Origin of the sequence: Micromonospora sp. NPDC000207 (assembly GCF_040300925.1) — a bacterium.
Lineage (GTDB): Bacteria > Actinomycetota > Actinomycetes > Mycobacteriales > Micromonosporaceae > Micromonospora.
Window position 1 is genome coordinate 1 of sequence record NZ_JBEPEQ010000003.1, and the last position, 56450, is coordinate 56450.

At 71.2% G+C, this 56450-nt stretch carries 55 protein-coding genes and 1 pseudogene (1 of these 56 running past the window's edge); 21 read left to right on the top strand and 35 right to left on the bottom strand.

What is annotated here, in order from left to right; all coding sequences use genetic code 11:
* Together ABT336_RS01595 and ABT336_RS01600 are read left to right on the top strand one after the other, a co-directional pair.
* Nucleotides 1–132 (top strand): annotated as a pseudogene (locus ABT336_RS01595) (IS5/IS1182 family transposase); the annotation flags it as partial.
* Nucleotides 133–301: 169 nt separating this feature from the next.
* A complete protein-coding gene (locus tag ABT336_RS01600) occupies nucleotides 302–1066 on the top strand; it encodes a hypothetical protein (RefSeq protein ID WP_350894525.1) in 765 nt (254 codons plus the stop codon).
* 6 nt (nucleotides 1067–1072) lie between these two features.
* Here ABT336_RS01600 and ABT336_RS01605 read toward each other — a convergent pair whose 3' ends face one another.
* Nucleotides 1073–1309, bottom strand: a complete 237-nt coding sequence (locus ABT336_RS01605) for a hypothetical protein (protein WP_350894526.1) — start codon at nucleotides 1307–1309, stop codon at nucleotides 1073–1075.
* Nucleotides 1306–1629, bottom strand: coding sequence for a DivIVA domain-containing protein (locus ABT336_RS01610; RefSeq protein WP_350894527.1), 324 nt, complete (start codon nucleotides 1627–1629; stop codon nucleotides 1306–1308). Before ABT336_RS01610 ends, ABT336_RS01605 begins: the two co-directional genes overlap by 4 nt.
* A 295-nt stretch (nucleotides 1630–1924) precedes the next feature.
* Between ABT336_RS01610 and ABT336_RS01615 the strand changes: the two genes are divergently transcribed.
* From ABT336_RS01615 to ABT336_RS01625, 3 genes are all read left to right on the top strand, one after another.
* Nucleotides 1925–2161 (top strand): GntR family transcriptional regulator, encoded by a 237-nt coding sequence (locus tag ABT336_RS01615; RefSeq protein ID WP_350894642.1) that lies wholly within the window; start codon nucleotides 1925–1927, stop codon nucleotides 2159–2161.
* A gap of 444 nt (nucleotides 2162–2605) precedes the next feature.
* Nucleotides 2606–3481, top strand: coding sequence for a hypothetical protein (locus tag ABT336_RS01620; RefSeq protein ID WP_350894528.1), 876 nt, complete (start codon nucleotides 2606–2608; stop codon nucleotides 3479–3481).
* Nucleotides 3468–4580 carry a hypothetical protein gene (locus tag ABT336_RS01625; RefSeq protein WP_350894529.1) on the top strand — a complete coding sequence of 371 codons (1113 nt, stop codon included), beginning with the start codon at nucleotides 3468–3470 and terminating at the stop codon, nucleotides 4578–4580. Before ABT336_RS01620 ends, ABT336_RS01625 begins: the two co-directional genes overlap by 14 nt.
* A gap of 112 nt (nucleotides 4581–4692) precedes the next feature.
* Here ABT336_RS01625 and ABT336_RS01630 read toward each other — a convergent pair whose 3' ends face one another.
* A complete protein-coding gene (locus ABT336_RS01630; protein WP_350894530.1) occupies nucleotides 4693–5025 on the bottom strand; it encodes a hypothetical protein in 333 nt (110 codons plus the stop codon).
* 318 nt (nucleotides 5026–5343) lie between these two features.
* Here ABT336_RS01630 and ABT336_RS01635 point away from each other — a divergent pair, with 318 nt between their 5' ends.
* The 4 genes from ABT336_RS01635 (at nucleotide 5344) to ABT336_RS01650 (ending at nucleotide 9460) form a co-directional block, all read left to right on the top strand.
* Nucleotides 5344–6657, top strand: a complete 1314-nt coding sequence (locus ABT336_RS01635; protein WP_350894531.1) for a hypothetical protein — start codon at nucleotides 5344–5346, stop codon at nucleotides 6655–6657.
* Nucleotides 6658–6797: 140 nt separating this feature from the next.
* On the top strand, nucleotides 6798–7391 hold the full coding sequence (locus tag ABT336_RS01640; RefSeq protein ID WP_350894532.1) for a hypothetical protein: 594 nt from the start codon (nucleotides 6798–6800) through the stop codon (nucleotides 7389–7391).
* Nucleotides 7392–7467: 76 nt separating this feature from the next.
* On the top strand, nucleotides 7468–8802 hold the full coding sequence (locus ABT336_RS01645; RefSeq protein ID WP_350894533.1) for a TrkH family potassium uptake protein: 1335 nt from the start codon (nucleotides 7468–7470) through the stop codon (nucleotides 8800–8802).
* The gene (locus ABT336_RS01650) at nucleotides 8792–9460 is read left to right on the top strand and encodes a potassium channel family protein (protein ID WP_350894534.1); all 669 of its coding nucleotides are present in this window, start codon (nucleotides 8792–8794) and stop codon (nucleotides 9458–9460) included. The genes ABT336_RS01645 and ABT336_RS01650 overlap by 11 nt, the downstream gene beginning before the upstream one ends.
* 26 nt (nucleotides 9461–9486) lie before the next feature.
* On the opposite strand, the gene ABT336_RS01655 is transcribed toward ABT336_RS01650, so the two are convergent.
* From ABT336_RS01655 to ABT336_RS01685, 7 genes are all read right to left on the bottom strand, one after another.
* Nucleotides 9487–11190, bottom strand: coding sequence for a protein kinase domain-containing protein (locus tag ABT336_RS01655; protein WP_350894535.1), 1704 nt, complete (start codon nucleotides 11188–11190; stop codon nucleotides 9487–9489).
* A 70-nt stretch (nucleotides 11191–11260) separates the two neighbouring features.
* Entirely contained in the window at nucleotides 11261–12820 is a 1560-nt protein-coding gene (locus ABT336_RS01660) for a fused MFS/spermidine synthase (RefSeq protein ID WP_350894536.1), read from the bottom strand.
* Between the two features lie 36 nt (nucleotides 12821–12856).
* Entirely contained in the window at nucleotides 12857–13876 is a 1020-nt protein-coding gene (locus ABT336_RS01665; RefSeq protein WP_350894537.1) for a coiled-coil domain-containing protein, read from the bottom strand.
* Nucleotides 13877–14071: 195 nt separating this feature from the next.
* Complete coding sequence (locus ABT336_RS01670; protein ID WP_350894538.1) at nucleotides 14072–14884, bottom strand: inositol monophosphatase family protein; 813 nt, start codon at nucleotides 14882–14884, stop codon at nucleotides 14072–14074.
* Nucleotides 14877–15329, bottom strand: a complete 453-nt coding sequence (locus ABT336_RS01675; protein WP_350894539.1) for a response regulator — start codon at nucleotides 15327–15329, stop codon at nucleotides 14877–14879. The genes ABT336_RS01670 and ABT336_RS01675 overlap by 8 nt, the downstream gene beginning before the upstream one ends.
* The gene (locus ABT336_RS01680) at nucleotides 15326–17077 is read right to left on the bottom strand and encodes a sensor histidine kinase (RefSeq protein ID WP_350894643.1); all 1752 of its coding nucleotides are present in this window, start codon (nucleotides 17075–17077) and stop codon (nucleotides 15326–15328) included. Before ABT336_RS01680 ends, ABT336_RS01675 begins: the two co-directional genes overlap by 4 nt.
* A gap of 80 nt (nucleotides 17078–17157) precedes the next feature.
* The gene (locus ABT336_RS01685) at nucleotides 17158–18408 is read right to left on the bottom strand and encodes a PP2C family protein-serine/threonine phosphatase (RefSeq protein WP_350894540.1); all 1251 of its coding nucleotides are present in this window, start codon (nucleotides 18406–18408) and stop codon (nucleotides 17158–17160) included.
* Nucleotides 18409–18776: 368 nt separating this feature from the next.
* On the opposite strand from ABT336_RS01685, the gene ABT336_RS01690 reads away from it, so the two are divergent.
* Nucleotides 18777–21155, top strand: a complete 2379-nt coding sequence (locus tag ABT336_RS01690; RefSeq protein WP_350894541.1) for a M28 family peptidase — start codon at nucleotides 18777–18779, stop codon at nucleotides 21153–21155.
* Between the two features lie 88 nt (nucleotides 21156–21243).
* Here the strand turns inward: ABT336_RS01690 and ABT336_RS01695 are convergent, their stop codons facing one another.
* From ABT336_RS01695 to ABT336_RS01715, 5 genes are all read right to left on the bottom strand, one after another.
* Nucleotides 21244–21657 carry a PIN-like domain-containing protein gene (locus ABT336_RS01695; RefSeq protein ID WP_350894542.1) on the bottom strand — a complete coding sequence of 138 codons (414 nt, stop codon included), beginning with the start codon at nucleotides 21655–21657 and terminating at the stop codon, nucleotides 21244–21246.
* A complete protein-coding gene (locus ABT336_RS01700; RefSeq protein ID WP_350894543.1) occupies nucleotides 21620–22267 on the bottom strand; it encodes a DUF433 domain-containing protein in 648 nt (215 codons plus the stop codon). Before ABT336_RS01700 ends, ABT336_RS01695 begins: the two co-directional genes overlap by 38 nt.
* A 93-nt stretch (nucleotides 22268–22360) precedes the next feature.
* The gene (locus ABT336_RS01705) at nucleotides 22361–22615 is read right to left on the bottom strand and encodes a Smr/MutS family protein (RefSeq protein WP_013736060.1); all 255 of its coding nucleotides are present in this window, start codon (nucleotides 22613–22615) and stop codon (nucleotides 22361–22363) included.
* 19 nt (nucleotides 22616–22634) lie between these two features.
* Nucleotides 22635–23033: a tetratricopeptide repeat protein gene (locus ABT336_RS01710; protein ID WP_350894544.1), complete on the bottom strand. Its 399-nt coding sequence runs from the start codon at nucleotides 23031–23033 to the stop codon at nucleotides 22635–22637.
* Between the two features lie 134 nt (nucleotides 23034–23167).
* Nucleotides 23168–23935 carry an ROK family protein gene (locus ABT336_RS01715; RefSeq protein ID WP_350894545.1) on the bottom strand — a complete coding sequence of 256 codons (768 nt, stop codon included), beginning with the start codon at nucleotides 23933–23935 and terminating at the stop codon, nucleotides 23168–23170.
* A gap of 83 nt (nucleotides 23936–24018) precedes the next feature.
* Here ABT336_RS01715 and ABT336_RS01720 point away from each other — a divergent pair, with 83 nt between their 5' ends.
* Together ABT336_RS01720 and ABT336_RS01725 are read left to right on the top strand one after the other, a co-directional pair.
* A complete protein-coding gene (locus ABT336_RS01720) occupies nucleotides 24019–25656 on the top strand; it encodes an ABC-F family ATP-binding cassette domain-containing protein (RefSeq protein ID WP_350894546.1) in 1638 nt (545 codons plus the stop codon).
* A 107-nt stretch (nucleotides 25657–25763) separates the two neighbouring features.
* Nucleotides 25764–26489 carry a methyltransferase domain-containing protein gene (locus tag ABT336_RS01725; protein ID WP_350894547.1) on the top strand — a complete coding sequence of 242 codons (726 nt, stop codon included), beginning with the start codon at nucleotides 25764–25766 and terminating at the stop codon, nucleotides 26487–26489.
* 15 nt (nucleotides 26490–26504) lie between these two features.
* Here ABT336_RS01725 and ABT336_RS01730 read toward each other — a convergent pair whose 3' ends face one another.
* Together ABT336_RS01730 and ABT336_RS01735 are read right to left on the bottom strand one after the other, a co-directional pair.
* Nucleotides 26505–29342 carry an ATP-binding protein gene (locus ABT336_RS01730; RefSeq protein WP_350894548.1) on the bottom strand — a complete coding sequence of 946 codons (2838 nt, stop codon included), beginning with the start codon at nucleotides 29340–29342 and terminating at the stop codon, nucleotides 26505–26507.
* A 171-nt stretch (nucleotides 29343–29513) separates the two neighbouring features.
* Entirely contained in the window at nucleotides 29514–29735 is a 222-nt protein-coding gene (locus ABT336_RS01735; protein ID WP_350894549.1) for an FmdB family zinc ribbon protein, read from the bottom strand.
* Between the two features lie 38 nt (nucleotides 29736–29773).
* Between ABT336_RS01735 and ABT336_RS01740 the strand changes: the two genes are divergently transcribed.
* From ABT336_RS01740 to ABT336_RS01750, 3 genes are all read left to right on the top strand, one after another.
* Entirely contained in the window at nucleotides 29774–31225 is a 1452-nt protein-coding gene (locus ABT336_RS01740) for a lytic transglycosylase domain-containing protein (protein ID WP_502891075.1), read from the top strand.
* A gap of 72 nt (nucleotides 31226–31297) precedes the next feature.
* The gene (locus ABT336_RS01745; protein ID WP_350894646.1) at nucleotides 31298–32314 is read left to right on the top strand and encodes a GNAT family N-acetyltransferase; all 1017 of its coding nucleotides are present in this window, start codon (nucleotides 31298–31300) and stop codon (nucleotides 32312–32314) included.
* A gap of 6 nt (nucleotides 32315–32320) precedes the next feature.
* Complete coding sequence (locus ABT336_RS01750; RefSeq protein ID WP_350894550.1) at nucleotides 32321–32881, top strand: DUF4334 domain-containing protein; 561 nt, start codon at nucleotides 32321–32323, stop codon at nucleotides 32879–32881.
* On the opposite strand, the gene hemB is transcribed toward ABT336_RS01750, so the two are convergent.
* From hemB to ABT336_RS01785, 7 genes are all read right to left on the bottom strand, one after another.
* On the bottom strand, nucleotides 32875–33858 hold the full coding sequence (hemB, locus tag ABT336_RS01755) for a porphobilinogen synthase (RefSeq protein ID WP_350894551.1): 984 nt from the start codon (nucleotides 33856–33858) through the stop codon (nucleotides 32875–32877). The genes ABT336_RS01750 and hemB overlap by 7 nt on opposite strands.
* Before the next feature lie 18 nt (nucleotides 33859–33876).
* Nucleotides 33877–35457, bottom strand: coding sequence for a bifunctional uroporphyrinogen-III C-methyltransferase/uroporphyrinogen-III synthase (locus tag ABT336_RS01760; RefSeq protein WP_350894552.1), 1581 nt, complete (start codon nucleotides 35455–35457; stop codon nucleotides 33877–33879).
* Nucleotides 35454–36452, bottom strand: coding sequence for a hydroxymethylbilane synthase (gene hemC, locus ABT336_RS01765; protein WP_350894553.1), 999 nt, complete (start codon nucleotides 36450–36452; stop codon nucleotides 35454–35456). The genes ABT336_RS01760 and hemC overlap by 4 nt, the downstream gene beginning before the upstream one ends.
* Nucleotides 36449–37852: a glutamyl-tRNA reductase gene (locus ABT336_RS01770; protein ID WP_350894554.1), complete on the bottom strand. Its 1404-nt coding sequence runs from the start codon at nucleotides 37850–37852 to the stop codon at nucleotides 36449–36451. Before ABT336_RS01770 ends, hemC begins: the two co-directional genes overlap by 4 nt.
* Complete coding sequence (locus tag ABT336_RS01775) at nucleotides 37849–38622, bottom strand: redox-sensing transcriptional repressor Rex (RefSeq protein ID WP_350894555.1); 774 nt, start codon at nucleotides 38620–38622, stop codon at nucleotides 37849–37851. The genes ABT336_RS01770 and ABT336_RS01775 overlap by 4 nt, the downstream gene beginning before the upstream one ends.
* Nucleotides 38623–38920: 298 nt before the next feature.
* Nucleotides 38921–39571, bottom strand: a complete 651-nt coding sequence (locus ABT336_RS01780; protein WP_350894556.1) for an HAD family hydrolase — start codon at nucleotides 39569–39571, stop codon at nucleotides 38921–38923.
* 77 nt (nucleotides 39572–39648) lie between these two features.
* Nucleotides 39649–39903: a glutaredoxin family protein gene (locus tag ABT336_RS01785; RefSeq protein WP_350894557.1), complete on the bottom strand. Its 255-nt coding sequence runs from the start codon at nucleotides 39901–39903 to the stop codon at nucleotides 39649–39651.
* 431 nt (nucleotides 39904–40334) lie between these two features.
* Here ABT336_RS01785 and ABT336_RS01790 point away from each other — a divergent pair, with 431 nt between their 5' ends.
* The 3 genes from ABT336_RS01790 (at nucleotide 40335) to ABT336_RS01800 (ending at nucleotide 43568) form a co-directional block, all read left to right on the top strand.
* The gene (locus ABT336_RS01790; protein WP_350894558.1) at nucleotides 40335–41306 is read left to right on the top strand and encodes an ECF subfamily RNA polymerase sigma factor, BldN family; all 972 of its coding nucleotides are present in this window, start codon (nucleotides 40335–40337) and stop codon (nucleotides 41304–41306) included.
* Nucleotides 41307–41612: 306 nt separating this feature from the next.
* Nucleotides 41613–42500, top strand: a complete 888-nt coding sequence (locus tag ABT336_RS01795; RefSeq protein ID WP_350894559.1) for a DUF5667 domain-containing protein — start codon at nucleotides 41613–41615, stop codon at nucleotides 42498–42500.
* 210 nt (nucleotides 42501–42710) lie between these two features.
* Nucleotides 42711–43568 (top strand): HAD family hydrolase, encoded by an 858-nt coding sequence (locus ABT336_RS01800; RefSeq protein ID WP_350894560.1) that lies wholly within the window; start codon nucleotides 42711–42713, stop codon nucleotides 43566–43568.
* A 9-nt stretch (nucleotides 43569–43577) separates the two neighbouring features.
* Here the strand turns inward: ABT336_RS01800 and ABT336_RS01805 are convergent, their stop codons facing one another.
* From ABT336_RS01805 to ABT336_RS01825, 5 genes are all read right to left on the bottom strand, one after another.
* Nucleotides 43578–44444, bottom strand: a complete 867-nt coding sequence (locus ABT336_RS01805) for a lysophospholipid acyltransferase family protein (protein ID WP_350894647.1) — start codon at nucleotides 44442–44444, stop codon at nucleotides 43578–43580.
* 176 nt (nucleotides 44445–44620) lie between these two features.
* Nucleotides 44621–45694 (bottom strand): NAD-dependent epimerase/dehydratase family protein, encoded by a 1074-nt coding sequence (locus ABT336_RS01810; protein ID WP_350894561.1) that lies wholly within the window; start codon nucleotides 45692–45694, stop codon nucleotides 44621–44623.
* 117 nt (nucleotides 45695–45811) lie between these two features.
* Entirely contained in the window at nucleotides 45812–45913 is a 102-nt protein-coding gene (locus ABT336_RS01815; protein WP_007465623.1) for a 30S ribosomal protein bS22, read from the bottom strand.
* 218 nt (nucleotides 45914–46131) lie between these two features.
* Entirely contained in the window at nucleotides 46132–46341 is a 210-nt protein-coding gene (locus tag ABT336_RS01820; RefSeq protein WP_067367634.1) for a helix-turn-helix domain-containing protein, read from the bottom strand.
* A 357-nt stretch (nucleotides 46342–46698) separates the two neighbouring features.
* On the bottom strand, nucleotides 46699–47619 hold the full coding sequence (locus ABT336_RS01825; protein ID WP_350894562.1) for a proline dehydrogenase family protein: 921 nt from the start codon (nucleotides 47617–47619) through the stop codon (nucleotides 46699–46701).
* Between the two features lie 73 nt (nucleotides 47620–47692).
* On the opposite strand from ABT336_RS01825, the gene ABT336_RS01830 reads away from it, so the two are divergent.
* Nucleotides 47693–48286, top strand: a complete 594-nt coding sequence (locus tag ABT336_RS01830; protein WP_502891076.1) for a CGNR zinc finger domain-containing protein — start codon at nucleotides 47693–47695, stop codon at nucleotides 48284–48286.
* A gap of 15 nt (nucleotides 48287–48301) precedes the next feature.
* On the opposite strand, the gene ABT336_RS01835 is transcribed toward ABT336_RS01830, so the two are convergent.
* Both ABT336_RS01835 and ABT336_RS01840 read right to left on the bottom strand, forming a co-directional pair.
* The gene (locus ABT336_RS01835; RefSeq protein ID WP_350894564.1) at nucleotides 48302–49108 is read right to left on the bottom strand and encodes a sugar phosphate isomerase/epimerase family protein; all 807 of its coding nucleotides are present in this window, start codon (nucleotides 49106–49108) and stop codon (nucleotides 48302–48304) included.
* Nucleotides 49109–49184: 76 nt separating this feature from the next.
* Complete coding sequence (locus ABT336_RS01840) at nucleotides 49185–50129, bottom strand: Ppx/GppA phosphatase family protein (RefSeq protein WP_350894565.1); 945 nt, start codon at nucleotides 50127–50129, stop codon at nucleotides 49185–49187.
* 74 nt (nucleotides 50130–50203) lie between these two features.
* Between ABT336_RS01840 and ABT336_RS01845 the strand changes: the two genes are divergently transcribed.
* A complete protein-coding gene (locus ABT336_RS01845) occupies nucleotides 50204–51016 on the top strand; it encodes a DUF3109 family protein (protein ID WP_350894566.1) in 813 nt (270 codons plus the stop codon).
* A gap of 118 nt (nucleotides 51017–51134) precedes the next feature.
* Here the strand turns inward: ABT336_RS01845 and ABT336_RS01850 are convergent, their stop codons facing one another.
* From ABT336_RS01850 to ABT336_RS01860, 3 genes are all read right to left on the bottom strand, one after another.
* Nucleotides 51135–52343: an MFS transporter gene (locus ABT336_RS01850; RefSeq protein ID WP_350894567.1), complete on the bottom strand. Its 1209-nt coding sequence runs from the start codon at nucleotides 52341–52343 to the stop codon at nucleotides 51135–51137.
* 344 nt (nucleotides 52344–52687) lie between these two features.
* Nucleotides 52688–53371 (bottom strand): response regulator, encoded by a 684-nt coding sequence (locus tag ABT336_RS01855; RefSeq protein ID WP_350894568.1) that lies wholly within the window; start codon nucleotides 53369–53371, stop codon nucleotides 52688–52690.
* A 23-nt stretch (nucleotides 53372–53394) separates the two neighbouring features.
* Entirely contained in the window at nucleotides 53395–54693 is a 1299-nt protein-coding gene (locus ABT336_RS01860) for a sensor histidine kinase (protein WP_502891082.1), read from the bottom strand.
* 220 nt (nucleotides 54694–54913) lie between these two features.
* Between ABT336_RS01860 and phoU the strand changes: the two genes are divergently transcribed.
* Nucleotides 54914–55564: a phosphate signaling complex protein PhoU gene (gene phoU / locus ABT336_RS01865; protein WP_350894570.1), complete on the top strand. Its 651-nt coding sequence runs from the start codon at nucleotides 54914–54916 to the stop codon at nucleotides 55562–55564.
* 126 nt (nucleotides 55565–55690) lie between these two features.
* Here the strand turns inward: phoU and ABT336_RS01870 are convergent, their stop codons facing one another.
* On the bottom strand, nucleotides 55691–56450 hold the 3' portion of the coding sequence (locus ABT336_RS01870; RefSeq protein WP_350894571.1) for a phosphoglyceromutase. Its footprint extends 8 nt past the window's final position; 760 of the gene's 768 nt are visible here — the last part of the coding sequence; the start codon falls outside the window, past its right edge; its stop codon occupies nucleotides 55691–55693.

Consider the following 56450-nt stretch of genomic DNA (forward strand, 5'->3'; position numbering starts at 1 on the left):
GCCCAGGTCGAACACGCCCTCGCCCGCATGAAGACCTACAAGATCCTCCGCGACTACCGACGCGCCGCCAGCACACTGGCCGACACCGCATCCGGCATCGCCCACCTCCACAACATCATCCTGACCGGGTGACACCAACACCGTTGACCGGCAACGCCATCACCGAGTTACGAGACATCCTTTAGCAGACGCGTGGAAGAGCCTGCAGGACCGATGGGACCAGAGGGCCAGTTCGAATAGATTTCTGGGCTCAAGTGACAGCGTCACCACTTCGGAATCCATAACGGCCTTGCAGTTGGACATGGCCTACAACAGCCAGGAGCAGGCCCTCACCTACCTCGAAGTCGCCGAGAAGTTCGAGGAGCGCGCATCGGGACGCCTCAACGAATTGGCCGGGAAGACCGGCCCGATACCCAACGAAAGATTCGAGAGGAGGACGCCACTCAACTACCAACAGGACGCCCTGAAACAGATGTCGTCGGCAGCCACCATGCAGGAACAGGCCATGAGGCAGCTGACTGAAGCCGCCAAGGCACAACGCGGAATCGACATCCGCAGATCGCTTGCAATCGAGAATCTGGAAAAGGAACAGGAGAAAGCGCTGACACGACTCCTACACCAGGCGGACAAGCAGATCGACGTCAGGACTGCCCTGTCCAGCCGGGGGGAAACAGCCATACTGCCGAAGCTGGCGGAGCTCCAGACGAACTGCCGAACAGGCGTCAACAAGATGGCCGCATTCCAGAAAGACCTCAACACCTCCCTGGGAACGTTCACCGGCAAGCTGCGGGTCGAGCCGGAGTTGCCACTGGCCCCGCACGCGATCACGGCAGACGAAGCCCTCGCTCCGCAGCCGCTTCCCAGCGGAAGTCCGCCGCTGCCCCCGCACGCGCGCACCACCAGTAAGGCGGATTACACCTATGCGGTGGCGACCATGCAGGGGCCGGGGCATCCGGGGTCGCGGCAGGGCACGCCACCCCCGCCCGAAACCGCCACCAGCCCGGTCATTCCGGTCGCCGGCAATCAGTTCCACAAGCCGAGTCGGCAGCCGTCCCAGCAGAGGTAGATCGGGTCAGCAGTCGCCGTGGTGGTCGGCGTTGCGGGGGCAGCGCCGACCACTGCCCAGGAGACGATCACAGAAGACCCGATGGTGTACGCCCTGCGCGTCCTCGTAGGACACCGTCGTCTCGGCCCGGTCGACGTTACCGAGGAAGCTGACGGCCCGGCCGATGACCCGGGCGTACCGGCGGGCGGTGTCGAGATCCTCGGCGGCCACCGGCAGGTGCACCACGAACCGTGGCACGTTCACCAGCGACCCCCCGGGGTGAACTGGGACTGCCAGGTGCGCAGGGCCAGTTTGATCCGGGTGTTCTCCTCGGTGGCGGTGCCAAGATCCTGCCGGATCTGGGCGAGTTCCCCGGCGATCCGATGCAGGTGGGCGTACACCTCGATGGGGTCGAGGCCGCGTCGGACGGTGCGGAACTGCCGGTGTCGGATCTGGGCGGGGGTGAGGCGGCGGCAGGAGGCCGCGCGGTACCAACCCGAACCCGGTGGCCGGGTCACCACGGGCGGGGGGACCGGTTCGGGCCGCCGGAGCGCCCGCCGGAACCGGGAGAACAGGGTACGCATGACGTCGCCTTCCTGGACAGAAGCTCGGAGCCGATGCTGGATGGCGGCCCGGTCCGCGACGAGGGACGGACCGGGCCGCCGGCCCCGGGACCGCAGCCTCAATCGGCGGTACGGCCCCGCAGCCAACCTTGGTGTCCACACTCCACAGGCTTGCCGAACCAACCGGAGTGGACACCAGCAACTTACTCGACTTACTAACCCTAGTCTAGCCCTGCGTATCCGCGCGTCTACTTATTGCAGTTGCTGTAGCAGGTCGGGCATGATCGGTGGTGCCGAACCAACCGGAGTCCTCACCATGCCCACAGCACAGCCATCATTCCGTCGCATCGTCGACGAGATCGTCGCCAAGATCAGTAGCGGCGAACTCAAGCCCGGCGACAAGTTGCCGTCGACCAGCCAACTTGCCGCCCAATACGAGGTCAGCAACAACACCGTGTATCGCGCGCTCGCCATCCTGCACGACCGAAACCTCATCATCGGCTACCAGGGACGGGGTACCTACGTCGCCGAACGGCCAGAACAGCCGGGCTGACCCCAGCGCTGCCCCCTGTTCCTGAGCCCCTGCGCCAACCCCGCCCCCTCACCCCGCCCCGGCCCGCCCCCTCACCCCGACCCTGAACCCCGCCCCTGAACCCCGGCCGCCCCTGAACCCCGCCCCTGCGCCCCGGTGATCAAGGGGTTTGCGTCATCGTGGGTGGCGAAACCTGACGCAAACCCCTTGATCAACGCGGGCGGCGTGGGCTCGGAGGTCAGCGGGCGAGGCGTGCCCGGGATCGCTCCGTTAGGAAGGGTCCCTTCCTATACCGAAAGCGATAACAAGGGGCCCTTCCTTGCATCCGGGTGGCGGGGCGCTCGGGGCGGCGGGGTGAGGTGGGGATCACCTGACCTGCGGTCGAACCGGGGGACCGCCGCGTCCGTCGTCGGTAGAGGCCAAGCAGCCCGACGACGACACGCACCTCGGCGGAGGAACCCGACGATGCCACCCGATTCTCAGTCCCTCGACGACTTCCTGAGCCGACTGGAAGAAGGACTCACCGGTTCGGAGCAGGCCCGTCAGCCGACCGCTCCCCACGCACTCACGACCGACACCGAGGTTGCAGACCTCGGGGCGAGGTTCGAGACCCTGACCCTCGCTGCGAAGCAGCACCAACAGTCCGTCCTGCTCCATTGCGAGAGGGCGGCGAAGCCCGTCACCACCACCATCGAGCAGCTGAGTCCGCTGCTGCACGGCACGATCAGTGAACATCAGATCGATGTGGCCGTTGAGCACCGCCGCGCGGCCGAGGAGCCCCTGCGGGCCGCGCTCGACGCCCAGTACAAGGCCCAGGCCCTGATGTGGGAGACGGTACGCACCATCGCCGCCACCGACGAGGTCAGCGGCAACGAGTTGACGAAGTACGCAAACGAGCAGGTGGCCCTGATTCGTGACCTGGCGGCGACGACACGCGACATCCTCCGCGCCCAGCCGTCGAAAACCGCCCAGCCGTCTGATGGACCACAGGAATCCCCCGACGACCTGAGAATCGCTGGTCTCTGGAACAGGTCCGCCGAACTGCACAGGACAGCTGTACGCGGTAGCCCGGTGCACGCTGCGGGCAGCGCACACCGACGTTTCAGCGCGAGACTGGATGCGATCGGGAGTTTGAGGGAGCGGCAGGAGGAGGCCAACGAGAAACTGACCGTTTTCAGCGACCTCTGGCTGGCTCGAAATGCGGCGTACACGCGAACGCCGACGAGCCCGATGCAGACCCCGACGCAGAGCAGCGCCGCACCGACCTACCGGGCCTTTGCTGCTGCCCACCCGGCAACCGATCAGAAGAAAACGAGAGGCGGATCCAGTGGATTCCGGTAACCGAACCACGCAATGGGAGCAAACCGCTCCGGACGTCTGGAGCCGCACCGACGAGGACGGGAACACCGTCCGAAGCACGCAGAACCCAGAGATGTCCCGCCAGCGGGCCACCATTGAACTGTGGCACGAAATCACTCCGGCATCGACTGTCATAGAGCGGGCGCTGACTTTCGCCACGGAAGCCCGCCAGCAGATCGAAACCGCCATCAGGAGAATGGCTTCCGTTCAGGAAAGTCTGTCCAGTGCGTCCGATCCGGGAAGCATTGCAGAAGCGTTCCCGATAATTGGGCAAGAATTGAAGGAATTTTCATCCGACATGGTTTTTTCGAGCCAACGACTGGGCTTGGCCCGAAACTACCTAGCGCTCACTGAAAGGCGATTGAGGGGCCCTCGGGAGCACCAAGAGGAGCTTCTCCGCGCGGCGGATGCCACCGGGCGGCTGGCCACTGCACCAGCAATTACCAACTCTGGTGCCCAGACTGTGATAGCCGAGATCCGCAAGGTAGTCGACCTGATGCGGGGAATCCAAGAGGCACCCGGACCGGGCTTGTTCGACCTTGATCTACAAAACACCAAGAAAGAGATTCTGGGAAGATTCGGAAGCGCGCGTGGTCACCTCACCGCGATGCACCGCGCCCTCGGGGTATGGCAGCGTAGTGAACCAGAGCTACCGCACCAAGCCAGGAGACTGGAGAGTCAGACAACCTGGGGGGAGGCGATCAGCAAGATAAACCCAGATAAACTGAACGACCTACGGATGATCATCGACGAAGAGGCCAACCACGACCACAAACCATTGGACCGACTGGATGCGATGTCGAGAAGCCAGGGAATCAACACGTACAGGGGCGTGTGCAAGCTCCTGGAGGACGTCGGCCTCAGGGAATCCACCCTCTACTACAAGGCAGTTCACGCCCTTCAGCAGCATCTCCCCCACGAGGGTGCAGGTGCCGACCGGCCCGGAGCGCCTCTTTCGGTGAACGCCGCGCAGCTCCGACTGCCGGGCACCGCTCCCGGCCCCGCAAGCGGGGCGACCCCCAAGCGCCCGCCCTCGGACCACAGCAGCCCCGACGCCAAACGGCCACGGGCCCTCAACTAGGAGCCGGCGGCGAATCCGACCAGGCCGTCGGGCGAGGAGCATGCACCGGCAGCGCACGCCCTCGGCGATCGCATCGGTACGATCGCGTCAACGGACGAAGGTGGCTGCCTCCTCACATGAGGCGGCAGCTCGGGTCCGGCCCACCGGCGGGCGGCTTCCACTGACGTGCCGGCGGGTGTCCGGGGTGATCGGCACGCTGGCCCCGGCCGCCGTGCAAAGCCGGATCACCGAAGGTCAACCCGGCGGCAGCGGCGACACCAGCGCCCTGGTCGACCCCGTTTCGTCGGTCGAACTCCTGGAGAAACAGACGCCCATTCGACGTCATGGCGACTGCCGCCCGCAGTTCGTACTGGTACTGCTGCCACAACTGCCGTGTCTTCGCGTTCCCCGCCTCGAACTCCTTCTGATGCTGGGCGACGTCCCCGCGCTGGGACGCCTCACTCATCCTGAGAGTTTGATTCAAGTACGCATCCGACGACTTCTTGACGGACTCCCCCACGAACCACTGCTCATCGGGGGTAAGTCCCATTTGGTCTGGCCCCGGAAGGTCTGGCATCGGCTCGTCCACTCCTAGCTGTCAAGCTACCAACGGGCAAGACAGCCTACCCACCGGCAGCAGGCCCTGCCGACCGGGTCGTCCACCGACGAGTCGTCGAGTGAACATCGTACGCGTTGCTCGGCTAGCATGAGCATGAATGCCCCGGTAGGTCCTCGGCAGACCGCGAACGTACATATCTGAGGGGAAAAGTTGCCAAGAATTCCGATGAACGACATCGCCTACGTTCAGCAACTCCTGGATGGTCGTCGGTCCCAGTTGATGCAGGACCTCCAGGAACTTCCGACGACCCTGGCGGGGCTGTATCCCGACCAGGACATCCAGCAGCGCTACGAGCAGGTGTTCGAGAGATACAGATTCGTCTCCGAGATGCGGAGCAGGCCCCTGTGGGAAGGTCCCGCGTACGACTCTCCCGAATCCCAGAGATTCGAGGGTTACCAACGGAACCTTCGCGCCGAGGTCGACAACCCACTCCGGCAGTTCCTCGCATCCGCCCGTGACCACGCCCGGCAGAACCCCCATCTGATCGACGCTGCCGGACACCAGCGGCTGGAACGGGCTGTCGGTGTGTTTTCTGTGGTACACGCGATGGAGAACGACCTGCGGGACGCCCGGATGGAGTTCGGCCGCATAGCCGTTGCGGAGGCTCGGAACGCTTTCACCCCGGCGAACCAGGTGGACCGGTTTGTCGGCACCGGCGGCAACAGCACCGAGAACGCGGAGAGGATCCTGGACGCCGAGGACGCACTCCAGGAGTCCGACTTCCACACGATGTACGGCCAGGCAGCAAACCTGGCTCGTGGCATCGGCGAGGGCAAGTGCGGGAACTTCTCGGCAGAGGTCGTCACCCTGGCCCACGTGCACCTGCACAACCCGCGACGGGAAATCGGTGACCAGATCACCGTGATGGACTTCGCGGTCGCGAAGGGCAGGAACGGCGAGGAGGTCGAGGGCTTCAACCACGTCGCCCCGGTCATCGGCCCACCGTTCAACCCGGAGTCCGTTGTTGTCGACGCCTGGACCAGAGAGCCGACGGTGACCAGCGTCACCAACTACTCGGTCGCCCAGATGCGTGCCTTCGACTACGAGTCCACCACCCGGGCGGACGGTCGGGACTACAAGCAGATCGCCGCGCAGAACCACTCGCCGCAGGCGTGGCTCCGCGACAATCCGCCCCGGCAGGTCACGCTGGACACGGCGGCGGCGACCGAGTTCCGCCGGACGATGTCCTCCCACCCGCACGCCGACAGCGTCTTCAACATCCAGCACGGCTACCACGACCGCATGTCCAACCCCAACGCGGGCCTCGCTCTCACCCAGCAGAACTTCGACCGTACCGCCGCCAACAACTTCGAGCGCTCGGCCAGCCCGTCGCCGGAACCCACCCTCAGCGCCGTCCTCCAACAGTCTCGCGACTTCTTTCAGAACCGGGACGGACGGTCGGCACCCAGCAGCAGTTCGGCACCGCCCCCCGGGCACACCCCGCAGAACCGGCCCTCGTCACCGGCACCCCGGAGGTAGAGCACCACGTGGTGAACAGTCGACGACCGGAATCCGCCGTGGGGGCGGACGCGGAAAGGTGTTACCTGAAGCACAAACGTTGAACGGGTTCGGCGTACGTCCCGTCGGTGAAAAAGATTTTCACCGACGAGAGGTCTGCCATGAGTTTCTTCAACCACCCACAAGCCGCCGACTTTCCGATCCACGAGGATTCACTCCCGCCGGCGACTGTCCACCAACTGATCGCCGACCAGGGGTTCGACGCCGTCCGGCAGGCCCTGCCCCGGGACGAACGTGCTGCCTTCGACGCGGCCAACCCACGTGAGGACGTCCGGGCAGCCAGCAACGACGTCACGTACCACACACGGGAACTGGCCGAGTTCGACAGGCGAACAACAGCGGGCCTCCCCGCCTCCGCCACCCCCGAGCAGATCCGGGCCGCGTACGAGGCCGCGCAGCCACTCCGGGAGGACCTGGTGGCCGACCTGGCCGAGGCACGGCAGGAACTCGCCCCCTACGCGGCCAACCTCGTCACCCACATCGAGTCCAGGGGGCTCCTGCCGACTGTCCTGCGGCGGACCGGGATGTACAGCACCCGCGAGCAGAACGCCGCAGCGGTCGCCCACCTCGTGTCACCCGGAGGCAGCAGGTCCCGCCATCGTCCCCACAACAGTCACGGCGGCAGCCGGAGCAGTCGCCCCTCAGGACTGGCGGAATCCCGAGGCGACCGCCGACAGGCCCGATCCCACAGGTGACCGACGGCCGGAAGGCGTACGTCGCGGTAAACGCGAATGGCCACCGTGACCGGCCCGTAGTCGCCAAGCTGGTCAGGTGCGCCGGTTCCTGAAGCATCCGGTACGGCTGGTGCCGGTGGGATTCCTCGCGGCGATCCTGCTCGGCACCGGCCTGCTGATGCTGCCCCAGGCCACCAGCGGACGGCACCAGGCTCCGTTCAGCACCGCCCTGTTCACCGCCACCTCCACCGTCTCGGTGACCGGCATGTCAGTGGTCGACACCCACGACTACTGGTCCACGTACGGGCTGGTCCTGATCACCGTCCTCACCCAGCTCGGCGGGCTCGGCATCCTCACCGGTGCGGCGCTGGTGATCCTGGTGGTGGCCCGCCAGCTCGGCCTGCGCAACCGGCTCCTCGTCCAGGCCGAAACCGCCGAGTTCGGCATCGGCAACGTCAGGGGCCTCCTCCTGCGGATCGCGGTGATCTCCCTGGTCACCGAGGTGGTGATCACGGCGGTCTTCGCCGGGCGGCTCTGGCTCGGCTACGACTACCCACCCGGTCGGGCCCTCTGGTACGGCCTGTTCCACGCCGTCCAGGCGTTCAACAACGGGGGATTCTCGCTCTACCCGGACAGCCTGATCCGGTTCGCCAGGGACGCCTGGGTCGGCGTTCCGCTGGCCGTCGGAACGATCGTCGGCGGGCTCGGCTTCCCGGCCATCCTCGACGCCACCCGCACCTGGCGGCACCCCGGCCGGTGGGGGGTGGCCACCAAACTGACAATCTGGGGCAGCCTGGTCCTGTTGGTGGTCGGCTTCGTCGCCCTGCTCGCCACCGAATGGGCCAACCCCCGCACCATCGGGTCGTACGGGTGGTTCGGCAAGGTCCTCGCCGTCGGCACCCAGAACGCGGTCCTGCGGACCGGAGGATTCCAGTTCATCGACACCAGCGCCCTCGACGAGGAGAGCTACCCCCTGCTGGTGTCGCTGATGTTCATCGGCGGTGGCAGCGCCAGCACCGCCGGTGGCATCAAGGTCGCCACCTTCTTCCTCCTCGGCTTCGTCATCTGGGCGGAACTGCGCGGCGAACCGGACGTCACTGTCGGCGACCGACGGGTAGCCAGCTCCACCCAACGACAGGCGTTGACAGTCTCGCTGCTCAGCGTCGCCCTCGTCGTCGCCGGCACCACGGTCCTGATCGGGGCGGCCGACGACGTCCGCGACTACCGGGTCCTGTTCGAGGTGGTCAGCGCGTTCAGCACCACCGGACTCAGCGTCGGGCTCGCCGAACGCCTCAGCGCCCCCGGCGAGTACCTCCTCGCCGCCCTGATGTACATCGGCCGGGTCGGTCCCCTCACCCTCGGATCGGCGATCGCCCTGAACACCAGACGTCGGCTCTACCGCTACCCAGAGGAGCAACCCATTGTCAGCTAGAAGACACCGGACGGGGGCGGTGGCGGTGATCGGACTCGGTCGGTTCGGCTGCCACCTCGCCAGCTCGCTGAGCCAACTCGGCCACGAGGTTTTGGCCATCGACCACGACTCCGAGCGGGTGCAGAAGTGGTCGGCGTATCTGGACCGGGTCGTGCAGGCCGACGCCACCGAGGAGGGGGCGCTGCGCCAACTCGACCTGACCGGCTACGAACGGGTGGTGGTCGCCATCGGGGCCTCCGTCGAAGCCAGCGTCCTCACCGTCCTGGCCCTCGTCGAGCTGGGCGTGACCGAGGTCTGGGCGCGGGCCACCTCCGAACAGCACGCCAAGATCCTGGAGCGGGTCGGTGCCCGGCACGTCGTCTTCCCCGAGGCGGAGACCGGCGAGCGGGTCGCCCATCTGATCATCAGCCGACTGCTCGACTTCATCGAGTTCGACGACGATTTCGCGATCGCCAAGGTGCGTACCCCCGAATCGTTGCAGGGTCGCTCACTGCGTGAGGTGACCCCCGTCGACAGGTACGGCGTGATGGTCGTCGGCGCGAAACTCCCCGGGGAGACGTTCCGGTACGCCTCCCCGGAGACCGTCCTCGCCCCCGGCAGCATCCTGGTGGTGGAGGGCAGCATCGCCCAGGTCCAGCAGTTCGCCAACCTCGCCTGACCCCCTGATGGCCGTTCGCTCCGAGGTCACTCGGGTGTCGACGTCGAAGACCTGGCAGCTGTCGACGGCTTCGCGGGCACCTTCGAGGGCTTGGCCGCCGTCGAAGGCTTCGCGGTCGCCTTCGACGGTTTGGGGGTCACCTTCGCGGGCTTGGCCACCTTCGACGGCTTGGCCACCTTCGACGGCTTGGCCACCTTCGACGGCTTGGCCACCTTCGACGGCTTCGCGGGCTTGGGTTTGGGGGCGGTCACCGCGACGACCTGGACGCCGCACCTCGTCTCGCCGACCCGGAACTCCACAGGCAGCGGGTTCACCCCGGAGTACCTCCCGGTCAGGGCCACCTTCTCCGAGGCGCCCGGGGCGATCTGCGGACGCCCCACTGTCGGCCGGACGACCACGTCGCTGCCCTGCTGGCGTACCGTCGGGGTGGGTTTGGTCAGGGTCTGCGCGGCGGGGAACGCGAACCGGACGGTCCAGTCCAGCAGCTCCCGCCGCCCGGTGTTCGTCACGGTGAGGTCCGCGGCGAAGTTCCGCCCGTCGTCCGACTTCAAGGTGTACGCCACAGCGCAGCTGACCTGCGGTTCGATCCCCAATCGGGCCTGTGTCGGCGGTTCCTGGTCGCCGCTGGCCGGAGTCCGTCCGGCCAACCCCCACAGCCCGGCGGTCACCGCCACCACCCCGACTGCCGCCACCCCCATCTCGACCCGGCGGCGTCGGGCCGAGAACCGTCGGGGTCGACCCGGCGACGTCGCGCCCGTCGACATCGTGCCCGTCGACATCGTGCCCGTCGACATCGTTTCCGTCGACGAGGACGGGGGCAGGATCGTGGTCCCCGCATTGGCCAGGACCGCCGGATCCAGGGGCAGGGTGGGCGGCAACGGCACCACCACCGGCAGTCCCACCGCCCCGGCGAGGGTACGGGCCAGCTCGGCGCTGCCCGGCCGCTCCTGCGGACGCTTCGCCAGGCAGCTGTGCACCAGATCCCGTACGGGCGTCGGCAGGTCGACCACCGGGGGCATCGGCTCGGGGTCCTGGAACAGGTGCGCCTGCAACAGTTCGGTGGTGCCACTGGCGTCCCAGGGCAGCCGACCGGTGAGCATCCGGTAGAGCAGCAGGCCGACCGCGTACACGTCGACGGCCGGTGAGACCCGGCCCTCGTCCAACCGCTCCGGGGCCAGGTACGCCGGGGTGCCCAGCAGCGCCCCGTCGGCCCCCATCTCCTTCGCCCCGACCAGCGCCGAGATGCCGAAGTCCACCACCTTCACCCCGGCCCCGGTCAACATCACGTTGCCCGGGGTGACGTCCCGGTGCACCACCCCCCGGGCGTGCGCGGTGGCCAGCGCCGAGGCCGTCTCGGCGGCCACCGTCACCGCCTCCCGCCAGGGCAGCCGCTCGTCCCGGCCGAGCCGGGCGTGCAGCGACCCGCCGTCCACCAGCTCCATCACCACGTACGGGACGGCGAGCCCGCCCTGGTCGGACTCGCCGTAGTCGTACACGCCGGTGATGTGGGGATGGCACAGCCGGGCTGCGGCCTGGGCCTCGATCCGCAGGCGTCGCCGGAAGGTCCGGTCGGCGGCCAGCCCGGTGGCGAGGACCTTCACCGCCACCTGCCGACCGAGCACCTCGTCGTAGCCCCGCCAGACCACCGACATTCCGCCGGAGCCGAGTTCCTCGATCAGTCGGTACCGTCCACCGAGCAGCCGTGCGCCGTTACGGACGACTCCATCCATGGTCGGAGGTGTTGCCCGACCCGGCCTGCATACACCTTTTCGAGCCGGGTCGGGCTCGGGTTTCACCCGATCAGGCGGCACCGAGGAGTTGGTCCACCGGGGCGAAGTCGTCGGTCAACACCAGGGCCCCGCCGACGAACTCGTCGAACTCGGCACCGGCGAGCACCCGTACCGGCTCGGGAAGCTGGTCCAGCCGGGCCCGCAACGCCTCCAACGGCAGCGGGGCGTCGGAGGCGACGATGACGAAGTTGCTGCCGTTGCGGTCCCCGCTCAGCGCGGCCGGCGGGGCGACGAGGGCGACGTTCTCGAACTCCGCTCCCACCGTCGCCGCCTCGCTGCGGATGAAACGCAGCTGCCCGTAGTCGATGACGTTCTGCATGTAGACGCCCCCGGGACGCAGGACCCGACCGACCTCGGCCGCCATCTCCCGGGTGGCCAGGTGCCAGGGCACCACCAGGTGCCCGAAGGCGTCCCCGACGATCAGGTCCCGGCTCGCCGACGGCTCCTCGACCAGCAGCATCCGCGCGTCGCCGACCTCCGCCCGCAGCTGCGGGCCGGTGGTCAGGCCCAGCTTCTCCCGGCTCAGGTCGACGAGCCCGCCGTCGATCTCGAACACCACGTTGTCGGAGCCCGGCCGGGTGGCCGCCAGGTAGCGGGGCATGGTGAAGCCGCCACCACCGATGTGCAGGGCGTCCACCCGCGCCCCCGGCGGGGCGGCCACGTCCGACACCCCACCGAACCACTGGGTGTACGCGAACTCCAGGTGCGTCGGGTCGGCCAGGTCGACGTACGAGTGCTGGGCCGAGTTGAGCACCAGCGACCTACCGTCCGGGCGGGCCGGATCCGGGTCCACGCTCGCGCAGTGGTACGCCGTCTCGATGTCGCACGGGTTCGGGGCGACGGTGGTCAACCCCGCCCCGACGAGCCCCGCCACCGCCAGTCCGGCCCGCAGCTTCGACGCCCCCGGCAGCTTGCCCGCCCCGTCCTGACGGCGAAAGTAGAACCACAGGCCGATCCCGACCACGCCCAGGGCGATCGCAGTGGCGAGCACGATGGCGGTGCTGGTCAGCGCCGCCACCAACACGAACCCGGTGGCCAGGGTGGCGGTGATGCCGCCCAGGGTGCCGATCCCGGAGAGCTTCCCCACCACCTGCCCGGTCCGGCGCAGGTCGGCCAGCTGGAGCTTCACCACCAGCGGGGTGACCGCCGAGAGCAGCATCGCCGGGACGAACACGGCCAGCGCCGTCAACAGCAGCACGGCACTGACGGCGCTGCCCCGCAGCACCTCACCGGCGTACCTGACCATCGGGAGGGTGACCGCCGTGGCGATCCCGGACAGCAGCAACGCCGGGGCGAGCATGGGTCGGGGATCCCACCTGTCGGCCAACCATCCACCAGCCCACGCCCCGTACGCGATGGCCCCCAGGGCCACACCGATCACCGCGCTGGTGACCTGGAGGGTCACCCCGACGTACGGGCCGATCAGACGCAGGGCCACCGTCTCCAACACCAGGACGGCGCCGCTGGAGAAGAAGACCAGGAACGCGGCGAGCCCGTTCGGCAGGGCACGCACCGGTGGGGGATCCGCGTCGGCGGCCGGGGCCGCCACATCAGGCGTCGAGCTACTCATCGTGGGGATGGTACGCAGTCATCCTGTCCGCCCGGGTCAATACATCGAGGTGTGAACGTGGTTCGTGTGGTCGGCGGCGGGACTGCCGCTTCCGCTGTACGCCCGCCACCCCGTACCCGGATGCCAGATCTGCCGGTACCAGATGACGTAGAGGATGCCGAGCCGGTCGGCGTTGCGTACCTGCCAGGCGGCGAGGCTGTCCCCGTACGACTTGTCGCCGCCGGTGGCGGTGCGGTCCTCGAAACCGTTGGTGGCAGCCGAGAAGTCGCAGGCCCGACCCTTCGGGTGCTCCCCCGACCCGCCGCTGCGGAAGCACGAGGCGTAACGCTTGTACCCGGCCGCCTGGGTCTGCTGGAGCATGTTCAGGGTGCGGGGGGTGATGCAGCCGTTGGCCGGGGTCGGGTCGTTCACCGAGCACGACTCGCCGGGCCAGGAGCCGTTGGAGTTACGCGGTGCCGGGCGGGCCGAGGAGGAGTTGCCGCCGCTGAAACCGCCGCTGCTGCCGGTGCTGACCGCCGCGAGCGCCCGCTCGGCCTGCTTCTTCTTGTTCGCCATCACGGCGACCTGCTTCTGCTGCTCGCGGACCTCGGCGTCGAGCTTGCGCTTGGCCTCGTTCGCCTCGTCCCGGGCTTCGACCATGTCGCGGATCCGCTTGCCGTCCCGCTGGGCCATCACGTCCAGGGAGGCCACCCGGTCCAGGAAGGCGTCGGGGGTGTCCGCGCCCAGCAGCATCGCCGGGGCGGTCAGTCGACCCATCCGGTACGAGTGGGCGGCCACCTCGCTGACCTGCTGGGTGAGACCGTCCAGCCGGTCTTCCATCGTCTTGAGCTCACCGCTGAGCTTCTTCTGACGCTTCTTCGAGGCCTCCAGCTTGTTCTTCGCCTCGATGTGCCCCTTGGCGGTGGACTCCAGTGCGTCGCGCAGCTTCTTCGACCCGCCCTCGTCCGGTGCCGCGTGGGCGGGCACCGCCCCGACCCCGAGCAGCAGCGTCACGGCCGCGAGCAGAACGACCAGCGGGTGGCGGCCCGACAGGTGACCACCCCGCCGGGTTGACATTGACCTCGGCACGAAAAGCTTCCCTCCGTCGGCCGCCGGTGGCGGCCCTCAACGGCACCGACCGGCTCACCGGCTGGCAGAGACCGTCGGTCACGATACCGGAACCGGCGCGGCCCACCCGGCCGGTGCGACTCCAGGCGGGGAAAACTCGACAGACCGCGCCCGTTCATTCACGTTCAGCGAACCCCTTCGGGGTCACTCCCGGCCGAGGAGGGCCTCGTGGACCACTGACCAGACGTGTTCCGAGGTGGCGACGAGCAGGCCGTTGTCGGACTGGGCCGGGTGGTAGTCGGCACCGTCGAAACGACGGGCCACCCCGCCCGCCTCCCGGACCAGCAGCACCCCCGGGGCGTGGTCCCACGCCAGGGTCCGCCAGAAGATCACGAACTGTTGGTCCCCGGTCAACAGGTCGAGGTACTCCCGCCCGGCGCAGTGCTGCCCCGGCAGCAACTCCCCCAACCCGGCGGTCCCGGCCTCCACCCGGGCCCGGGTGGAGGGGGGAAGGAACCGGGTCATCGCCGGTCCGCGCAGCCGGTCGAGGGAGACCGGCTGCGTCGACGGTTCGACCAGACGACCGTTGAGCCGGGTGCCCCCACCCGCCCCGGCCACCGCCAGGTCGTCGGCGAGGGGATCCAACACCCAGGAGGCGACCGGCTCCCCGTCGGTCAGCAGGGCGACCATCAACGCGAACGGACGCCGCCCGGCGGCGAAGTTGCCGGTGCCGTCGACCGGGTCGACCACCCAGACGTCCCCGGTGTCGTGCAGGTGCCGCAGCAGGGTCGGATCGGCGGCGAACGCCTCCTCGCCGACCACCACCGAGCCGGGGCGCAACCGGCGCAGCCCGGCGGAGATCATCTCCTCGGCTCGCTGGTCGGCGACGGTCACCAGCTCCCCGGGAGCCTTCTCGGTGATCTCCGAGGCGTCCAGCCGACGGAACAACGGCACGACGACCTCGGCGGCGGTCTCCCGGAGCAGCGCCGCGACGTCGTCGAGCAGCGGGTCAGCCACGGGGCGGCAACTTGACGACGCTGACGAAGAACTCGTCGATCTGACGGACCACCGAGATGAACCGCTCGAAGTCGACGGGCTTCGTCACGTACGCGTTGGCGTGCAGCTGGTAGCTGCGCAGGATGTCCTCGTCGGCCTGGGAGGTGGTGAGGACCACCACCGGGATCCGGCAGAGATGCTCGTCCTTCTTGATCTCCTCCAGCACCTCCCGGCCGTCCCGGCGGGGCAGGTTCAGGTCGAGCAGGATCAGATCCGGGGAGACGGCGTCCGCGTACCGGCCCTCCTGGCGCAGGTAGGCGAGGGCCTCGGCCCCGTCCGACACGACGGTCAGCCGGTTGCGGAGCTTGTGCTCCTCGAACGCCTCCTGGGTCATCAGGACGTCACCCGGATCGTCCTCGACCAGCAGCACCTCGATCGGGCTCCTGCCGTCCGCCGGTGCGGTCATCGCGCTGTCTCCTTCGTGCCTGTCGCTCCACCCCCACCCGACGGGGTGTCCGCCGGGTCGGTGGCGTCCCTGGGCTGCGGTTGCCGGACGACGTGCCCGTCCCGCCCCGCATCGTCGTCCCCGGAACCGGCACCGACCGGGCCGGGGGCGGCCGGGGCGTCGTCCACCACAGGTTCACCGGCCACCGACGCCGCGTCCGCCCCGGACGAGTCGCCGTCACCCCCGCCCGTCCCGGCGGCGGCCTCGACGTCCTCGGCCCGCGCCGGGAGGGTGAACCTGATGGCCGTCCCCTCCGCGGTGTCGGTGTCGACCCAGACCCGACCCCCGTGGTACTCCACGATCTTCTTCACGATAGCCAACCCGATACCCGTGCCGGGGTAGGCATCCTTGGAGTGCAGCCGTTGGAAGATGACGAAGATCTTGTCGGCGAACTCCGGCTCGATCCCGATGCCGTTGTCCTGACAGCTGATCTCCCACTCGTCACCGACCAGCCGCGCCGAGACGTGCACCTTCGGCGTCACGTCCGGGCGACGGAACTTCACCGAGTTGCTGACCAGGTTGACCAGCAGGTTGGTCAACAACGGTTCCTCACCCCGGATCACCGGCAGGCCAGACCAGGTCAACTCGGCGTCGACGTACTGGCGGGCCGGCTCGGTCTGTCCGGCGACGTCCTCCATCACCTTGTTCATGTCGACGTCGGTGAAACCGGTGGTCAGCCGACCGATCCGGGAGAAGGCCAGCAGGTCGTTGATCAGGCGCTGCATCCGCTGGGCACCGTCCACCGCGAAGGCGATGTACTGGTCGGCCCGCTCGTCGAGCTTGCCCGCGTACCGGCGTTGGAGCAGCTGGCAGAAGCTGGCCACCTTCCGCAGCGGCTCCTGGAGGTCGTGGGAGGCGACGTACGCGAACTGCTCCAGGTCACGGTTGGACCGGACCAACTCCTCTGCCTGCTTCTGCAACTGGCTGTTGACCCACTCGATCCGCTCCCGGGCCTCCCGGACCTCGGCCAGGTCCCGGGCGATCTTCTGCCGCATCGAGTCGACGTCCTCGGCGAGGGCGAGGAACTCCGGCGGTCCGGAACCGGCGATCCGGTGCTGGTAGTCCCCGTCGGCCACCTCCCGCACCTGCGACGCCAACGACGTCAGCGGGCGGACCACCATCTTCTCCAGCGAGAACAGCAGCAGCGCCCCGGCCACCGCGACCACCACACCCGCGAAGACCAGCAGCAGGACCAGCAGGTCACCGGTCCGCTCGATCTCCGACACCACCCGCTCCCGGGCGGTGAGGATCTCGGCCTGGAGATCCTCTATGGCGTCCCGGATCCCGTCGAACTGCTGCCGGGCCTCGTCGGTGAGGAGCGCCTGCCCGGCCGCCGGCCCGTTGGCCCCGGTGGCGGCGATCACCGGCTCGGCGACGGTGCGCCGCCACTGCTCGGCCCGCTCCTGGACCAGCCGCAGCTCCTGGGAGATGTCCGGGTAGTCGTCGGTCAGCTCGGTCATCGTGGCCAGGACCTCACGCTCCTGCCGGAGCCCCTGGTCGTACGGCTGGAGGTCGACCCGGTCACCACTGACCGCGTACCCGCGGACCCCGGTCTCCTGGTCGAGCAGGACGCTGAGCAGCTCCTGCCCCTGCACCCGCAGGGGGCCGGTCTCGGTCAGCGCCGCGTTGGTGAACTGGCGGTTCTGACTGGCCACCACCGCCTCGGCCCCGGCCAGGAGGACCAGCAGGACGCCCACCACGGAGAGCATCGCCACCACCCGACGGCGCAGCGTCCAACCGCCGCGTCGGGGGGTCGGATCGGTGGTGGGGTCCTCCACCGTCTGCGTGGTCACCGGCCACCGCCTCGGTTCACCAGGAGCATCGCCACGTCGTCGGCGAGCGGGCCCCCGTTGATCTGCTCCGCCCGACCCACCAACCACGGAGGCAGCTCGGGCAGTGGCACGTCACGACTGGCCGGCTCGTCGAGCAGCCCGGCCAGGCCGGGCACGTCGAGACGCTCGTCACCGGCGCCCACCCGCCCCTCGATGAGGCCGTCGGTGTACATCAGCAGGGACCAGTCATCGGTCTCGAACTCCAGGTCGAAGGCGACGGGTCGGCGGGGTCGTACGCCGAGCAACAGACCACCCGGTGCCGGTACCGGGGCGACCTTGCCGCCGGAGAGCAGCAGCGGCGGGGGGTGACCCGCCAGGCGGACGGTGGCCCGGTTGGCGTCGATGTCGAGTCGGGTGGTGGCGACGGTGGCGAAGATCTCCTGCAACCGTCGTTCGCTCATCAGCACCTGTTCCAGTGCCGGCAACACCTCGTCGTCGGGCACCCCGGCCAGGATCAGGGCCCGCCAGGCGACCCGCAGCTCGACCCCGAGCGCCGCCTCGTCCACCCCGTGTCCACAGACGTCCCCGACGATCAGGTCGACCCGGTCCGGCCGGGTCTGCACGACGTCGTAGAAGTCCCCACCGATCAGCGCGGCGTGCCGCCCCGGCCGGTAGAAGGTGTGCACGGCGATCTCGTCGGTGGTCATCAGCGGCTGGGGCAGCAGACCCCGTTCCAGTCGGGCCGACTCGGCCTGGCGCAGCTCCACCTCGCGCAACCGGCGGGCGTTCTCGTCGGCCCGTTTGCGCTCCACCGCGTACCGCAGCGCCCGGGTCAGCAGGACCCCGTCGACCTGCCCCTTCACCAGGTAGTCCTGCGCCCCCTCGGCGACCGCGACGATCCCCAGGTGCTCGTCGGAGCGGCCGGTGAGGACGCAGACCGCGGCCCCGCTGGACATCTCCAGCACCTGGCGGAGCCCGTCGATGCCCTGCGCGTCGGGCAGGCCGAGGTCGAGCAGGACACAGTCGACCCCCATCACCCGGCGGCGTGCCTCGCTGATACTCGTGGCGACCAGAAGGTCGATCATGGAGTTCGTCTCGGCGAGCAGTTCGCCGACGAGGAAGGCGTCGCCCTCGTCGTCCTCGACCAGCAGCACCCGCAGTCGTTCGCCAGGGGGCAGGTTGGGGTGGTGCCCGAAGCCACCCTGCTGGTGAGCGGCGGGCACGACGACGGGTCCGGCCCGGTCGGCCACCCGGTGCGACCGGGTCACCGCCGCGAGGCGCGGGAGATCGCTGGTGATGTCTGGCTCCTTCCGAGTGCCTCGCCGATGCTGTATTAGACAACGGTCCCACACGCCACGGCCACGCCGGGACCGGCGGTGCCCCTTCGAGCACCGCCCACCGCAGTCCCGCCCCGTCCACGGCCTTCTGCGACACAACGTTACGGACGACCGGTAATCAGGCAAAGCGCATGCCTGGTTCCTCCCGATCACGGGTGTGTCGCACCGGTCCACCGCATCCGACCGGGGTATGTCGCACCGGTCCACCGCATCCGACCGGGGTGCGGCGCTCGGGGGACTGCGTGTCCGGCCACGAGAGGGCAGGATGGTGACCCACCCCCGCCCCAGAGGAGACCTTCGTGGGCGTACCCGTCACCCGTCAGCAGGACCGCGCCCTGTCCCGGCCCCGCCGACGACCGCTCGCCGCCCTCCTGGCTGTCGTCGCCCTGCTCGCCGTCGGCGTCGGCAGCCTGCTCGACCTGCGTCCCCCGGCGGCCCGCCCGGCCGACGCCCCCGCCGACGAGTTCAGCGCCGAACGGGCGTACCGGCACGTCGAGGTGGTGGCGGCGCAGCCGCACCCGGCCGGCAGCCCGGCCAACGACCTGGTACGCGAACACGTCGCGGGCACCCTGCGCGGACTCGGGCTCACCACCGAGATCCAGGACACCGTCGCGGAGGAGGCGGGGCAGCTCAGTGGGGCAGCCGGTGGGGCCACCCTGGCCCGGGTCCGTAACGTCGTCGCCCACCTGCCCGGCACCGACTCCACCGGGCGGGTGTTCCTGGTCGCCCACTACGACTCGGTGCAGACCAGCCCGGGCGGCAACGACGACGCCGCCGGGACCGCCGCCATCCTGGAGGCGGCCCGAGCCCTGACCGCCGGACCCCCGCCCCGCAACGACATCGTCTTCGTCCTCACCGACGCCGAGGAGGCATGCCTCTGCGGTGCCTCCGCCTTCGCCGCCGACCACCCGCTCGCCGCCGACGGCGGGGTGGTGGTCAACCTGGAGGCACGCGGATCGACCGGCCCGGTCATCATGTTCGAGACCTCCCGGGACAACGCCAGGCTCGTCGACGTCTTCGGCCGGGGGGCACCCCACCCGGTCGGCACCTCCTTCGCCGTGGAGGTCTACCGGGCACTGCCCAACGACACCGACTTCACCGCCTTCCTCGACCAGGACTTCGTGGGGCTGAACTCGGCGTACATCGACGGTGGGGCGATCTACCACACCCCGTTGGACACTGCGGCGTCGGTGGACCGGCGCAGCCTCCAACACCACGGCGCCAACGTGCTCGGGCTGGCCCGGGAATTCGGCCGGACCGACCTGACCGACCTGGACGCCGACCACGACGCCACCTACTTCCCCGTGCCGGGTGGACTCGTCAGCTACCCCGGTTGGCTGACAGTGCCCCTGGCGCTGCTCGCCCTGGTCGCGGTGGGCGCACTCGGCTGGTCCACCCGACGTCGTGGACGGGCCGACGCCGGGCGACTCGCCGCCGGGTTCGCCGTGACGGTGGTGCCGCTGGTGGCCGCCCCCCTGGCCGCGCAACTGCTCTGGCTGGGCATCACCACGATCCGCCCCGGCTACGCCGAACTGCTCGACCCGTACCGTCCGACCTGGTACCGGCTCGCCGTGGTGGCCCTCGCCGCCGCGATCCTCATCGCCTGGTACGCGCTGCTGCGCCGCCCGGTCGGCCCGGCGGCCCTCGCCGTCGGCGGGTTGACCTGGCTGGCCCTGCTCGGGGTGGTGTTCGCCGTACTGGTCCCCGGCGGGGCGTACCTGTTCACTCTCCCGGCCCTGGCCGGGGCGCTCGGGGGGTTGGTCGCAGTGCGCGCCCGGCTCGACGGGCCCGGGGCGGTCGTCGCGGTCACCACCGCCGGGGCGGTCGCGGTGGTGGTCCTGCTCCCCACTGTGGTCCTGCTCTTCCCGGCGCTGGGGATGGCGATGGGCGGCGTCGCCGCACTGGTCACGGTGCTGCTCGGCCTGGCCGTACTGCCCGTTCTCGACCTGCTGCACCCGACCGCCGGTGGGCAACGGGGGATGGCCGCCCTGAGAGCCCGTCGGCTCGGCGCGATACCCGCCGTCGCCGCGGCCCTGGCGGCGGTGGTGTTCGCCGGGGTCGGCCTGGCCGTCGACCGGTTCGACGCCGCCCACCCGACCCCCACCCACCTGATGTACGCCCTCGACGCCGGAACCGGGCAGGCCCGGTGGCTCACCCGGGAGGCCGACCCGCAGCCGTGGACCGCCGGGTACGTCGACGCCGTCGAATCCGTCGACGACTTCCCCGGAATCGGGGCCCGTGAACTGCGGGCCGGACCGGCACCCGCCGCCGACCTGCCCGCACCGACCCTGGAGGTGCTGGCCGACACCACTGTCGGCAACCAGCGGACCCTGCGGCTGCGGCTCACCCCGCAACGGCCGGTCCGGCTGACCACACTGCACGTCGACCTCGACACGGCGGGGGTCTCCGCGATGACGGTCGCCGGACGGCCGGTGCCGCTCGGCCGACCCGAACACTCCTGGGACCTCGGCGTCGTCTTCCACGCCCCACCCCCGGAGGGCGTGGAGATCACCATGACCGCCTCGGTCCGACCCGACCGGCCGGTACGGCTGCGGGCGATGGACGGCAGCGACGGCCTCGACGCGCTGCCCGGGTTCCGTCCCCGCCCGCCCGACGTCGGGGTGGTCGGCTCACACAGCTCGGAACTGCTCGCCGTCGCCCGCACCTACGAGCTGTAGACCTCACTCGCGGCCCAACCGGCGAACCTATGATCCGGGTTCCCCGGTTGGGCCTCCGAGACCGATGCTTGTCCGGCGACCATGACGGCTAACGTTTGCGTCGCGGCGCTCCGCGCTCACGCACGACGAAGAACCCCACTCGCCGATCCCGCACGTTCTGATGGATCGCCCCACGCTGTGCTTCGAATCGAGCGACCCGCGCTTGGATCGCCAGATTCGCACTGTCCAGACAGTGGATGCAGCCGCTGTACTGGCGCAGCATCGCCTTGACGGTGGGCTGTGTGGAGATACGTTCATCTTGCGTGAGCAGCGACCACCCACGTCGTAACCCGTACTCGATCCACTCGGGGTCACCAACCGCCTGAGCGTCGTCAGGGAAATGTTCGCTGACGACGTGGACAATCCAACCCCGTTCGACGAGCAGTGCCGGAGCCTGCTTTCCCAGACAGCGATCGGCAAAGAACTCAGGCAGCGACTCGGATGAGCGCTTCGACCTGTTCAACGCTCAGTCCGTACTCGCCAGCGACGACATCGGGACTCTCTCCGCCTCTCCACATGCCGAGGACCGTGTCGACGGCGACTTTGGCAGGTTCGACAATCGGGGCGCCCCACGCGAACCGCGGATCGATCACCACCTGGGCGACCGCCGGATCGTAGCGCCTCAGCGTCAGTCGCTTGGCAAACCCGTCGTCGTCCCAGGTGATGTACTGCAGGTAGTTCTCGACGATCTGCCGGATGGGCATCTGCCCGTCCGATGCGCGGGCGAGTTCGTCACTGTCCAGGTAGTGCACGAACACGTCGACGCCGTCGGTCGCGATCTTGCGGGTCGCCAGTCCGTACTCCGTCCCGAAATGGGACCTGACAGCCGCAGCAGCACCGCCGATCTTCTGCGACGACAGGCCGAGATCACGGAGAGCGCGGAGCACGTAGGCCTCGACCAGAGCGATGAACGGCACCGACGGCCAGCCCCGTCGCTCCGGCTTGACGCTGTGCACGAGCGGCGTCCCACCAGCGTCCTGGCGCAACCAACGGTGCATGGTGCGCTCAGGGATCTGCAGATGCGTAGCAGCTTCGTACGGGGTCAGCAGCGGAACCGTGAACTTGTCAATCATGGCTCACTCCTCGTGCTGGCCCGACGTCCGAGCATCGCATATCGGCTACGTTCACAGGAGCTTCGGCCGGTCGGACACGCCCTCGACCACTCGTCATTTCCAGCGGAAGTGCACGAAGAGCCGGCCGAAGTTCTTCGAGTCCTTCTCCACCCGGTGGTAGAGCTGCTTGACGTCCTTCTGGTCCAGGAACCGCAGCACCCGCTTCTTCAGCTGACCGGAACCCTTCCCCGGGATGATCTCCACAAGGGTGGCCTTCTTCGCCACCGCCTCGTCCATGATCCCGCGCAGTGCCCGGTCGATGTCGTGGCCCTTGTTGAAGATGTCGTGCAGGTCCAGCTTCAGCTTCACCGCCCGGCCACCCCTCCGCTCAGCTCGCCTGACGTCTCATCGTAGGTCCGGCCGCCGAGCCCCCGACCCGGGACTCGACCCGCCGCAGGGCGGTGGTGTAGTCGGTGTTCGTCCCGTGCATCGCCGCCGCGATGCGCAGGTGCCGCAGGGCCTCCACCGGCCGGTTCATCCGCTCCAACGTCCGACCGAGGACGTGGTGGGCGTAGTGGTCGCTCGGGTCCCGGTCGACGAGCTCCCGCAGCTGCTGCTCGGCCCGGGTGAGCTGCGCGGACTGGAAGTACGCCCGCGCCAGCAGCTGGCGTACCGAGGAGTTGTCCGGCTCCGCCTCGATGATCGGCTCCAGCAACCGGGCCGCGCTGGTCGGGTCGCCCGCCTCGAAGAACACGGTCGCCCGCCGGTACTCGGCCAGAAAGTCCATCCGACCCACCTCCTGCTGTCGCCCCGACACTTACCCGACGCTGGCACAACACCGCCCGGACCGGGAGTGTTCCCCCGGAGGAAGTTCGCGGCCGGCCGGTCATGGTGCGGGGTCGTACCGGCCGTCGGCCGGTTTCAGGCCCGGTCGTACCGGTCGTCGGCCAGCTCCCAGGCGCGGACCCCGCCGACGATGCCGGCGGTGTTGGGGACCACCACCACGTCGTCACCCATCCGGGCCAGTTGCTCGGGTCGGATCAGCCGGGAGTTCCCGCCGCCCAGGTAGAGCCGGTCCCAGTGGAACACCGGCCGGAGCCCCTCCACCACCTGCCGGATCCGCCGGGACCAGAATCCGTCACCGAGTCGGCGACGTTCCGGCTCCCCCACGTAGGTGTCGTAGGTGGTGCCCCACCGGACCGGGGCGTGGGACAGCTCCAGGTGCGGGGCGAGTCGACCACCGTCGAACAGCGCGCTGCCCAGCCCGGTGCCGAGGGTCAGCATCAGCTCGCAGCCCGCCCCGGCGACCACCCCGGCCCCGTGCACCTCGGCGTCGTTGAGGACCAGGGCGGGCATCCCGAAGGCGTCCTCCAGGGCGGTCCGGGCGTCGTACCCGGACCACTCGGCCAGCAGCGTCGGGTCGACCCGGGACCGGGGGCCGGACCGGGTCACGTAGTGCGGGGTGGCCACCACCACCCCGTGCCGGATCATGCCCGGCAGGCCCACCGTCACCCGGTCCGCCGCCGGCAGCCGACCCCCCAGCTCCACGAGGGTCCGGACGAACAGCGCCGGGGGCAGCGGGTACGGGGTGGGCACCCGGATCGGGTGGGCCCGGATCGTTCCTGCGGCGTCGAGGACCGATGCCTTGATCCCGCCGCCGCCACAGTCGATCGCCAGAGTGGTCACCACGACCGCGAGTCTGCCTCGTGTCGACCCGGCCGGCACACCGGGTGGGCAAACCCGATGGACGCGGTGGTTAGGCTCATCCTCTGATGAGCGCGACGATGGTGGTGAAGGAGTTGGCCGCCGGCCACGGTGACCGGCTTCTCTTCTCCGGGCTGGACCTGGTGGTGGCCCCCGGTGACGTGGTCGGCCTCGTCGGGGTGAACGGCGCCGGCAAGTCGACGTTGCTGCGTACCCTCGCCGGATCGGTGCCGGTCGAGGCGGGCGGGGTGACGCTCAGCCCGCCCACCGCGACCGTCGGATACCTGCCGCAGGAGCCGGAGCGGCGGGCCGGGGAGACGGTCGGGGACTTCCTCGCCCGCCGGACCGGGGTGACGGGTGCCCAGGCCGCCCTGGACGCCGCGACCGAGGCCCTCACCGTCGGTGCGACCGGCGCCGACGACGCCTACGCCGAGGCGTTGGACCGGTGGCTCGGCCTCGGCGGTGCCGACCTGACCGAACGGGCCGAACAGGTCCGGGCCGACCTGGGCCTCACTGTCGGCCTGGACCATCCGATGACGGGCCTCTCCGGTGGTCAGGCCGCCCGCGCCGGGCTGGCCTCGCTGCTGCTGAGCCGCTACGACGTCTTCCTGCTCGACGAGCCCACGAACGACCTGGACCTGGCCGGTCTGCAACGGCTGGAACAGTTCGTCACCGGCCTGCGGGCGGGCACCGTCCTGGTCAGCCACGACCGGGAGTTCCTCACCCGGACGGTGACCCGGGTGTTGGAGCTGGACCTGCACCAGCAGCAGGTCAACCACTACGGCGGTGGCTATGCGGGCTACCTGGAGGAGCGGGAGGTGGCCCGTCGGCACGCCCGGGCCGAGTTCGAGGAGTACGCCGACACGAAAGCCGACCTCCAGGCGCGGGCCCGCACCCAGCGCGCCTGGATGGAGAAGGGCGTCAAGAACGCCCGGCGCAAGGCCACCGACAACGACAAGATCGGCCGCAAGTTCCGGTCCGAGGCGACCGAGAAGCAGGCCGCCAAGGCCCGACAGACCGAACGGCTGATCGAGCGCCTGGAGGTGGTCGAGGAGCCGCGCAAGGAATGGGAGCTGCGGATGGAGATCGCCGCCGCGCCCCGCGCCGGGGCCGTGGTGGCCACCCTCCGTGACGCTGTGGTACGCCGAGGCGACTTCACCCTCGGCCCGGTGGACCTGCAGATCGACTGGGCCGACCGGGTGACGGTGACCGGGGCGAACGGGTCCGGCAAGTCCACCCTGCTCGGCGCGTTGCTGGGTCGGCTGCCACTGGACCGGGGACATGCCACCCTCGGTTCCGGGGTGGTGGTCGGGGAGGTGGACCAGGCCCGTCGCCTCTTCCTCGGTGACCAGCCGCTGCTCGACGCCTTCCGGTCGGCCGTACCGGACACCGCCCCGGCGGACGTACGGACCCTGCTGGCCAAGTTCGGCCTGCGCGCCGAGCACGTCCTGCGTCCCGCCGGCACCCTCTCTCCCGGCGAACGGACCCGGGCCACCCTGGCCCTGCTCCAGGGGCGCGGGGTGAACCTGTTGGTCCTCGACGAGCCGACGAACCACCTGGACCTGCCTGCGATCGAGCAGCTGGAGTCGGCGTTGGACGGATATCCGGGCACCCTGCTGCTGGTCACGCACGACAGGCGGATGCTCGACGCGGTGCACACCACCCGACGGCTCCAGGTCGACGCCGGTCGGGTCACCGAACTCTGAGGGGGGCGTCCTCCGCGTACCCGAGGCGACCGCCCCCGATCGGATGAACGTGGACGGGCCGGGCGTAGCGGGCGGCGTACCGGGTAACGGGCGGCCGGAGGTGACCCATGGTCGCGCTGACCCAGACCCCGCCCTCGGCCGAACGGCTGCGGGCGGTCGACGAATTCCTCGCCGAGACCTGGGCGGACCAGGCCGGACACGACGCGCGGCTGCGGGACCTGGCCGTGCGCGTCCGCTTCGACCAGGGGGTGGCCCACCTGACCGGGGAGGTCGTCGACGCCGGGCAGCTCCGGCTGGTCCGGGATCGGGTGGGTCGGCTCGCCGGGGTCTTCGGGGTCTGGTCCCGGGTACGCGTCGCCGGGCGTGACCCGGTCGTCGTCGACCTGGGCTGCGGCGGCACGAAGCAGTACCCGGAGAACCTGGGACTGGACATCTTCCCCGCTCCCGGGGTGAACGCGATCGCCGACCTGTCCGGCTCGCTGCCACTTGCCGACGACTCGGTGGACGTCCTCTTCGCGGTACACATCCTGGAACACCTGATCGACTTCCTGCCCCTGGTGGACGAGTGCCACCGGGTGCTGCGCCCCGGGGGCGTCCTGCACGTCATGAGCCCCTGGTGGGGGCATGTGAACGCGGTGGCCGACCCGACCCACGTACGGCTGCTCGACGTGCAGACGATCAAGGGAATCTGTGTGCAGCGCCCGCCCGGCACCCCGCGCTGGTACCCGCTGCACGCCGGCTGCGACGGGGCCAGCATCTTCGCCGACCTCACCCCCCTGGCACCGGACGCCGACCCGCCCACCCCCAGCCACCTGGCCCGCTTCTTCGCCTGACGGAGGAGCCCTCGGTCAGGGGAGGAGGGGTGGGGCCGTGGTCCTGAACCGGGTCGAGTCGGCGGCCAGGTCGGGGTGTTCCACCCCGAGCGCCAGGGCCGCCGCCTCCTCCAGGCTCAGCTCACTGCCCTCGCCGTACGCGGTGTCGAACTCCGCGTCACCGACAAGCTCACGTACCTCCGTCTGGCGTCGCAGCCAGTACGCGTCGTGGATGCCGGGGGTGGACCGCATGCTCGCCCGGGTCGCCTGGGCGGCGCCGAAGAGCCGGGCGGCGGTCGACGGGTCACCTCCGGCGGCGCAGCGTACGGCGATCGCGTCGAGTGTGTCGCAGGCCCGGCCGTGGAAGCCGTGCGCCAGCCGGGAACGCAGCGCCGCCTGAAGGTGCTCGTGCGCCGCGACCAGGTCGCCCCGGGCCAACGCCACCATGCCGAGCAGCATGTCCACCGAGCGGCGACCCCGCTCCACCGGCCGGGCCGCCTCGATCGGGCGGGCCGCCCCGAGCAGCTCCGCCGCGTCGTCCAGGGCACCCCGCTGCCAGAGCAGCTCGGCCAGGCTGAACACGGCGAACAGCACGTCACCGGCCACCCCCTGCTCGTACGCCCAGTCGATGACCTCCCGACAGACCCGCTCCGCCTCGACGAACTGGCCCATGTCGATGAGCGGTGCCGCCCGTCCGGCGAGGACCCGGGCCAGCAGCCCGGCCTCCCCCGCCTGCCGGGCCGCCGCCTCGGCCCGCTGCGAGAAACGCAGCTCCTCGGCCAGCTCGCCGTCGGCCCCGGCGTGCAGGGAGTGCAGGTGGTACGCCGCCGCCAGCTCCGCCTCCGGGATCTCCTCACCGGTTTCGGCGATCCGTCCGTAGAGCCGGAACAGCCACAACCGGCCCTCCCGGGCCAACCCCCGCTCCCGCCACCACTGGTCGAGCCCACCCGCCAGGCGCAGCCCCGCCCGGGCGCTTCCGCCGGTGGCGCACCAGCGCAGCGCTGCCCGCAGCTCCCCGGCCAGCGGGTCGAGACGGTAGAGCGACAACGTCACAGGTTGCCCGTCCGGGCCGAGGTGGGCCTGTTCCAGCGCCCGCGTCGACCAGGCCACGTGCCGGTCCCTGGCGGTCCGCTCCTCACCGGCCTCGGTCAGCCGACGGGCGGCGTACGCCCGGATCGGGTCGAGCATCCGGTAGGTGCTTCCGGTGGCGCTCGGCTCGGCGAGAACCATCGACTTGTCGACGAGCACGCTCAGCGGGTCGAGCGGGTCGTCGTCGAGCAGCCACTGCATCGTCGCCAGGTCCACCGGCCTGGCGAACACCGACAGCCAGCGCAGCAGCCGGGCGGCCCGGGGGCCGAGGGTCCGGTACGACCAGGTCACAGTGGCCTGCATGGTGGCGTGCCGCTCCACCGCGGAGCGGCGTACCGCCCGGGTGGCCGAGGTGGGCGGGGTGGCCCCCCGGGCGGCGGCCACCAGGTCGACGGTGTCGTGCTGCTGACCGGTCCAGTCCGGCCCGGGGAACCCGACGAACGGATCGGGACCGTACCCGCCGGACCGGCGCTCCCACGGGTCCGGGGCGGACTGGCCCCGCCCCGCGTCGAGGGTGCCCAGCACGTCGTCGAGCCGCTCGGCGAGCTGCCCGGCGGAGAGCACCCGCAGTCGGGCGGCGGCCAGTTCGATGGCGAGCGGCAACCCGTCGAGCCGCTGCGCCACCCGCCGCAGGTCGGCCGCCTCCGCCGACTCGGGTTGCCGACCTCCCCGGGCCGCAGTCGTCCGGTCCAGCAGCAGCGCCACCGCGTCGCTCTGGGCGCCGTCGGGTCGGGGCTCCACCGACAGCGGCGGTATCCGCCACACCACCTCCCCGGGCAGGCCGAAGGACTCCCGGCTGGTGGCGAGGACCCGTACCCCGCCGCAGCCGGCGAGCAGGCGGGAGATCAGCTCGGCCGACGCGGACGGCTGCGCGTCACAGGTGTCCAGGACGATCAGCATGGCGCGGTTGGCCGCGTACTCGACGAGGGTGTCCACCATCGGCCGACCGGGCTCCGGGCGGAGCCCGAGGACGGCCGCGACGGCGAAGGCGACGAGCCCCGGGTCGGTCACTGTGGCGATGTCGACGAACCACACCCCGTCCGGGTACGCCTCCACGACCGCGGCGGCCAACTCCACGGCGAGTCGGGTCTTGCCGGCACCCCCGGCCCCCAACACGGTGACCAGGCGGTGCTGACGCATCAGCCGGTCCAGTTCGGCGCGTTCGACCTCCCGGCCGACGAAGCTGGTGACCTGGGTGGGCAGGTTGTGCGCCACCGCGTCGGCGGTACGCGGGCGGGGGAACTGTCGCTCCAGCCCCGGGGCGACCAGTTGGAACAGTCGCTCCCGGTCGTCGAAGCCGCGCAGCCGGTGCAGGCCGAGGTCCAGCAGGGAGGACCCGTCCGGCAGCGGATCGGCGTGTCGGGCGGTCCCCGCCGAGCAGAGCACCTGCCCACCGTGGGCGGCGGCGGCGACCCGGGCCGCCCGGTGCACCTCCGGGCTGGCGTACTCGCCGTCGCGGGGCTCGGCGTACCCGGTGTGCAGTCCCATCCGTACCCGGGGTGCGGACTCGGGGCTGGGCCAGTCGTGCCCGGTCAGCGCCAGCTGCGCGGTCAGGCAGGCGGTCAGCGCGGCAGTGGCGTCCGGGAACGCGATGAAGAACGAGTCGCCCTCGGTCAGCAACTCGGCCCCGGCGGTGCCCGCGAGCGTACGGCGCAGCAACCGCCGGTGCTCCCGCAGCACCGGCCGGTAGTCCGGGCCGAGCAGCTGGGCCAGCCGGGTCGACCCCTCGATGTCGGTGAACACGAAGGTCACCAGGCCGCTCGGGAGGTCGATCGGTGACGACATGAGTGGAACCTCCGCACCTGACGTCGGGGTCATGCTCTCCCGTGCCACCCGGTCCGCCTTCGTCCAGACGGGACGGGGGTTGCGCCCAAAGGTGCCATCCCACCTGCACAAGGGCAAGACAACCGTAGCCGTAACCGTCCGGTGAGGACGGTCGCGGTCGACGGTGCCGGGTCAGCAGCCGCAGCCACCACCGCAGCAGCCCCCACCGGACGGGGCGGGCGCGCCGCCGGCCGCACCGGCACCACCGCGACCGGTGAACGCGACGGTGGAGAGGAGCTTGACTGTGTCGTCGTGCCCCTGGGGGCAGGACGCGGGGGCAGCGGCCTCCGCCATCGGGCGGTTGACCTCGAAGGTGTCGCCGCAGGCGCGGCAACGGAACTCGTACCGGGGCATGGATCCAGGGTACGGCCGGTCCTGACTATCGGGGTGACATGGGTGATACTCGACTGGTGGTGGACGGCCAGGAAGAACCGACGAACCGACAGCTACGGTCGGCCGCGCCGCCCGCACATCCCACGGGGCAGGGCGAGACGCCCCGGATTCCCCGTCCCCGTCGGCCCTGGTTGGCCCGGTGGCGTGACGAGCAGGACGCGCCCCCCACGCCCGCGACCACCCCGACACCCGCCACCCAGGCACCGGCCGAGCCGAAACCCGTCGAGCCGAAACACGCCGACCAGACACCGGCCGAGCCGAAACCCGCCGAGCAGACACCCGCCGAGCAGACACCGGCCGAGCAGACACCCGCCGGGACCGACGGCGAGACGTCGAAGAAGGCTTCCGTCGAGCCGACCCCGGTCACCGACAGGACCGACGGCAAGGCAGCCGACGAGACCGGTGGAAAGGCTGCCCCGGTCGGCGGCGAGACGGCACCGGTGGCGGCTCCGACCCGGGCCGGCAATCCCCGTCGTCGGGTGCCGTTCGCCCACGCCCTGCGGACGCCGCCCCGGCGGATGGCGGGGGCTGCGGCACGCGCCACCCGGGAGTGGTCGAGGCGGCCCAGTGGGCGGCTCGCCGTACCCGGACTGTTCCTCCTCGGGCTGGTCGCGGCCATGGCGGCGACCGGCGCGTTGCTGGTGCCGGCGACCGCCCGCAACGCCCAACCGACTGCGGCCGGGGCCGCCGGGAGCCCCACCGACGCGGCCTGGCCACAGCTGGAGTCGCAGGTGCCGCTGCCCCCCGGCGCCGCCGCCGTGCCGGGTGCACCCGGTGGGGTTCCGTCGGGTCTGCCCGGCGCTTCGGTTCTGCCCGGCGCTTCGGGTGCCCCGGCCGGGGTGCTGCCCTCCGGGGGTGCGGCCCCGGTGGTCGCCCGCCCGGTCGACGCGCTCGCGGGCTGGGCGCAGACCACCGGTGCCAGGGTGGGGATCTCCCCGGTCGCGATGCAGGCGTACGGCTACGCCGAGCTGGTCCTCGCCCAGACCGAACCCGGTTGTCAGCTCAGCTGGACGACGCTGGCCGCGATCGGGTACGTGGAGTCCCGGCACGGGCAGGCCAACGGGGCCACCCTGAAGCCGAACGGCCGCGCCGAGGACCCGCTGATCTTCGGGTTGCCCCTGGACGGTCAGGGCGGCCGGATGCTGATCCGCGACACCGACCAGGGGCAGCTGGACAACGACACCACCTACGACCGGGCGGTCGGGCCGATGCAGTTCATCCCCACCACGTGGGAGGAGATCGGGGCGGACGCCGACGGGGACGGGGTGAAGGACCCGCACAACCTCAACGACGCGGCGCTCGCCGCCGGACGGTACCTCTGCAAGTGGGGCCGGAACCTCACCGTCGCGAGCGACTGGTGGCGGGCGATCCTGTCGTACAACGACGTGCGCCGGTACGCCCAGGACGTCTTCGACACCGCCAACCGGTACGGTCAGGCCAGCCGCGCCTGATGTGATCGTCTGCGTACATTGGAGGCGCGGACTCTTCCCCCGAGCAGCTGTTGACGGCAAGCTAGACCCGTGATGGTGCGCGAGTGGGATCCCAGGACCGCGTCGTCCGCCGAGATCGCGTCTCTGCTGGAGATGCTGAACGCGATTCTGGCGGCCGACCTGCCGCAGGATCCGCCCTGGCAGGGCACCTCGATGCGGGAGTACCTCTCCGAGGTGATGCCGGGCGAACGGCGGATCTCCTGGGTCGCCCAGGCCGAGACCCCCGACGAGGGGCAGCCGGGGGCGATCCTCGGGCACGTGCAGGTGCTGCTCCTGGGCGACATCGGCGTGCTGGAGGTCCTCGTCGACCCCACCCAGCGCCGTGGTGGCCTCGGTCGACGGCTGGTCCGGTTGGCGGCCCGCCGGGTCTACCAGGAGGGCTTCCAGTCGATGGGGGTCGAGGTGGTCGGGGGCACCCCGGCGGTGGCCTTCTACGAGTCGCTCGGGTTCACCCGGGACTACGTCGAGACCCGCAGCGTCCTCGACCTCGCCGGGGTGGACTGGTCGGCGCTGGCCACGACGGTCGCCGGCATCGGCGACGGCTACCGGCTCCAGTTCCACCCGGGTGGACCGCCGGACGACCTGATCGAGGCGTACGCCCGGACCAAGGCCGAGATACGGGACCTCGACGACGGCGAGCTGCGCCCCAGCTCGTACGACCCGCAACGGCTCCGGGACAGCCTGGACTGCCTGCACCGGCGGGGGATGCAGCCGTACATCGTGTCGGCCCTGCACGAGCCGACCGGTGAGGTCGCCGGACTGACCGAGGTGGTGGTGCCGGCCCAGCACCCGACCCGGGCCGACCAGTACGACACCATCGTGTTGCAGCACCACCGGGGGCACGGCATCGACAGGGCGATCAAGGCGCGGATGCTTCTCGAACTCCGCTCGGCGCAGCCGGGGCTGACCCAGGTCCAGACCTGGAACGCCCAGTCCAACGAGGCGATGCTGGCGGTCAACGCCGACCTGGGTTACCGCCCCGACCGGCACTGGTGCGAGTACGGTGCCGAGGTGGCGGAGCTGGTGCACCGCCTCGACGCCCAGGGCTGACCGGCGATGACCATCCGACACGACGGCCCGGACCGGCTCGACGACCTACGTCGGCGGGCGGACCTGGACACGGCGTTGGCCTACTACGACACGCTGCCTGCGGTGACGGTCGAGGAGATGCGGGGCTGGTGGCGTGGCACCGGTCTGCCCACCGGCCACCCGCTCGACGGACTGTTGGAGCAGCTCGGGTGGTGGGGCAAGCGGTTCGACAGCCCCGAGCAGGTCCACCCGCTGGTCTTCACCACCCCGGGCGGTCGGCTCACCAGCATCGCCCCGGGGCTGATCCCGGTGGGGACGCTGCTCCGTCGCCCGGCGTTGACCCGGCTCCCCGCTGCGGCCAGCCTGTTCCGGCTGGCCCGGCCGCTGCTGGCCACCCCCCGACCCGCCGCTCGGCTCCGGATGACGGAATACCGGGGCGTGGTCACCGCCACCATGTGCTACGACGCCCACCCGATCCACGACGTGTTCCGCCGGGTCGACGACGACAGGGTGCTCGGGGCGATGGACGTACGCGGCGCGGAGCACCCGTACCTGTTCGTGCTGACCCGTACCCGCCCGGGTCAGTAGCTCTCGCGGAGCAGGCGGGCGGCCTCGACGGCCCAGTAGGTGAGGATGATCCCCGCCCCGGCCCGCCGGATCGAGGTGAGCGACTCCAGGATCACCCGTTCCCTGTCGATCCAGCCGTTGGCGGCGGCGGCCTCGACTGTCGCGTACTCACCGGAGACCTGGTACGCGGCGACGGGGACGTCGACGGCGGCCCGGACCGCCGACACCACGTCGAGGTAGGGAAGGGCGGGCTTGACCATCACGATGTCGGCGCCCTCGGCGACGTCCAACGCCACCTCGCGCAGGGACTCCCGCAGGTTCGCCGGATCCTGCTGGTAGGTGCGCCGGTCGCCCTGCAACGCCGACTCCACCGCGTCGCGGAACGGGCCGTAGTACGCCGAGGCGTACTTGGCGGCGTAGGCGAGGACCGCCACGTCGGTGTGTCCGGCCGCGTCGAGCGCCCGGCGTACCACCCCGACCTGGCCGTCCATCATCCCGGACGGCCCGACCACCCCGACCCCGGCGGCGGCCTGGGCCACCGCCATCTGCGCGTAGGCGGCCAGGGTGGCGTCGTTGTCGACGTCCCCGTCCGGGGTGAGCAGGCCGCAGTGCCCGTGCGAGGTGAACTCGTCCAGGCAGAGGTCGCTCATCACCACAGTGGCGTCCCCGACCTCGCCGACCACGTCGGAGATGGCGACGTTGAGGATGCCCGCCGGGTCGATCCCGCCGGACCCGGTGGCGTCCCGCTCGGCCGGCACCCCGAAGAGCATGATCCCGCCGACCCCGGCCTGGACCGCCTCGACCGCCGCCTTGCGCAGCGAGTCCCGGGAGTGTTGCAGCACCCCCGGCAGCGACCCGATCGGGCGGGGCTCGGTCAGCCCCTCCTTGACGAACATCGGCAGCACCAGCTCGGCCGGGGCGACCCGGGTCTCGGAGACCAGCCGCCGCACGGCCGCGTCACGACGCAGCCGGCGGGGCCGGATCTCGGGGTACGGCATGACGCCTCCTCGGTACGACTACCGGAACCGCAGCGCGGTGGGGCCCTGCACCTTCGAGCCACGACGCTGCTTGGCCGGCATCGCGGCGAGCTTCTCCCGAAGCTCCACGGCGTAGCCGGCGAGCGCCTCCACCAGGTCGGGGACCGAGGCGTGCGGCGGCTGGACGTCGACCCGCAGGCCGAACTCCGTCGCGGTCTCCGCCGTCTTGGGCCCGATGACAGCAACCACGGTACGCGCGTGCGGCTTCCCGGCGATACCCACCAGATTGCGGACCGTCGAGGAGGAGGTGAAGAGGACCGCGTCGAACCCGCCCGACTTGATCGCGTCCCGGATCTCGGCCGGCGGCGGGGCGGCCCGGACCGTCCGGTAGGCGGTCACGTCGTCGACCTCCCAGCCCCGCTCGGTGAGGCCGGCGGCGAGGGTCTCGGTGGCGATGTCGGCGCGCGGCAGCAGGACCCGGCCCACCGGGTCGAGGACCTCGTCGTGCGGCGAGAACTCGGCGAGCAGCCCCTCGGAGGACTGCTCACCGGAGGGGATCAGCTCCGGCTGGATGCCGAAGGCGCGTACCGCGTCGGCGGTGGCGTCCCCGATGCAGGCGATCTTGACCCCGCCGAAGTGCCGGGCGTCCAGGCCGTGCTCGCCGAACTTCTCCCAGACCGCCCGGACCGCGTTCACCGACGTGAAGATCACCCAGGCGTACCGGCCGTCGACGAGCCCCTTGACGGCCCGCTCCATCTGGGCCGGGGTCCGGGGCGGCTCCACCGCGATGGTGGGCACCTCACACGGGATCGCCCCGTACGCGCGCAGCCGGGCGCTCATCACCCCGGCCTGCTCCTTGGTCCGGGGGACCAGCACCTTCCAGCCGTACAGCGGCCGGTTCTCCCACCAGCTGAGCTTGTCCCGCTGGCCGACACCGGACCCGATGGTGAGCACCACCCGGCCGGTGAAGCCGAGCGCCGCCGCGACGAACGAGTCGACGGTCGAGGTGGTGGTGTACTGGGTCTCCCCGGTGCCGTCGCCGGTCACCCCGACCTCGGTCGCGCCGTCCATCCCGGCGGCGAGCAGGCCGTCCCGGATCGCGGCCAGGTCACCGGCGTCGACGGCGAGCGCCAGGGACCCCCGGGTCACGGCGGCGGCCAGCGCCTCGAAGTCCAGGTTGGCGACGTCCTCCACGTCGGCGGCGGTCCGCACCCCGGGCAGTGGTACGCCCGCGTAGGTGGCCACCCCCTCGGCCTGGGACACCCCCGGCACCACCTCGAAGTGCGCGGCGGTACGCGCCACCGCCTGCACCTCCTTGACCACCGAGTCGTGGCCGAACGGGTCACCGGCGACCAGGTGCACGGCGTTCAGGCCGGAACGGGCAGCCGAGATCAGCACCTTCGCCACGTCCCCCGGCACACCCTCGGCCGGGCTGAACTCGGTGTCGGCCCGAGCCTGGGTACGCACGGCGTCGAGCAGCGCCTCGGGGACCCCACGGTCGTACACCACCTGGTCGGCGTCGACCAGAGCGTCGTGCGCCCGGCGGGTCAGCAGGCCCGGGTCGCCGGGTCCGGCCCCGACGAACGCGATACGGCCTACGGGCTTACGGGTGCGGGTCATTCTGTGCTCCCAATGTGCTGTGTCCCCGGGGCGGCGGCATGTCCGTCCTGGCCGAGGATCGAGTCGGCGCCGAGGTCGAGGAGTTCGGCGGCGAGTGCCTTGCCGATCTCCGCCGCGTCGGCGGGCGTACCGGTGCGGGACAGCCGGATGTCTCGGGCGCCGTCCGGGCTGATCACCGCCCCGCGCAGGTAGATCTCGTGAACGACGTCGCTGTCGGCATCCGAGCCGGTCGGCTCGCCTTCGGCGACGATGGCGTAGGCGGCGACCGGAGCGGAGCACCCGGCCTCCAGGGTGGCCAGCAGCGCCCGTTCCGCGGTGACCGCGGCCCGGGACGGTGCGTGGTCGAGTACGGAGAGCAGCTCGACCAGGTCCGAGTCGTCGATCCGGCACTCCACCGCCAGCGCACCCTGGGCGGGGGCGGGCAGCATCAGCATCGGGTCGAGCGTCTCGGTGATCTCGTCGGTCCGGCCCAGCCGGGCCAGCCCGGCCCGAGCCAGGACCACCGCGTCGAGATCGGCTCCGGGGCCGAGGACGCGCGCCAGGCGCGTGTCCACGTTGCCCCGGATCGGGGTCACCGTCAGCTGCATCCCGAGAGCGTGCAGCTGGGCGATGCGGCGCAGAGCGCCCGTCCCCACGGCGGCGCCGGAGGGAAGTTCGGTGAGGGTCCGCCCACCCGAGGCGACGAGCGCGTCGCGCGGGTCCTCGCGGGGCGGTACCGCAGCGATGTGCAGGCCGGGGGCCTCCGCGGTGGGCAGGTCCTTGTAGGAGTGCACCGCGAAGTCGATGGTGCCGGCGGTGAGCGCGTCACGAAGGGCGGAGACGAAGACGCCGACGCCGAGCCGGTGCACCGGGGCCGTCGACCTGTCTCCGGCGGTGACCACCTCGACCAGCTCGACCTGCCGACCGGTGGCGGCGGTGAGCGCCTCGGCGATCTGCCCCGACTGGGCCATCGCCAATGAGCTGCCCCGGGTTCCCAGACGCAGGGGTGCGGTCATCGTTCACCTCCGAGGTGCGGGTCGGACTCGGTACCGGGCGGGACCGGATCCGTCGGGGCGGAGCCGGTGCCGACGTACGGGTCGGTATCGGCGTCCACCACGTCGGGAACCGCCCCCACGGTGGTGGCCTGCGGCACCTGGAGGTCGAACAGCTCCCGCAGCAGTGCGGCGTACTGGTCGCCGCCCGGTTCTGCGGCCAACTGCCGGACCCGCACGGTGGGCTGGTGCAGCAACCGCTGCACCACGCGGTGCACGGTACGCGCCACCTCGGCTCGTTGCCCGTCGGTGAGATCAGGACGACGTTGGGCCAGTCGACGCAGCTCGACGCCGACCACGTCGTCCGCGCGTCCCCGCAGGGCGGCCACCGTGGGTGCCACGTCGGCACCTCGCAGCCAGGTCAGGAAGCCCTCGACCTCGGCGGTGACGATCTGTCCGACGGCAGCGGCGTCGGCCGCCGCCGGGCCGTCGGCGAGCACGTCGGCCATCCGGTCGATGTCGATCACCTCGACGCCGGGCAGCTCGGCGACCCCTCGTTCGACGTCGCGGGGCACTGCCAGGTCGAGCAGGACCAACGGCCCCCGGGCCGGGTCCCGGTCGGCGAGGGTACGGGCCACGACGTCCCGGGTGAGGACCGGTTCGGTGGCCGCCGTGGCGGCCACTACGATGTCCACCGTGGACAACGCCGCGGCGAGTTCGGTCATCGGCACCGCCTCCGCGCCGTACGACTCGGCGAGCCGGGCGGCCCGGTCCGCACCCCGGTTGGTCACCGCGAGCGGCCCCGCCCCGAGCCGGGCGAGGGTGGCCACGCTGAGCGCCCCCATCGCCCCGGCACCGACCACCAGGGCCGGTCGGCCGGTGAGGCCCTCGTCGAGGTGGCCCGCGGCGAGGTCCAGGGCGGCGGTGACCACGCTCTGGCCCGCCCGGTCGATGCCGGTCTCGGCGTGCGCCCGCTTGCCCACCCGCAACGCCTGCTGCATCAGCTCGTGCAGCAGCCGCCCGGTGGAGTCGGCGCCACTGGCCCAGTGGTACGCGTCCCGGAGCTGGCCGAGGATCTGCGCCTCCCCCACGACCAGGGAGTCCAGTCCGGCCGCGACCCGGAAGACGTGCTCCACCGCAGCGGCGTCGAAGTGCACGTAGAGGTGGTTGGCGAGCGCCGCCGGTGGGCAGCCGGCCCGCTCGGCGAGGACCGCGCAGATGTCGCCGAGACCGCCGTGGAATCCGGAGACCGTGGCGTACACCTCCACCCGGTTGCAGGTGGAGACGAGCACCGCCTCCGTCACGTACGGCTGGGCGACCAGCTGGTCCAGGGTGCGGGTGGTCTCGGCGGGCGCGACCGCCAACTGCTCCAGGACGGCGACCGGAGCGGTGCGGTACGACGCACCGACGACGAGCAGCTTCACGTGCCGATCGCCTCCTGGGTGTCGGGGGCCGCGAGCCCGCCGGGCAGCGCGGTGAGGGTGGACCCGCCGGTGGTGGCGGGCAGTGTGGTCAACGATGCCTTGCGGTGCTCGTGGAACGACAGAATCTGCAGCTCGATGGCGAGGTCGACCTTCCGCACATCGACCCCGTCCGGCACCGAGAGTACGCACGGAGCGAAGTTGAGGATGCTCGTGACGCCGACGGCGACCAGCTCGTCGGCGACCCGCTGGGCGGAGGCGGCCGGGGTGGCGATCACCCCGATGGCGAGGGACTCCTCCTCGGCGACCCGGGGCAGCTCGTCGATGTGCTTGACGATCAGCCCGCTGATCTCCTCGCCCACCCGTTCGGGGTCGGCGTCGAAGAGCGCGGCGATCCGGAAGCCCCGGGTGGCGAAGCCGTCGTACCCGGCCAGGGCGTGACCGAGATTACCCACCCCGACCAGGGCGACGGCCCGACGTTGGGTGAGCCCGAGCACATACTCGATCTGGTCGATCAGCAGCGCGACGTCGTACCCCACCCCACGGGTGCCGTACGAGCCGAGCTGGGAGAGGTCCTTGCGGAGCTTGGCCGAGTTGACCCCGGCCGCGGCGGAGAGCCCTTCGCTGGAAATCGTCTCGTGACCGGTTTCGGCGACGGCGTGCAGGGCACGTAGGTATTCGGGGAGCCGCGCGACTGTCGCTTCGGGCAGATCCGGAAGCGCCGGTACGACACCAGCACGGCTGGGCGTGCCAGGGTGACGATGCTGACTCATGAGACTCCGTGCGGTGCGATTCTCTGCCAGCTCCCGTCGCCGGCCGTTCCGGGACTCCCGCTGGCGACCGAGGTTGCCGGCTGAGCTAGCAGGGCGCGTCGGAATTACAGAGTAGGCGCTTGTGAAGACGTGCACAAATCGCGATCTTGCTGATCGGCGCAGCGGTGCCACCGAGCCTCCATTCCACAAGATCGATCCACCGGCCGCGCGGTGCCGCTCCCCGATTATTGCGCAATCCAGACTTCCCACGCCAATCACCAAGATCGGACTACCTCCCCGGACCGGCGGACGGCGCAGCTCAGGGCAGGGTCGCGGCCAGGTGGACCGCCCCGGTGAGCGTGGTGGCCACCGGATGCCCCGAGGCCCGCAGGCGCTCCGCGTCGGTGAAGCCACCGGTGTAGAGCACCGCCCGGGCACCGACCGCCTCGGCCGCCTCGGCGTCGTCGAGTGAGTCGCCGATCAGCACCACCCGGCCGGGGTCCACGTCGAGGTGGGCCAGGTGCCGGATCAGCGAGGCGGCCTTCCGGTCGCCACCGACCGCCGCCCGCCACCCGTCGACCCGGACGAACCGCCCGTCGAGGCCGTACGTCCGGACCGCCGGCACCAGCTCGTCGTGGAACCACATCGACAACAACGACTGGCTCCCCGACCAGTCGCCCATCGCGGTGACGGCGTCCTCGGCCAGCTCACAGGTGGTCAGACCAGCCCGGTACGCGTCGTGGAAGATCCGGTCGAGACGCCCGAACGCCTCCTCGTCGACAGCCCTGCCCAGCACCTCGGCGTAGTAGTCGACGACAGGGCGACGGAACCGGACCCGGTGTTCCTCGGCCGTCACCACCGGGCCACCCACGCTGGCGAACGCGGCGTTCGTGGCGGCGATGATCAGACTCAGGTCGTTGAGCAGCGTGCCGTTCCAGTCCCACACCAGGTGGTCGCGAACAGGGGTCATCGCAGCACGATAGGCGACGACCCCTGTCGCTGGGGAGTGCGCGGATCGCACCGCCGCACCGGGCGGCGGTGGACGCCCTACAACTGGGGGGTGGTCAGATCGCGCAGCAGCCGCTCTTCCTCCACCCGCCAGTAGCCGTGTTCCTTGCCGTCGAGGAGCACCACCGGCAGTCGCTCGCCGTACTCTCGTTCCAACTCGACGTCCCCGGTGACGTCCTTCTCGATCCACCGGTCGCCGGTGACGGCCACCACCCGGTCGAGGGCCGCCTTGGCGTCCTCGCAGAGGTGGCAGCCGGGACGGGTGACCAGGGCGAGCCGGGCGTCGGTGGACATCGGTACCTCCTAGACGTGCGGTCGTCCGGCCGAGTCTGGCACAGTCGACGCCGTCCGGCCCGGCCGAGCGCGAGACGAGCCCGGTAAACGGGCAACAGTTTCGGACCCTGGGCCCGGGCGGAAAGTCAATCGCCCCCGACGGACAACCGGTCCGGTGAGGTCCCGACGGCGACGGAAATACTTCCGCTCTGTGTAACTGACTTACCACGCACGGGTGACGTCTGCCTTATCATGACTCGGGTCGACTCACCCCATTTGCTGTGAGTTGACACCCCTCAGCCCGAGGAGGCCCCCGTGCCCGTAAGCGCATTGGACCAGCACCTCACGGGGACTCGTCGCGCCTGTGCGGCGGGACCCGGTGCAGGCCGGTCCGACCACCTCGTCGACGCCGTCCCGGGACGGCCCGTCGCCTACCCGACGGGGGTGACCCGATGACCGCTTCGGGATGGGTGGAGCAGCCCGTCGGCCTGAGCACCCCCGGGGTACGACCGACAGTCAACGAACGGTCGCCCTCCGCACGCGGACCGGTGGACGACACGTGGGGACCCCCCACCCAAGGCGACGAGGCCGCCCGGCGGTTACGGAGCCGACCGCACCACAACGAGACGACACCCAGGCCCCCGGCTCCCGGGGGCAACGCCAAACCTTCGGGGGGTCGGGTGACGGTTCCGGTCCGACCGACGATGCCGGTGCAGGGTCGACGCAGCGCCGACCCGCCCGCCTCCGCCGAGGCGACGAACGCCGAGACCGCAGTCATCCCCGCCGTGCCGGCCGCCCCCGCCGGCGGCACCGGCGGGGGCGCACCGACCGGCTACCCCAGCCGCCCCGACCCGTCCGACCCGGCCACCGAGGTCTGGCGTCTGGTCGAGCGCGCCCAGGCCGGTGAGGTGGAGGCCTTCGGCCTGATCTACGACAGGTACGTCGAGACGGTCTTCCGATTCGTCTACTTCCGGGTCGGTAACCGGCAACTCGCCGAGGACCTCACCTCCGACACGTTCCTGCGCGCCCTCAAACGGATCGGCAGCTTCACCTGGCAGGGGCGCGACCTCGGTGCCTGGCTGGTCACCATCGCCCGCAACCTGGTCGCCGACCACTTCAAGTCCGGCCGGTACCGGTTGGAGGTGACCACCGGGGACGTCCTGGACGCCGACCGCGAGGACCGGGGGCCGGAGGGCAGCCCGGAGGCCGCGGTGGTCGAGCACATCACCAACGTCGCCCTGCTCAGCGCGGTCAAGCAGCTCAACCCGGAGCAGCAGGAGTGCATCGTCCTGCGCTTCCTCCAGGGCTTCTCGGTCGCCGAGACCGCCAGGGCGATGGGGAAGAACGAGGGCGCGATCAAGGCGTTGCAGTACCGGGCGGTCCGGGCCCTGGCCCGACTCCTGCCCGACGGATTCCAGCCGTAGCGAACCGTCGTCGACAGTCCGCCGGCCCCGTCCTGACCGGGGCCGGCCGGTCGGCTGTCCGCCCGACCGGTCGGTCGTCCCGCACGAACTCCGCGACACGCAGCGATTTCGCCACGCCGGATCCCGTAACCGCAGCCCGGCACTGACCGTTCTTCCGGGTGCGACCGGTGGTTGCCCCAGCATCAGCGGGCCCCATGGTCCGGACAGCGCCGTCGGCCACGACCTTCGTGCGCCGGTGCCAGCTGTCTCCGGTCGCCGGCGACGACCACGGCCGAGCAGCCGTGACAGCGAGAGGGGGTGCCTGCGGTGGACCACAACCTCTTCCTGCGTCGACGCGCTGAGCGCTTCGCACAGCTTCTCGAAGAAGCCAACGGCTGCCGTCGGCACCGGGTCAGGTCCCGGCGGGACGACGAACTCGTCACCCTGGTGGCAGTCGGTCGGCGGCTCACCGTCGACCGGCCCGTCCCGAAGGTGGACGCGGACTTCCGCACCAGCCTGCGAGCCAGGCTGATCGCCACCGCCGAGCGGGAGGGCATCGGAGCCGAGGTCATCGCACCCACCGACGCGGACGTCGTCCGCCCGCCGATCGCCGCCGCCGTGCGGACCCCACGGCTGCCCGCGGTGACCGCCCGACGGGCCCGAGCCCGACTGGCGATCTTCTCCGGCATCGCCGTCGGTGCGATCGCCGTCTCCGGCATCTCTGCCGCCAGCGAGAACGCGCTGCCCGGCGACGCCCTGTACGGCATGAAGCGCTCCACCGAGCGGGCCCAGCTCGCGCTCGCCGGATCGGACCTGAACCGGGGCCAGCTCTTCCTCGACTTCGCCCGGACCCGGGTCGACGAGGCCGCGACGCTGCGCGGCAACCACGTCCGGTACGACGCCGTACTCGACGACATGGACAACGGCACCCGCCAGGGCGTACGCACCCTCCTCAACGCCGTCGCGCAGCGCTCCGACCCGGCCGGGCTCGACCTGGTCGACGCGTTCCTGGACAGCCAGCGGCAGGCGGTCGACGGACTCCTCGACGCGGCACCGCGCAGTCAGCGGGACCGGACCCGCAGCTCGCTCGGCCTGCTGGACGCTGTCGGCGAACGGTCGACGGCGTTGCGGACGGCCCTCGACTGCGCAGAGCCGAAGGTGGTCGGCTTCGACGGCCTCGGCCCGATCCCGGCCGCCTGCACCAGCCCCCGCTGATCGGCCGCCGGTCGCCTGCACCAGCCCCCGCTGATCGGCCGCCGGTCGCCGGGCCTCCGGTGACCGGCCGACCGTTCCCTCCCCCGCTCACCGACGGTCCGTCGTCGTCCGCCATCCACAGGCGAGGCCGGATAGGCTCGACCGATGGCAGGGCCCTGCCCCGGCAAGGCCCGTAACGGCGGACGACGAGGTCGGTGAGCGGAGGGGCACGTGGGTCGAGACCGTGCGGTGACCGTCAGCACAGACAGCCACGGCCACACCACGGGCTGGGCCCGCAGCGGGGTCGGCAGGCCACCCGTCCCCGACCCGAGCGCCGCCGCCTTCTTCGACGTGGACAACACGATCATGCAGGGCGCCTCGCTGTACTGGCTCGCCCGGGGGCTGGCCGCCCGCAGGTACGTCACCACCTCCGACCTGGCCCGGTTCGCCTGGCGGCAACTCCGGTTCCGGATCCTGGCCACCGAGCACCCCGGCGACATGTCACTGGCGAAGGAGGCCGCCCTCGCCTTCGTCGCGGGCTGGCGGGTGGGTGACGTGGAGCGGCTCACCGAGGAGATCTTCGACGAGCTGATGGCCCCCCGGATCTGGCCCGGAACCCGCCGTCTCGCCGAGGCGCACCTCGCCGCCGGGCAGCGGGTCTGGCTGGTCAGCGCCGCCCCGGTGGAGATCGGAAGGGTGATCGCGGCCCGGCTCGGCCTCACCGGGGCGATCGGGACCGTCGCCGAGGTCACCGCCGGGGCGTACACCGGACGGTTGGTCGGGGAACCGATGCACGGCCCGGTCAAGGCCGAGGCGGTGGGGCACCTCGCCGCCGTCGAGGGTCTCGACCTCGCCTCCTGCACCGCCTACAGCGACTCGGCGAACGACCTGCCGATGCTCTCGACTGTCGGGCGAGCCGTCGCCGTCAACCCGGACGGGGTCCTGCTGCGGCAGGCCCGTCGGCGCGGTTGGGAGGTACGGGACTTCCGGACCGGCCGCCGGGCCGCCCGGATCGCCGTCCCCTCCACCGCCGCCGTCGCAGTGGTCGCCGCCGGGCTGGCCCTGCACCGCCGGACCCGACCCGACTGACGGGACGTCTCAGGGGCCGAACGGGTCGGGGCGTCGCTCCAGCAGCTGGTGCACCGTCTGCTGGATGGTCTCCCGGACCTGGTCGGCGAGGTTGAACACGACAAGGGGGTCGTCCGCCGCGTCGGTCAGGTGCGCGGTGGGGATCGGCGGACAGAACTCGATCAGCCACTTGCTCGGCAGCGGCACCATGCCCAGCGGCCCGAGCCACGGGAAGGTCGGCGTCACCGGGAAGTAAGGCAGCTTCAGCAGCCGGGCCAGCGGCTTGATGTCGGCCAGCATCGGATAGGTCTCCTCGGCCCCGACGATGGCCACCGGCACGATCGGGGTGCCCGTCCGCAGCGCCGCCGAGACGAAGCCGCCCCGCCCGAACCGTTGCAGCCTGTAACGGTCGGCGTACAGCTTGCCGATTCCCTTGAACCCCTCCGGGAAGACACCGACCAGTTCACCGGTGCCGAGGAGGCGCTCGGCGTCCGCGTTGCAGGCGACCGTACCGCCGGACTTGCGGGCCAGTTCGGAGACGACGGGGATCCGGAAGACCAGGTCCGCGCCGAGCAACCGCAGGTACCGGCTGGCCGGGTGCCGGTCGTGCAGGACGGCGGAGAGCACCAGGGCGTCGAGCGCGACGGTCCCGGAGTGGTTGCCCACCACCAGCCCCGCCCCGTCGACCGGGACGTTCTCCATGCCGGTGACCTCGGTGCGGAACCAGTCCCGGTAGAGCCGACGCAGGATCGGGTGCAGGACCGTCCCGGTCAGCTCGGGGTCGAACCCGAACTCGTCGACCTCGTAGTCACCGGAGAGCCGCTTGCGCAGGAAGGCCAGGCCGGCGGCGACCCGCCGGTCCCAGGGGTCACCCGGGCGGTCCGGCACCGCGCCCACCGGCTCGACGTCCTCGTCCGGCCGGTCCGGCGCTGCCGCCCCGGTCTCGACGTCGTCGCCCGGCGGATCGGGCGCGACCACGTGGTGTCCGTTGCGCCGCGCGGGGACCGCGTCCGGGTCGGCCACCCGCAGCGGTACGTCGAACCGCCCCCGGCCGTCCTGCTCCTCGGTTCCGTTCACGATCGCTCCCGTACGGCCGCCCGCACCTGACGGATGCCCTCCAGGACGGACTGTTCGGCGGCGGCCAGCCGGTCCCGGGTCAGCACCACTCCGCCCTGGTGGGCGCGGATGAAGTCGTCGAAGGCCTCCGCGGTGGTGCGCGGGGTGAAGGCGTACTCCCGCTCCAGCCTGCTGGTGTCGACGACCCGGCCGTGTACGAACAGGTCGACCTGGTCGAGGCCGTAGCGCCCGAAGCCGAGGCTACGGGCCAACGCCGCCGCCCCGGACAGACCCGGTTCCAGGACCGGTACGGCGATCCGCCCGGCCCGTCGGATCGCCTGGGAGAGCGAGAGCACCCCCGACCCGGCGACGTTGTACGTGCCCGGATGGTCCTCCACCACCGACCGGTGCAGCACCTCCAGGGCGTCGTCGAAGTGCACGAACTGCAACCGGGCGTCCCGCCCGAAGATGGTGGGCACCAGCGGCTGGGAGAAGTACCGGGTGAGGGTGGTGTCAGCCCTCGACCCGATGAACGGGGCGAACCGCAGGACGGTGCCTGTGACGTCGGCCCGGCGGCGGCGGAAACCCCTGACGTACCCCTCGATGTCGAGGATGTCGCGGGCGAAACCACCGCGCGGGACCTCGCGCGGTTCGGTGTCCTCGGTGAAGACGGCGGGATCCCGGAAGGACGCACCGTACGCGGCGGTCGACGACCGGATCACCAGCTTGCGCAGCCGGGGTGCCCGCTGACCGGCGGCGAGCAGCTGCATGGTGCCGATGACGTTCTGTTCCTTCATCGCCGCCCGACCGCCGTGCTGCTTGTCGGGGGCGGAGACCAGAGCGAGATGGACGACAGCGTCGACGCCCAGGTCGCCGAGGAGGGGGCCGAGGTCGGCGGGTCCCACCTGGACCTGTTCCACCCCGTCGAGGAGACCGGCGAGTTCGGTGCCGGGCGGGGTGGGGTCGATCCCGATCACCCGCTCGATCCGGGGGTCCGCGGCCAGCCGGGCCGCGACGTGGGCACCGAGGTATCGGCCGACGCCGGTCACGACGACGACCCCCGGCGCGCCCGAGGGGGCACCGGGGGTCATGACGCGCACCTGACCCGGCAGGCGGGATCGAGCCTGGACAACGGCCTGATCACCTGAGCCTCCGGAGGTCGACAGTTGGCAAGTGTCACCGGGAGCCGGGCCGCAGCCCGGCAGCGGTCACTTGCCGAGACGGCGACGCTGGACGCGGGTCTTGCGAAGCAGCTTGCGGTGCTTCTTCTTAGCCATGCGCTTGCGGCGCTTCTTGACCACCGAGCCCATACGACAGCCTTTCGATGCAACGTGCGGGGCGGACCGGACGACGCCACCGGGTGGCGTCCGCGGCCGCTTACGGACAACGAACCGGACCAGGCTGGTGGCATCGGGCGCACCGGTGTGCGGTCACGGTCGGCCTCCAGGGTAGCCGGAGAGCGTCAACAGGACCAACGCGCCCCCGTCGATGCCCGTTACGTCGCACTCGACGGCCCTCCGGCGACCCGTCAGGCGGTCTCCTGGAACGCGCCCCGCAGGTACTCGTGCACTGCGTGCTCCGGCACCCGGAAGGACCGACCGACCCGGACGGCGGCCAACTCACCACTGTGCACGAGTCGATAGACGGTCATCTTCGACACCCGCATCACCGTCGCCACCTCGGCGACGGTGAGGAACCTGACATCCGACAGTCGCCCGTCGGACTGCGATCCGGCCATGGCCCACCGACCAATCCCATGCCCGGCGCGCGCCACACCGACGGGTTCCTCCCACCGGGCGGGCAACGCGCGTGTTACCAGTACCGTAGCGGGACGGCTGTGACCGGCGCGATCCCTTCCTGCAACTGATCACGCCTCCGGGGGCTGTTCACCCGAGCGTGACCAGGGCTTTTCCGCCCTGAAGGGATCCGACCCGACGAATGTCCGAATCGTCGTAAGGCGATCCGTCGGCCAGGTCGGGCGACGACACCGCAGGACGGGCGAGACCTCGGACCGCGCTCGACAGGCCCGGACCGAGGCTTCGCACACTGGGAGCGTGCCCAGTGTGGCAGGTCCGGTTCGACGGGGGCGGGTGGGTCACCCCCGGGAGGCGAGGGCCCGGCCGAAGAAGATCAGGTTGGCGGGACGCTCGGCGAGCCGACGCATCAGGTAGCCGTACCAGTCGTCGCCGTAGGGCACGTAGGTACGCATCGTGTACCCCTCGGCGACCAGCCGCTCCTGCTCCTGCGGACGGATGCCGTACAGCATCTGGAACTCGAACCGGTCCGGTCCCCTGTCGAACCAGCGGGCCCGGTCCTCCCCGATGGCGATCAGACGTGGGTCGTGGGTCGCCAGCATCGGGTAGCCGTCCCCGGCCATCAGCACGTTCATGCACCGGACGTAGGACCTGTCGACGTCCCGGGACGACTGGTGCGCCACCGACTCGGGCTCCCGGTAGGCACCCTTGCACAACCGGACCCGGGCACCGGCCCGCGCCATCTCCCGGCAGTCCGACTCGGTACGCCGCAGGTACGCCTGGAGGGCCACCCCGGTGGACGGATGGTCACGGCGAAGCTCGGCCAGGACGTCGAGGGTCGAGTCGGTGGTGGTGTGGTCCTCCATGTCGAGGGTGACCGTGGTGCCCGCCGCGTCGGCGGCCTGACAGACAGCCAGTGCGTTCTCGTACGCCAGTCGTTCGTCGATCTTCTGCCCGAGCGCGGAGAGTTTGACGCTCACCTCGGCGGGCGGGGTGAGGCCGGCGTCGGAGAGACCGGCCAACAGCCGGCGGTACTCGTCCCGGGCGGCGTGCGCCTGCTCGGCCGTGACCACGTCCTCGCCGAGGTGGTCGAGGGTGACCGCGAAACCGTCGGCGACGAGTGCGCTGGTCGCGCGCAGCGCGTCGTCGGTGCCCCCGCCCACGACGAACCGGCGGACGACGTCACTGGTGTACGGGGCCGTCGCGACGAACCGCTCGACCCGGGACGACCGAGACGCGGCGAGGATCACGGAACGGAGCATGAGCCGAGCGTAACCCTCGCCAAGTCCGCCCGCCGGACGGCGGCCCACCCCTGCCCACACATCGAGGGGCAGCATGTTACGTGAGTCGTCTACGGTTGACGACGTGAACTTCGACGCGTACGCCCGGACCGGCGTCGACCTGGTCAACGCCCGGTTGGAGGATCTCGACGCCGCACGGGTCCTCTTCCCCGACGAGAACGCCTGGATGCGCGACGAGGTGACGGAACGGGACCTCACAGTGCTCCGACGCACGCAACGGCGACTGCGCGAGGTCTTCGGGTACGGCGCCTCCGGGCGGGACGCCGAAGCGGTCGCCGAGCTGAACGCCCTGCTGGCGGCGTACCCGGTGCAGCCCCGGATCTCCGGACACGACTCCAGCGACTGGCACATGCACGTCACCGGCCGGGGTGCCTCGGTGAGCGCCGAGTATCTCGCCGGTGCCGTCTGGGGGCTGTCGGTCTGGCTCTGCGAGTACGGCAGCGCCCGGTTCGGGGTCTGCGCTGACGACCGGTGCGGCAACGTCTACCTGGACACCTCGTCCAACTGTTGCCGACGGTTCTGTTCGGAGCGGTGCGCCACCCGGTCCCACGTCGCCGCCCACCGTGCCCGCAAGCGGGCAGCGATCGGCGAACAGGTGACGGTCGGGGCCGCCGCCGACAACGCCTAGGGGACGCCGGGGGCCTCAGGCCTCGACCGGGGAGGCGGCGGTCAGGTGGGTACGGGCGAACTCCAACGCCTCGCGGAGGTCGGCCTCGCGCAGCTCGCGGCTCTTCGCCCCCCTGGTGGTCACCTCGACCGCGACCGAGCCGGTGAACCCCCGACCGGCGAGCGAGCGGAGCAGTTCGGCGCAGGGCTGGTTGCCCCGGCCGGGCACCAGGTGCTCGTCGCGGCCCTCCCCGGTGCCGTCGCCCAGGTGCACGTGGGCCAGGCCCGACCCCATCCGGTCGGCCAGCTGCAACGCGTCGGTGTGCGCGGCGGCGGTGTGCGACAGGTCCAGGGTGTACGAGGCGTACCCGGTCTCGGTCGGATCCCACCCCGGCAGGTAGGGCACGAACTGGCGGCCGGCCATCCGGACCGGGTACATGTTCTCCACGGCGAAGCGCAGCCCGGAGAACTGGTCGGCGATCGTGTCCAACCCGTCGGCGAAGGTCCGGGCGTAGTCGCGCTGCCAGGTGAACGGAGGGTGCACCACCACCGTGGGCGCCTCCAGGGTCTCGGCCAGCTCGGCGGCCCGGCGGAGCCGAACCCACGGGTCGGAGCTCCAGACCCGCTGGGTGACCAGCAGACAGGGCGCGTGCACCGAGAGGACCGGGACGCCGTAGTGCTCGGCGAGCCCGCGCAGGGCTCCGGCGTCCTGGCTGACGGCGTCGGTCCAGACCATCACCTCGACCCCGTCGTAGCCGAGGGCGGCAGCCATCTGGAAGGCAGCCGCCGTCCGTTCAGGGAAGACCGAGGAGGTGGACAGGAGAACCGGGACGCGGGAAGTCACACCGTCGAGGGTAACCCGGGACCGTTGCGACATCGTGACGAGCAATCCCAAACGGGAATCATCCGGTCACTCTACGTCACATCGGGGCCAGGTGATCCAGCCGCCGCAGGATCACACCCTCCCGGAGCGCCCACGGGCAGATGTCCACCGCGTCCACGCCCAGGCGACGCATCACCGCCTCGGCCACCACCGCACCGGCCAACAACTGGTGCGCCCGGGCGACGCTGACCCCCTCCAGCTCCGGCAACTTGGCCGCAGGGATGTGCCTCACGAAACCCATCACCTGCCGCAGCCCCGTACGGGTCAGCCTCCGCCGGGCCCACAGCCCGGCCCCGGAGGGGGCCGCCCCGGCCAGCCGGGCCAGGGTGCGGAACGTCTTGGAGGTGGCCACCGGTCGATCCCAGCGCACCTCGCCCAGTCGGGCCACCACCGGGTCCAGCAGACCGTCGACGTACTCCCGCAGCTCCTCCACCGTCTCGGCCGACGGCGCGACCGGATCGCCGGGGGCGGACCCCAGCCGCTCCCGGGTGAGCCGACCGGCCCCCAGCGGCAGCGACTCGGCGACGTCCGGGTCCTCGTCGATCCCGGCGGCGATCTCCAGTGAGCCGCCCCCGATGTCCAGGACCAGCAGTCGCCCGGCCGACCAGCCGAACCAGCGCCGTACCGCGAGGAATGTCATCCGGGCCTCGTCCGCGCCGGAGAGCACCTCCAGGCGTACCCCGGTGGTGTCCCGGACCCGGGCCAGGACCTCGGCGGCGTTCGTGGCGTCCCGGACCGCCGAGGTGGCGAAGGCGATCAGGTCGTCGGCACCCATCCCCACGGCTGCGGCACGCGCCCCTTCGACCGCCTTGACCAGCTGGTCGGCCCCGAACGCGGTGAGCGCGCCGTCCGGGCCGATCTGTTCGGCGAGGCGGAGCACCACCTTCTCGGAGTGGGCGGGCCAGGGGTGCGCCCCGTGGTGGGCGTCCACCACCAACAGGTGCACAGTGTTGGAACCGACGTCGAGGACACCCAGTCGCATGCTGAAGACCCTAGGGCCAACACGTTTCGCCGGCTCACCGGCCGGGGGACGGGACCGCGCGTACGCTGGTCCGGGTGACGACGAGCCCGCTTGAACTGCGCGTACTGGTGGACGACCCGGATGATCCGCGCAGCCGTGAGGTGGGGCTGGACTTCCCTCGCGAGTGGATCGAGTTCGTCGACCCCGCCGACGACCAGCACCTGGTCCGGGCCGACCTGACCTGGCTGCTGTCCCGGTGGACGTGCGTGTTCGGCAGGGGCTGCCACGGCATCGTCGCCGGCCGCTCCGCCGACGGCTGCTGTTCGCACGGGGCCTTCTTCACCGACGCCGACGACGAGAAGCGGGTCCGGACGGCCGTCAAACGGTTGACCCCCCAGACCTGGCAGCACTTCCGGCGGGGCTTCAAGAACTGGACCGAGACCGACACCATCGACGGCAAGAACCCGGCCCGCCGGACCGCCACCCGGGACACCGACGCGCCCTGCGTGTTCCTCAACGACGCCGACTTCCCCGCCGGGGGCGGGTGCGCCCTGCACGCCCAGGCGCTGCGCGACGGGGTGCACCCCCTGGAGTACAAGCCGGACGTCTGCTGGCAGTTGCCGGTCCGCCGGGACCAGGAGTGGACCAAGCGCCCGGACAACAGCAAGGTGCTGGTCTCCACGCTCACCGAGTTCGACCGACGCGGGTGGGGGGCGGGTGGACACGACCTGGACTGGTGGTGCACCTCCTCGACCGACGCCCACGTCGGCGCCGACCCGATGTACGTCTCCTACGGTCCGGAGCTGACAGCGCTGATCGGGGCGCCCGCGTACGCGAAGTTGGTCGAACTCTGCACGGCCCGGGTCCGGCAGGGCCAGCTCGCCCCGCACCCGGCCGGCCAGGGCTGACCACCCCGCCTCGACCGCCCGTCCCGGACCCACGTCCCGTGGTTCAGCCGCCCGTCCCCGGTGGGCGGCCGGTCGCCGTGGCTCAGCCGCTCGTCGGCGGGCCGCCGGCCGCCGTGGTTCAGCCGCTCGTCGGCGGGCCGCCGGTCGCCGTGGGGACGACGGCAGGCGTGTCTCGGCGGGGCAGTGGCAGACCTGTCGCCGCCATCGCCACCCCGGCCAGGCCGGCGGCCATGAACGCGAGCACACCCGCCGCCCCCGCACCGGCCGCGAGCAGACCGGCGACACTGGGAATGAGCACCTGACCGAGACGGTTCCCGGTCAGCCGCAATGACATCGCCCGCCCCCGCGAGCCGGGTGGAGCGGCCTCGGCCAGGAACGACATGGTCAGGGGTTGGCCCGCGCCGAGCCCGAGTCCGGCGACGACCACCACCACCGCCATCGCCCACGACGGCAGCGGGGGTAGCAGCAGCCCCAGGCCGACGGCGGAGAGGGCCACAGTGCCGACCAGGAGGGTACGCCGACCGAACGCGGCCACCAGTCGGCCGAGCAGCAGTCGGGAGACCATCGAGGCGACCGCCCGCAGCGCCAGCAGGACCCCGATCGAACCCGCCGCGATGCCCCGCTCCATCCCGAGTGCGGGCAGGTAGACCAGGGTGACGTCGACGGCGGCCAGCACGACGCAGCTGACCAGGAGAGCGCGGCGCAGCCCGGGCTGGCGCAGGAGGTCCCGCACCCCGCCGACGGGGCGTTCCCCATCCGTACGGTGGTGGTGCCCGGAGGGGCGCAGCAACGCGGAGGTGACCAGCAGGGGCAGGGCGACCACTGTGGCCCCGACGAAGATCGCCCGGGTGTCCGGGATCGGCTGGTCACCGCCGAAGGCGACGATCAGTCCCGGCCCGAGGGCCTGCCCGATCGAGGCGGCGAAGGTGTAGTAGCCGAAGGCGGAGTCGTACCGGTGGGCCGGCGTCCGGTTCGCGACCAGCGCCTGCTGGGCCACGACAGCGCAGAGGTGGCCGGTGCCGAGCACCATGCTGGCCAGCACCAGGCCGCCGATGGAGCCGGCGAACAGCAGGAATCCGAGACCGGCGGTGGCCAGCAGCACCGACCCGGCCAACACCACCCGACGTTCGCCGTACCTGTCGACGGCGTGTCCGGCGGGGACCGCCAGGGCCAGGGGTGCCACGGCGAAACTGGCCCCGAGCAGCCCCAACCAGGTTCCGGGGACGTCCAGAGCGAGCGCCTGGTACGCCGACGCCGGCCGGAGCATGAAGGTGACCGCCTGCACGACGACGGTGTGGGCCAGCAGGAGGCCGGTCTGGGCTCGCACGTTCCTCGCCCGGTTCAGGCGGACGTCGTCGGACGCGTCGCCCGACGGACGGGCGCGGCCTCCGCCGGCCCCACCCCGATCGGCCGGGAAGTCATGATCGATAAGCCCACCGGAGCATCGTGCCGCACCCCACCCCGGCCGGACCCAGCAGGGCCTACCGATCCTTTATGATCTTGATAGTAGAATTGCTACCATTCCGAGATGGCCGTGACGCTGCGTGATCACCCGGCCGGCCGGGACGCCAGGCGGTTCGCCGGCCTCGCTGACCAGATCATCGAACGGCATGCCGCTCTGCTGGCACGGCTCGCATCCGACCCGAGCCGACCCGCCGGGTCGTCACCGGCTCAGGGCTCGAACTTGTAGCCCAGACCCCGGACGGTGACGATGTAGCGCGGGGCGGAGGGCTCCGGCTCGATCTTGGAGCGCAGCCGCTTCACGTGCACGTCGAGGGTCTTGGTGTCGCCGACGTAGTCCGCACCCCAGACCCGGTCGATCAGCTGACCACGGGTGAGCACCCGACCGGCGTTGCGCAGCAGCAGCTCCAGCAGCTCGAACTCCTTGAGCGGGAGCTGGACGGGATTGCCGTCGACAGTCACCACGTGCCGCTCGATGTCCATCCGGACCGGACCGGCGGCGAGGGTCGGCGTACCGGACTCGGTGACCTCGGTGGTCTGCCGACGCAGCACCGCCCGGATCCGGGCGACCAGCTCCCGGGGCGAGTACGGCTTGGTCACGTAGTCGTCGGCCCCGATCTCCAGGCCGACCACCTTGTCGATCTCACTGTCCCGGGCGGTCACCATGATGATCGGCACGTGTGAACGCTGCCGCAGCTGCCGGCAGACCTCGGTGCCGGACATCTCCGGCAGCATCAGGTCGAGCAGGACGATGTCGGCACCGCTGCGGTCGAACTCGGTGAGGGCGGAGGTGCCCGTCGCGGCGACGGAGACGTCGAAGCCCTCCTTGCGAAGCATGTACGACAGGGCGTCGGAGAACGACTCCTCGTCCTCGACCACCAGAACGCGGCTCAACGGGGATTCCTTTCCACTGCTGCTCAGACCTGCCGTAGCTCGGCCGGACCAGGCTCGATACCAACCGACGAGAGTGTCGCGGTCAGATCCTCCGGGGGACGGGCGGGCAACCGGAGGGTGAACGTCGAACCACCGCCCAGGGTGCTCGACACCTCCACCCGTCCGCCGTGGTTGCTCGCGATGTGCTTGACGATGGCCAGCCCGAGTCCGGTGCCACCGGTGGAACGCGAGCGGGCCTGGTCGGCCCGGTAGAAGCGCTCGAAGACCCGGTCCACGTCGGTGGGGGCGATCCCGATGCCCTGGTCGGTGACGGAGATGTGGACGTCGTCGCCGTCGCTGCGGGCGACCACCCGGACCACGGTGTCCTCGGCCGAGTAGTTGACCGCGTTCTCGACGAGGTTCGCCACGGCGGTGGCGAGCTGGGCGTCGCTGCCGTACACGGTCAGCCCGTCCTCGGTCACCACCTGGATGTCCGCCCGGCGGGCGGTGGCGCTGGTCCGGGTCCGGTCCAGCACCTCGGCGAGCACCCAGTCGACGGTCACCGGCTCCGGTGCGGGCTGCGGCTCGGCCCCCTGGAGCCGGGTCAGCTCCAGCAACTCCTGGACCAGCCGGCCAAGGCGGGTCGACTCGTGTTGGATCCGCTCGGCGAACCGACGGGCCGCGACGAGGTCCTCGGAGAGGTCGGGGGTGGCCGCACCGGCCGGTTCGGTGGCGTCCAGCAGCGCCTCGGCGAGCAACTGGAGGGCACCGATCGGGGTCTTCAGCTCGTGGCTGACGTTGGCCACGAAGTCCCGGCGTACCCGGGCGAGGCGGTGCGACTCGGTCACGTCCGCCGCTTCGACGGCGATGAAGCCGGCACCGATCCCCATCGCCCGCAGGTGCACGCCGAGCGGGTCCGGTCCGGCGTTGGCGCGGCCACGCGGCAGGTCCAGCTCGATCTCGCGGCGCACCCCGGTCCGTCGGACCTGCCCGGCGAGGGTACGGATCAACGGGTGGGCGGCGATGGAGCCGGGCTGCGGCCCGGCACGGAGCAGCCCCATCGCCCGGGCGGCCGGGTTGACGAGCACCGGCACGTCGTCGGGGCCGAGTACCACGACCCCGGCGCGCAGCGAGTCGATGGTCTTGCGGCCGAGGCCGGGCACCTCGGCCTGGTAGTCGTCGGAGATCGTGGGCCTCCCCCTGCCGAAGAACGACCGGCCCGAGGTGGGCCGGGCGGTCGTGCCGGACGTGTCGGCGCCCGAAGCGGGGCGACGCACGATCCTGGGCAGCAGGAACCCGGCAGCCAGGCCGACCAGCAGGCCGGCGACCACCGCGAACGGCACCACCCACTCCACCAGGCGATCGTAGGGTCATCGTCGGCCCCACGGCCCCCCATGGGAGGCGAATCATGTTCGCTTCTGGAAGTGTTAACCCCTCGGCCCGGCGTCGTTCACCGGCCCCCTCCCCCACCCCGGGGACCTGCGCCTACGGTGGTCGGAACCGTTCGACCCGCCCCCGGCCGACAGGGCCGGACCGGTGCCACCCCACCACGGGAGGTGACAGATGCGCAACGAGTTCCACGCCGACCTGGACACGGTGAGCGACCTACTGGTGGCGATGGCCCACCAGGTACGCGCCGCACTCCGGCAGGCCACCCGGGCGCTGCTCCGGGCCGACCGGCAGGCCGCCGAGGCGGTCATCACCGGGGACGAGGAGGTCAACCGGCGATACCGGGAGATCGAGGACCGGGTCTGCGACCTGCTGGCCCGACAGTCCCCGGTCGCCTCGGACCTCCGGGCCATGATCACCGCTCTGCACGTCGCCGCCGACCTGGAACGGATGGGCGACCTCGCCGACCACGTGGCGAAGACCGCCCTGCGACGGCACCCCTCCCCGGCCGTACCCGCCGAACTCCGGCCGATCTTCACCGACATGGACGGGGTGGCCGACCGGATGGCCGAGAAGATCACCGGGTTGCTCGCCGACCCGGACGCCGAACTCGCCGCCGAACTGGACGGCGACGACGACGCCATGGACGAGCTGCACAAGCAGCTGTTCGGGGTGGTCCTCGGCGCAGACTGGCCGTACGGGGTGGAGACCGCTATCGACGCGACGATGCTGGGGCGGTTCTACGAACGCTACGCCGACCACGCCGTCAGCACCGGCGAGCACATCGTCTACCTGATCACCGGCGAACCGACCCCCACCCGCTGACCCCGCACCCACCCGCTGACCCCGCACCCGGCCCCGGGACGCAGAAAGGGTCCCCCACCGACGGCCGCCGGGAAGAGGGGCGCACCCTCGCTACCCCAGGCGTCGGTGAGGGACCCTCCCTTCGGGTCAGCGGCCCTGGTTGGCGACGGCTGCGGCAGCCGCCTTGGCGGCGTTCGGGTCGAGGTAGGTGCCGCCCAGGGTGAGCGGACGCAGCTGCGGGTCCAGGTCGTACCGCAGCGGGATCCCGGTCGGGATGTTCAGCTTGGCGATCTCCGCGTCGCTGATCTGGTCGAGGTGCTTGACCAGGGCACGCAGCGAGTTGCCGTGCGCGGCCACCAGGACGGTACGCCCGGCCAGGATGTCCGGCACGATCGAGTCGTACCAGTACGGCAGCATCCGCTCGACGACGTCCTTGAGGCACTCCGTCCGAGGCATCAGCTCGCTCGGCAGCAGGGCGTACCGAGGGTCACCGACCTGGGACCACTCGTCGTTGTCGTCGATCGGCGGCGGCGGGGTGTCGTACGAGCGACGCCAGAGCATGAACTGCTCCTCGCCGTACTCGTCGAGGGTCTGCTTCTTGTCCTTGCCCTGGAGGGCGCCGTAGTGGCGCTCGTTGAGCCGCCACGAGCGGCGGACCGCGATCCAGTGCCGGTCGGCGGCGTGCAGCGCCAACTCGGCGGTACGGATGGCCCGGCGCATGACACTGGTGTGCACCACGTCCGGCAGGAGGTCGTGTTCGCGCAGCAGCTCACCGCCGCGCCGCGCCTCGGTCTCGCCCTTCTCGGTCAGGTCCACGTCGACCCAGCCGGTGAAGAGGTTCTTGGCGTTCCAGTCGCTTTCGCCGTGCCGCAGCAGGACCAGCGTCCCGACGGTGGGCCCTTCGCTA

What these genes read in the sequence shown, in the direction of transcription:
- ABT336_RS01635 (WP_350894531.1), top strand. Translation starts at nt 5,344, where the DNA reads ATGAACGACATCGCCTACGTTCAGCAACTCCTGGATGGTCGTCGGTCC.
- ABT336_RS01830 (WP_502891076.1), top strand. Translation starts at nt 47,693, where the DNA reads ATGTTACGTGAGTCGTCTACGGTTGACGACGTGAACTTCGACGCGTAC.
- hemB (WP_350894551.1), bottom strand. Translation starts at nt 33,858, where the DNA reads ATGCCGTACCCCGAGATCCGGCCCCGCCGGCTGCGTCGTGACGCGGCC.
- hemC (WP_350894553.1), bottom strand. Translation starts at nt 36,452, where the DNA reads ATGACCGCACCCCTGCGTCTGGGAACCCGGGGCAGCTCATTGGCGATG.
- ABT336_RS01735 (WP_350894549.1), bottom strand. Translation starts at nt 29,735, where the DNA reads ATGCCCCGGTACGAGTTCCGTTGCCGCGCCTGCGGCGACACCTTCGAG.
- ABT336_RS01665 (WP_350894537.1), bottom strand. Translation starts at nt 13,876, where the DNA reads ATGTCAACCCGGCGGGGTGGTCACCTGTCGGGCCGCCACCCGCTGGTC.
- ABT336_RS01730 (WP_350894548.1), bottom strand. Translation starts at nt 29,342, where the DNA reads ATGTCGTCACCGATCGACCTCCCGAGCGGCCTGGTGACCTTCGTGTTC.
- ABT336_RS01790 (WP_350894558.1), top strand. Translation starts at nt 40,335, where the DNA reads ATGACCGCTTCGGGATGGGTGGAGCAGCCCGTCGGCCTGAGCACCCCC.
- ABT336_RS01640 (WP_350894532.1), top strand. Translation starts at nt 6,798, where the DNA reads ATGAGTTTCTTCAACCACCCACAAGCCGCCGACTTTCCGATCCACGAG.
- ABT336_RS01785 (WP_350894557.1), bottom strand. Translation starts at nt 39,903, where the DNA reads ATGTCCACCGACGCCCGGCTCGCCCTGGTCACCCGTCCCGGCTGCCAC.
- ABT336_RS01780 (WP_350894556.1), bottom strand. Translation starts at nt 39,571, where the DNA reads ATGACCCCTGTTCGCGACCACCTGGTGTGGGACTGGAACGGCACGCTG.
- ABT336_RS01660 (WP_350894536.1), bottom strand. Translation starts at nt 12,820, where the DNA reads ATGAGTAGCTCGACGCCTGATGTGGCGGCCCCGGCCGCCGACGCGGAT.
- ABT336_RS01680 (WP_350894643.1), bottom strand. Translation starts at nt 17,077, where the DNA reads ATGCTCTCCGTGGTGGGCGTCCTGCTGGTCCTCCTGGCCGGGGCCGAG.
- ABT336_RS01630 (WP_350894530.1), bottom strand. Translation starts at nt 5,025, where the DNA reads ATGAGTGAGGCGTCCCAGCGCGGGGACGTCGCCCAGCATCAGAAGGAG.
- ABT336_RS01820 (WP_067367634.1), bottom strand. Translation starts at nt 46,341, where the DNA reads ATGGCCGGATCGCAGTCCGACGGGCGACTGTCGGATGTCAGGTTCCTC.
- ABT336_RS01815 (WP_007465623.1), bottom strand. Translation starts at nt 45,913, where the DNA reads ATGGGCTCGGTGGTCAAGAAGCGCCGCAAGCGCATGGCTAAGAAGAAG.
- ABT336_RS01600 (WP_350894525.1), top strand. Translation starts at nt 302, where the DNA reads ATGGCCTACAACAGCCAGGAGCAGGCCCTCACCTACCTCGAAGTCGCC.
- ABT336_RS01760 (WP_350894552.1), bottom strand. Translation starts at nt 35,457, where the DNA reads ATGACCCGCACCCGTAAGCCCGTAGGCCGTATCGCGTTCGTCGGGGCC.
- ABT336_RS01720 (WP_350894546.1), top strand. Translation starts at nt 24,019, where the DNA reads ATGAGCGCGACGATGGTGGTGAAGGAGTTGGCCGCCGGCCACGGTGAC.
- ABT336_RS01825 (WP_350894562.1), bottom strand. Translation starts at nt 47,619, where the DNA reads ATGCTCCGTTCCGTGATCCTCGCCGCGTCTCGGTCGTCCCGGGTCGAG.
- ABT336_RS01750 (WP_350894550.1), top strand. Translation starts at nt 32,321, where the DNA reads ATGACCATCCGACACGACGGCCCGGACCGGCTCGACGACCTACGTCGG.
- ABT336_RS01620 (WP_350894528.1), top strand. Translation starts at nt 2,606, where the DNA reads ATGCCACCCGATTCTCAGTCCCTCGACGACTTCCTGAGCCGACTGGAA.
- ABT336_RS01810 (WP_350894561.1), bottom strand. Translation starts at nt 45,694, where the DNA reads ATGACCCCCGGTGCCCCCTCGGGCGCGCCGGGGGTCGTCGTCGTGACC.
- ABT336_RS01740 (WP_502891075.1), top strand. Translation starts at nt 29,774, where the DNA reads ATGGGTGATACTCGACTGGTGGTGGACGGCCAGGAAGAACCGACGAAC.
- ABT336_RS01655 (WP_350894535.1), bottom strand. Translation starts at nt 11,190, where the DNA reads ATGGATGGAGTCGTCCGTAACGGCGCACGGCTGCTCGGTGGACGGTAC.
- ABT336_RS01700 (WP_350894543.1), bottom strand. Translation starts at nt 22,267, where the DNA reads ATGATTGACAAGTTCACGGTTCCGCTGCTGACCCCGTACGAAGCTGCT.
- ABT336_RS01615 (WP_350894642.1), top strand. Translation starts at nt 1,925, where the DNA reads ATGCCCACAGCACAGCCATCATTCCGTCGCATCGTCGACGAGATCGTC.
- ABT336_RS01710 (WP_350894544.1), bottom strand. Translation starts at nt 23,033, where the DNA reads ATGGACTTTCTGGCCGAGTACCGGCGGGCGACCGTGTTCTTCGAGGCG.
- ABT336_RS01775 (WP_350894555.1), bottom strand. Translation starts at nt 38,622, where the DNA reads ATGAGTCAGCATCGTCACCCTGGCACGCCCAGCCGTGCTGGTGTCGTA.
- ABT336_RS01840 (WP_350894565.1), bottom strand. Translation starts at nt 50,129, where the DNA reads ATGCGACTGGGTGTCCTCGACGTCGGTTCCAACACTGTGCACCTGTTG.
- ABT336_RS01610 (WP_350894527.1), bottom strand. Translation starts at nt 1,629, where the DNA reads ATGCGTACCCTGTTCTCCCGGTTCCGGCGGGCGCTCCGGCGGCCCGAA.
- phoU (WP_350894570.1), top strand. Translation starts at nt 54,914, where the DNA reads ATGCGCAACGAGTTCCACGCCGACCTGGACACGGTGAGCGACCTACTG.
- ABT336_RS01675 (WP_350894539.1), bottom strand. Translation starts at nt 15,329, where the DNA reads ATGACCGCACCGGCGGACGGCAGGAGCCCGATCGAGGTGCTGCTGGTC.
- ABT336_RS01745 (WP_350894646.1), top strand. Translation starts at nt 31,298, where the DNA reads ATGGTGCGCGAGTGGGATCCCAGGACCGCGTCGTCCGCCGAGATCGCG.
- ABT336_RS01725 (WP_350894547.1), top strand. Translation starts at nt 25,764, where the DNA reads ATGGTCGCGCTGACCCAGACCCCGCCCTCGGCCGAACGGCTGCGGGCG.